This is a genomic window from Ruegeria sp. SCP11, from assembly GCF_040329455.1.
Lineage (GTDB): Bacteria > Pseudomonadota > Alphaproteobacteria > Rhodobacterales > Rhodobacteraceae > Ruegeria > Ruegeria atlantica_E.
In genome coordinates this window covers 224,173-279,088 of the sequence record NZ_JBDZYG010000007.1, presented here as the reverse complement: position 1 = coordinate 279,088, position 54,916 = coordinate 224,173, and the positions used below count along the sequence as shown (strand labels likewise).

The following is a 54,916-nucleotide window of genomic DNA, read 5'->3' as shown; positions in this document are numbered from 1 at the left end:
GTAAAGCCCTTGATTCCGTACCCGTAGTGCCGGATGTTTCGCTTTTCGGCCTCCAACAAGCGCTCCAACAGGTGGTCCCGATCGGCATGATCGGCCAACAAATCCGTGAAATAGGCCTGCGTGAGCTGAAAAAATCGCTCATTGTGCCATAAAGTATCATCCGCATCGAAACCGATTGTGTTAAGGTTCTGACCCATGTCGAATACGTCCTGCAGGCTCTTTTCTCTGGCCTGTTCGACGTTATATAAGCGCTCAGATAAATCGAAGCCTGAATCGGACAGTAGGACGCGATGCTTGAACACCAATGGATGATGTCTGACAAATCGGACGACGACGACGGCGAGTCGTCCGTTCTGGTTGAGACGCGCCCCAAGACCAAGCGTCCGCCGCTGTACAAGGTTCTGCTGTTGAATGACGACTACACGCCGATGGAGTTCGTCGTACACGTGCTGGAGCGCTTCTTTGGTATGACCCACGCGCAAGCATTCGAGATCATGCTGACCGTCCACAAAAAAGGCGTCGCAGTCGTTGGCGTGTTCAGCCACGAGATAGCCGAAACCAAAGTGGGTCAGGTCATGGACTTTGCCCGCAGGCACCAGCACCCCTTGCAATGCACAATGGAACGGGAAGAGTAAGGCTGCGCCGCTCTGACCAGTATCGCTTATGTCCCCTCGCCTTGATCTCGCCCTGCAAAGCGGTCTGACGCTGACGCAACCGCTAACGGTGCTTGGGCCTTCATTGACCAGTGACTTGTCAGCTTTGCCCCGTGAGACGCAGGTCGTGCAGCCCTTCAAACCCTTTCACGACCATTTCGCCAATCTGGGATTCTCAGTTACCCCAGAAGCGCAAGGCCCTTGCAACGACGCAATCGTAGTCTTGCCGCGCGCCAAAGCATTGGCTCGTTCGATGATTCAACAGGCCTGCACCCTTGCCAGTGGCACAATTGTCGTGGACGGCGCCAAGACCGATGGCGTGGATAGTCTACTGAAAGACATTCGCAAGCGCGTTTCGATCGAGGGGCCAATCTCGAAGGCGCATGGCAAGATTTTTTGGTTCCAATCGGATGCAAAGGCGTTCGTCGATTGGGCCGCGCCCGAGCATCAGACCGTTGACGGCTTCCAAACCGCGCCCGGTGTTTTTTCCGCCGATGGCGTCGATCCGGCCTCGGCCCTGTTGCTGTCGGCATTGCCTGACAAGCTGGGTGCACGCATCGCCGATCTGGGCGCCGGATGGGGATTTCTTTCGGCAGGCTTGCTGCAGGCCCCCGGGCTGAAATCGTTGCATTTGGTCGAGGCCGATCACACCGCCCTGACCTGCGCCCGCGCCAATGTATCCGACCCCCGCGCGCAATTTCATTGGGCTGACGCAGTAACATGGCGCGCGTCCGAGCCCATAGATTCCGTGGTGATGAACCCACCCTTTCACACATCACGCAATGCCGATCCGGCGCTGGGGCGAGGCTTCATCACCTCGGCTGCTAAGAACCTCACCCGAAATGGTGCACTGTGGTTGGTGGCCAACCGCCATCTGCCCTATGAAACCACGCTGGCCGACACTTTTGCCCAGGTCGAAGAAGTGACCGGCGACAATCGGTTCAAGGTCTTTCATGCCTCTCGCCCTCGACGGTGATCCCGGCTAACCTGCGCTGCAACTCAGGAGTATTAGCATGTCCTTTTCCATAGCTGGCAAGTCCGCAATCGTGACCGGCGGTGCCACTGGCGTTGGTTTGGCAATCGGGCGTCACTTTGCCGATGCGGGTGCCAACGTCATGTTTGCCGACATAGACGAAAAGCGGCTGGCTGAGGAACTGGGTGAACAGGCTGATGACAGCAACATTCGTTTCTTTGCCGGCGATCTGCGGGAAAAGCTGACCATTGCCAACCTGCTTTCGGCCACCATCGATGCGTTCGACCAGGTGGATATCCTGATAAACGGCGCGCGGCAGGTGATCCCTTCGGACCCGCTGGACCCCGAGGATGACTCGGTCCGCACACTGTTGAATCAGAACCTGATGCCCGCCCTGCGCCTGAGCCAGATCGTGGCCAAACGGATGATCAAACAGGCTGGAGACGACGAAGACAGTGTCGCCGGCTCAATCATCAACCTCTCCTCGATTGCCGCGCGGCGCACCCACCCCGATCTGATGGCCTATTCCGTGTCAACCGCAGCGTTGGACCAGATGACACGCTCGCTGGCTGTGGCTCTGGCTCCGAACCGCATCCGGGTGAACTCGATTGCTCTGGGTTCGGTGATGAGCGCTTCGCTACAGTCCACTCTAAAAGAGAACCGCGATTTCCGGGACGATATCGAGAAACACACACCGCTGGCCCGGATTGCCGCCCCGACCGAGCTAACCGAAACCGCGCAGTTCCTCGCCTCGGACGCAGCCGGATTCATCACGGGGCAAATCCTGACAATTGACGGCGGCCGCACCCTGCTGGACCCCGTTGCAGCACCGGCACACTGATTCTTATGCTCGACACTGAAAAATCCACCGCCTCCGCCTGGTTTCGCCAATTGCGCGACGAGATCGTAGTCACTTTTGAAGCGCTGGAAGACAGCCACGATAAGGGACCATTTTCAGACGCCAGGCCCGGAAAATTCGAGGTCAAAGAAACCACGCGGCAGTCCGAAGATGGTTCGGACGCAGGCGGCGGGTTGATGTCGGTGATGCGCGGCGGCCGCGTGTTCGAGAAGGTAGGCGTCAATATTTCAACTGTTTACGGCACGCTGGGTGCAAGGGCGCAGCAGGCGATGGCTACGCGTAAGGGTATTCCGGGCATGACCGATGACCCGCGATTCTGGGCCTCGGGCATTTCACTGGTCGCGCATATGCAGAACCCCCATGTTCCTGCGGTGCACATGAACACCCGCATGTTCTGGACTCCGCATGCGTGGTGGTTCGGCGGCGGGTCAGACCTGAACCCCTGCATCGAATACGAAGCCGACACAGCTCATTTTCACGGCACGCAAAAGGCCCATCTGGACCCGCACGGGCCGGGGCATTACCCGCGCCTGAAAGAATGGGCCGACGAGTATTTCTATATACCGCACCGCAAGCGCGCCCGTGGTGTCGGCGGGATTTTCATGGATGACTACTGCACCGGTGACTGGGCAACTGATTTTGCGCTGACGCAAGACATCGGCCGCGCCTTTCTGCCAGCCTTCGTACCGCTGGTTGAAAAACGCCGTGTGCAGGGATTTAGCGACGACGATAAGAACACTCAGCTGGTACATCGGGGGCTCTATGCCGAATACAACCTGGTTTATGATCGGGGCACCAAGTTCGGGCTGGAAACCGGCCACGACCCAGATGCTGTGCTGATGAGCCTGCCGCCATTGGCGAAATGGGTTTGATCTGCGATTAGAAATCAAAATCCATAATATTGTCGAAGCAGTGGCTCCTTGCCCCGCTGGCCGACATATTCTCACCTACGCGACTGACCGTGATCGAATAACTCTTAGAGGTGTCGGCGCCCTCGGGCGGTGTCATCGAAAACTGCACGGTCCGGGTCTGCTTTTCATAAGCTCGCGAGACATAAATTCGTTGGGTTGTCGGCACGCGCAGGGTGCGGATGGCGAAATCACCGATGCCACACCAGTATGCAATCGCCGCCGACGAGCCGTGCGTTGCCACCTGATAGGTGCCATCTTTCAACGGGGTAACCGTCGCACGAAAGGCGGGGTTTAAACCGAACCCAATCCCGAACCCGGTCGCATGCGCCAGTGCAGGCAGTAACGCCAGAACACCAACGCCTAAAACTTTGGAAAACCGCATGGCAAAAAGTCCTTAACTTAAAACTCTGACCCTGCTCAGAATCATAGAGGGCAAACTCGTTGAGTAAAGCTTGCGACCTTCCGGCCGCAACTTTCAACTGTCCGCTTTATGTCGGGGTACAGCTAAAACAGGATATCCTCCCAGAACTGCTGTGAAATTCCGCCAATAAAACACAGGGTATTCGGCACTGATCTAAGGTGCGGTCACCCGGCCGCCGACATCCTGCGGTGCCAAGGCCACTGTCTTGATCACCGCGAAACAGGGCTTGCCTGGCTCCAACCGCAGCGCCTCGACCGAACGGCGGGTAACGCGCGCCAGCACCGGTCCTGCCGGAGTTTTTACCGAGACAATGGCACCCGGCCCGTCGCCAGCTCGGATCGTATCCACCGCACCTTCCAGCATGTTCAGGGCTGACAACCCTTCAGGTCTTTTGTTTGACAGGATGACCTCTTGCGCGGGAATGCGAATGCGCAACTCTTCCCCGACACGATGCGGGATACGTGGTAGGAACAAGCGCGCCCCTCCGGCCTCCAGCTCGGTCAATCCGTCGGCATGGTGTTCCCTTACGCGGACATTCAGCACCGCCCCCACGGCCCGCACCCCTGCGGGGGCCACAGACGGGTCAGCCATCACCTCGGAGGCCGGGCCGTGCCGCACCGCTTTTCCCTCCTGCAACGCAACCACGGATGTCGCCAGCCGCGCAACCTCGGCCGCCGAATGGGTGACGTAGAGAATGGGCACCGAGACTTCATCCCGCAGCTGTTCGAAATAGGGCAGAATTTCAGACTTGCGCGCGTCATCCAGTGCCGCCAAAGGCTCATCGGCCAAAATCAACCGAGGGCTGGCCAACAGCGCGCGACCAATGGCAACACGCTGTTTTTCTCCGCCCGACAGACCAGCAGGGCGGCGATCCAGCAAGTGCCCGATGCCCAGCATCTCGATCACTTTGTGCGGGTTTTCACGTCGCGCGCGTCTTGGCGCGAACCAACGACCATAGGCCAGATTCTGCCGCACGGTCAGATGCGGAAACAGGCGGCCTTCCTGAAAGATATAGCCCAAACGCCTACGATGTGGCGGCAGCCAGAGGTTCTTTTCGGTGTTGAACAGTTCCCACTCGTTGACGGCGATACGCCCGGCCTTTGGCCGCAACAGACCCGCAACTGCATTGACTACCGTGGTTTTGCCCGACCCTGACCGACCAAACAAAACCGTTACGCCAGGAGGTGCGTCAAAGCTAAGATCCAGCTTGAGATCGGGCAATTCATGCTGCAAGCGGACAGACAGGCTCATAGTCCAGACACCTTAGCCGCGGCACGACGACCGACATATTCCGAAAGCAATAGCGCCCCCATAGCGACAATGATTGAGACAACAACCAGCCGGGTCGCGGCCCCCTCCCCTCCTGGCACCTGCAGGAACGCATAGACTGCCGAGGGCAATGTTTGTGTCTGACCTGGAATGTTCGAGACGAAAGTGATCGTGGCTCCGAACTCACCCATTGCTTTAGCAAAGGCGAGGATACCCCCGGCGATCACACCCGGCAGGATCATTGGAAGGGTGACGGTGGCGAAAACGAATACACGCGACGCACCCAGTGTTGCCCCGGCTTGTTCCAGTTTGGGGTCTACCGCCTCTATCGACAGGCGAATGGCCCGAACCATCAAAGGAAAGGCCATGATGCCCGCCGCCAGCGCCGCACCGGTCCAGCGAAACGCCACGACGATCCCAAACTCGGCCAGCAGCTTGCCCAGCGGACCCTGAATGCCGAAAGTCAGCAGCAGCAGATACCCGGTCACAACAGGCGGTAGAATCAGCGGCAGATGCACCAATCCGTTCAGTAACTGCCTGCCGGGAAACCGCCATCTTGCAAGCGCGTAGGCTACAAAGATACCGAAGGGCAAGGTCACCAGCGTGGCCCAGAAGGACACGCGCAGCGACAGCTTCAGCGCCTCAAGTTCAGCGGGCCCCAGCCACCCCATGCGTTAACTATCCGGCAGGGCAAAGCCCTGTTCTAAAAAGATTGTTCGGGCCGCATCCGATTGAAGATAATCCAGAAACGCCGTCGCTTCGGGCGCACCAGATTCAGTCACGGCTGCCGGGTATATGATCGGCGGATGCAAATCCGATGAAAAAGACGCCACGACCTGAACCCGGTTTTCGACCTGCGCGTCCGAACGGTAGACAATCCCCAGCGGTGCCGCCCCCGCCGCAACCAATGCCAACGCCGCACGGACATTGTCGGTTTGCGCAACCTGGTCCTGAACTTCTCCCCACAGACCGAGGCTCTGCAATGCGGCCTTGCCGTAAATACCCGCCGGAACAGCATCGACCAAGGCCATTGCCAGATATCCGTCATCCAGTGCAGCGGACAAGTCGGTCTCCGGTTGAACTACACCAATCTGCTCCTGATTAGTCCCTCCGATCAGGACCAGCCCATTGCCCAGCAGATCCACTCGCGAGGTCGTGTCCATCAAACCCTGATCCTGCAGGACATCCATCCAATCCACATTGGCGGAAATGAACAAATCCGCCGGAGCGCCCAACTGAATCTGCCGCGCCAACACGGACGAAGCCGCGTAAGACACCGTGACTTCATGCCCAGTCTGGCGCTCAAAAGCTGGTGTGATCTCATCCAAAGCGGTCTTCAGGCTGGCTGCAGCGAACACCAATATTTCCACCGCACCGGCCCGAACCGGAGCCAGCGTCAAAGTACCCAAAACCACGGCCGCGACGACAAATCGGCGGGCAAGGGACAGGATCATGTGCTCTCCCGTCTGGAAGGTTGCAATCTCTTCGGGGATATCTGAGGCAGCGGGGGGCGCGCAAGTAGCTTTCCCGAGGACCGGGGGCGCAGCCTGCGGAAAATGAACGGATTTCACCGGGGCTGCCGGCACTCATATCAGAATGATCTGGTACTGAAGCAAAGAAATTGTGCCAGACCCTCTTGCACCCGCGCGCAGGCTTGGCTACATGCACCGTCACGGGTGATTAGCTCAGTTGGTAGAGCGCTTCGTTTACACCGAAGATGTCGGGAGTTCGAGTCTCTCATCACCCACCATCCACCTCTTTATCATTGAACGGCCACTAATCTGACAACGGTCGTGGCGTGATCTTGCAACCGATTGCAAGTTTTGAACAATGATGCATAGTATTTCACTCATGACATCACTTAACAGCCCTCCCACGTTCCTCGGGTGCTCGTCATGAGTGTCACCCTGAAAGACGTAGCCGCACTTGCCGGTGTGTCACGCTCGGCCGTTTCGCGGACCTTTACCGAGGGCGCATCGGTTTCGGCCAAGACCCGCAGCAAGGTTGAAAAGGCCGCCAAAGAACTGGGATACAGCCCCAACGCGCTGGCGTCCTCGCTGACCACTGGACGGACCAAGCTGATCGGGTTGATTTCGAACAACTTTCACAACCCGATTTTCCTGGAAGTGTTCGACCAGTTCACCCGCGCTTTGCAGGAACGTGGGCTGCGACCGCTTATCGTTAACCTGACGGACGAGACCGAACCCGCCAATTCGGTTCGGATGTTGCGGCAGTATTCGGTGGATGCCGCAATTGTGGCCTCATCTACCCTGCCGCCCAGTTTTGCCAAGGCGTTCCACGATGCGGGCGTACCGGTGGTGCATACCTTCGGACGCTCAGCCACGTCCCCCGAGGTTCATGTCGTGGGGATCGATAACGTCGAATGCGGGCGCATGGCGGCGCGCGAATTGCTGACGCGCGAGTATCGGCGTGTGGCGTATCTGGGCGGGCCGCAGAACGCAACTTCGGCCATGGACCGGTATCGCGGTTTCATGGAAGAGGTCGAGAAGCACTCCGGCCTCGAAGTATCTCACTCCTTCGCCGACAACTATTCCTTTGAAGCCGGTCGCAGCGAGATGCTGCGACTGCTGTCGGGCACCCCGGCTGGGGGCTATTTTTGCGGCGACGATATCCTGTCCATCGGGGCACTGTCAGCCCTTCGCGACCACGGGCTGAAACCGGGCGAGGATATTGGCATCATCGGCCTGAACGACATGGAGATGTCGCGTTGGGAAAGCATCGACCTGACCACGATCCACCAGCCGATCAAGCAGATCATTACCTCGTCCGTCGATCTGGTTGAGGAGATGCTGAAGGACCCGAGACGCTATCCCGAAGCGCGGATATTCCCCTGTCGGGTGATTGAGCGGGGCACGCTACGGCCCCGCCCCTGATTACCGGAACATCGGCGGGCGCGCGTCTTTCCAGGCGCCATCCTCTTTACCCGACGCGACCGCCGCGTGCACGGCGGCAATGGATCGAACGCCATCCGACGCGCCGGGCAGGCCGTCGCGCGCCTCTCCCCGGATCGCGTCCGCCATGTCGCAATAGATATTGGCGACGGCGAGCGGGAAACCTTCCGGGTGCGCAATCGCCACACGGGATAGACGTTGCACTTCGTCGTGCAGACCGCCCTCTCCTTTTTCAATGATCTGCGTACGGCCACCGACGGGGGTATAGATTAGCTGGTTCGGTTGTTCGGACGCCCAACGCAGACCGCCGGTTTCACCGAACACCTGAATGTCGAACCCATGCTGTCGCCCGATTGCCACGGACGAGGTCCACAAACGACCCACTGTTCCGCCCTCCATTCGGAAGTTGACCATTGCATCGTCCTCCAACTCGCGGCTGGAGATGGTCGAGGCCATGTCGGCAGACAGCGTCTTCACCTCATCGTCGCAGATGAAGCTGGCCATGTGCAGCGCGTGGATGCCGCAATCGGCGAATTGGCCCGAGACACCAGCCATTGCCGGGTCATAGCGCCAGCGCACCCGCGGGTTGTCGGCATCGGTGGCATCGCCATGATGGCCGTGGCTGAAATTGGTCACGACCAGACGCACCTTTCCAATGTCGCCCGCCCGCACCATCGCACGTGCCTGGCGCACCATCGGATAGGCGGAATAGCAGTAGTTCACCGCGCAGATTTTACCCGAGGCTTCGGCGACGCGAACGATCTCTTCGCCCTCCTCCACGGTCATGGTCATCGGCTTTTCGCACAGCACGTTGAATCCGGCCTCCAGAAAAGCCTTGGCGATCTCGAAATGAGTGGAATTGGGCGTGGCAATCGTCACCAGATCAACCCGGTCTGCGCGGTTCCTTTCACCGGCCAGCATCTCCTGCCAGTCGCCATAGGCGCGATCAGCGGTGACACCCAGTCGCTGCGCATATTCGCGGCCTACGTCGGGGCGGTGATCCAGCGCGCCAGCAGTGAATTCGAACATCCCGTCCGCCAATGCCCCCAGACGGTGGGCGGGCCCGATCTGGCTGCCTTCGCCTCCACCGATCATACCCCATCTCAGCTTTGCCATGGTCTTGGTCTCTCTTAAGGTTTTAACGGTTTCGCGATCAGTAATCGCGGATGTCTTGCCATGATTGGCGCTCGGACGAAGCCAATGCCGCGGCCAGCACCCGGTTGACTTCATGTCCGTCGCGGAAGGTGGGCCAGATCGGTTGGCCGGTATGAATCGCCTCAAGAAAATCCTTGGCTTCGATGATGATCTGGTCCTGATATCCGGTACCGTGTCCGGGACCCTGACAGAACTGTTCGTAATCCGGGTGTTCTGGGCCGGTCAGGATCTTGGTGAATCCGCGCTGCGCCTCGGGGCCTTCGCGGCGATAAAACCACAGAGCATTCTGATCCTCCTGATCGAACCGAAGCGCGCCCTTGGTGCCAGAAATCTCATACGCATAGCCCATCTTGCGACCGGTCGAGATGCGGCTGACATAGATATTGCCCATTGCGCCGTTTTCGAACCGGCACATGATCTGGGCATGGTCATCATTGGTGACCTTACCGCCGGGGCGGGTTTCGTGAACGGTTTCCACCTCGGCCATGACGGCCTTGATCGGCCCCATCAAGGCCAAAGCTCCGTTGACCATATGAGGGGCAAGGTCGCCTATGGTTCCGTTCGCCATTCCCGTAGTGCGCCATGTCGCCGGAGCTTCGGGGTCGGCAAAGAAATCCTCGGTGTGTTCGCCACGGAACCACGTAATGTCACCCAACTCGCCGTCCGCGATCAGCTTGCGCGCGTATTGTGTGGCTGGCGTGCGAACATAGTTGAAGCCAACCATGTTGGTGACACCCCCCGCCTCAGCCGCGGAGACCATGGCGGCACCATCCTCCATCGACGCACCCAGAGGCTTTTCGCACAGCACCGGTTTTCCCAGCGCAAAGGCCGCCTCGGCGATTTGACGATGCGTTTCCTGCGGCGAGGCAATGACTACGGCCTCGACCGCCGGGTCGTTGACCAGCACCCGCCAATCCTCGGTCGCACGCCTGAACCCGTAGGCAGTCCGGTACCGTTCGGCGCTTTCAGGGGTCGAAGCACAGATCATCTCAAGACGCGGGCGCAGCGCCGTGTTGAACACGGCGCCCACGGCCGACATCGCAACGGAATGGGCCTTGCCCATATAGCCGCCACCTACGATTCCAATTCCGATTTCAGGCATCTGTCACGGCTCCGAACATACTATTGCAACCGGTTGCAAAATCAGTATCGTGTGAATCGATTCAACGCAAGGTCCAAACTTTGCCGACCCCAATTTGCCGGAGGATATGACGTGAGCGCTTTGATAGACGGTATCAAAGGAAACCGCTTTGCCGTGCTAGGGCGTGCGGGAATGGACCTGTACGCCGACCCTGTCGGTGTGAAAAGCGAGGATGCCGATACGTTTCACGCCGATCTGGGTGGGTCTTCCGCGAATATTTGCGCCGGTCTGGTCAAGCTGGGCAGTCAGGCGTCGCTGATCACTTCGGTCTCGGATGATGCGGTGGGGCGGTTCTGCCTGAACCGGTTGCGGCATTACGGCGTGGACACATCCTTTATCCGCGTTCTGGGTGGCGAATACCGTATGTCTCTGGCCGTTTACGAAAGCCGGATCAAAAACTTCCAGAACGTCATCTATCGCAACGGTGCCGTTGATTTTCAGGTCACCGAAGAGGATATGGACAAGGTCGACTATACCTCGTTCTCGGCGGTGATCTCAGCCGGAACCGTATTCGCAGCCGAGCCGTCACGCAGTGCCACGTTCCGTGCCTTCGACAACGCCCGCGCGGCTGGCCTGCCGATCATTTTCGATATCGACTACCGTCCCTACAGTTGGCCCTCGCCCGAGGTGGCCGCCGATGTCCTGTCCCGCGCCGGAGAGGCCAGCGACCTGATCGTTGGAAATGATGAAGAGTTCGGGTTCATGGCCGGTAGCATCGACAAAGGGTTCGCCAAAGCCAAGGAATTGGCCGAGAAACCGGGCCGCATCGTCATCTACAAGATGGGTGAGAAAGGCGCGGTCACTCTGGCGGACGGTCAGGAGATCCACACCGGCATCTACCCTGTCACCGCTGTTAAACCCAACGGCGCAGGTGACAGTTTCATGGCCGGGCTTCTGGCCTCAATCGCGGCGGGGCACCCACTGGAGGACGCCGTCATGCGCGGTTCCGCCTGTGCCTCGATCGTAGTGTCGCAGCCCGGTTGCGCGCCTGCCATGCCCACAACGCCGGAACTGAATACGTTTCTTGCCGAACATCCCGGCCCGACCACATAGGAGTTTCCCATGCATATCGCACCCTATGACAATCAGAACAAACCCATCGTCGATGCAGAAGACCCGACCGTGCCGCTGAATTATTTCAACATCGTCAAACTGAAAAAGGGCGAAGCGTTCGAATACCAAGTGCCGGGTTACGAGACCTGCATCGTCCCCGCCACCGGCAGCGTCGATGTTGACGTCGAAGGCGTTCAATTCGCCAAGCTAGGCAACCGGGGTGAAGACGTGTGGGATGGCGAACCGGAAGGGGTGTACGTGCCTGTCGGTGCCAAGGCCCAATTGGTTTGCGTTTCAGACGAGACTGAAGTTTTTATCGCTGGCGCCAAGTACGACAAGGTGCTCGAGCCATTCGACGTCCGCGAGCACGACCTTGTTCAGTATGGCAGCGACGACACCAAAACCCACCGCAAGATCAAACACATCCTCGGCCAGAAGCAGCATGACAAGGTGGGGCGCCTACTGGTCAGCGAGTTGTTCACTGTTGGTCAGGGCGGCTGGTCCGGTTTCCCCAGCCACAAGCATGACACCAACCGCCTTCCTGATGAGTCTCGCCATGACGAGACCTATAATTTCCGCTTCAAGCCCAACTGGGGCTCGGGACTGCAGATGTTGCAGCGTGAAGATAACGAGCCCGGCGACGCCTATCACATCGTCGACGGATCCACGATCTGCATCGACAAGGGCTATCACCCCTGCTGTGTGCTGCCTGGGTACGAGATGTACTATTTCACCATTCTCGGCGGTCTCAGCCAGCGTTCTTTGGTGCAATACTTCCAGCCAACGCATGCCTACCAGATCGAAACGATCCCGGGCATCAAAGACATGATCGCGAAGTTCAAATGACCCTCGTCACATTGAAAGACGTCCTGCAACCAGCGTACGAACAAGGCTATGCCGTGGGAGGGTTGGTGACCCTCGGCTGGGAAGACATGCGTGCCTATGTGGCTGCGGCTGAGGCCGAAAACGCCCCCGTAATCCTGCAGGCCGGGCCCAGCTGTCGCGAGTACACGCCGCTGCCCATTCTGGGCAAGATGTTCCGCCATCTCGCCGAGAATGCCTCGGTCCCCGTGGTCGCCCATCTGGACCACGGCTATACGTTCGAAGAATGCAAGATCGCTTTGGACAGTGGGTTTACGTCACTGATGTTCGACGGCTCTCGCAAACCATTGCAGCAAAATATCGACGAGACCGCTGCGATTGCCGAGATGGCCCATGCGGCTGGAATCTCCTGCGAGGGTGAGATCGGATTCGTTGGCTACTCGGGTGGAGAAGGCTCAAACGGGACAGACCCGGCTGAGGCCGCGCAATTCGCGCGTGAGAGCGGTGTCGATGCGATGGCCATTTCAGTGGGCAACGTCCATCTGCAGCAGAACAAGGAAGGCGGTCTGGACGAGGACCGTATCCGCAAGATCGACACCATGACCGAGGTACCATTGGTGATCCATGGCGGCTCAGGCGTACCGCTCGAGCAACGTGCGCGCCTCGCCCGCGAGACCTCGATCTGCAAGTTCAACATCGGGACCGAATTGCGCATGGCCTTTGGCGCTGCCTTACGAGAGGCAGTAAACCGCGACCCCGACAGGTTTGACCGTGTGACCATCCTGAAAGAGACCCACGACCCGGTTGAAGTTGCCGCGCGCGCGGTCATTCGCGCCTTTGGCGCTCCGCCGCAGAGATAAGCTTTCAGAGGGTAAAGGCGCTTCGGAAGGCTTCAAGAGCGTCATCCGGATCGCCTGCCGCGAAGGCCTCCATCCCGACCGGTCCACGATAGCACATATTGTTCAACGCCCGCGCAACGGCGGCATAATTGACTTCACCGCTCCCGGGTTCACATCGGCCTGGGTTATCGGCAACTTGAACTTCTCCAATCCACGGCAAGCACTTCTCGCACCATCGGATCAGATCACCCTCGCCGATTTGCGTGTGGTACAGGTCGAGGTTGATGCGCAATTGGGGGCGATCAATAGCTGAGACCAGCGCCAACACATCCGCTGTCGAACCAAAGGGGCATCCGGGGTGATCTAACAGGTTCAGGTTTTCCAGCGTAAACACCACACCCTCTTCTTCGGCCAAGTCGCAGATGCGGTTCAGCGTGTCCTGCGCCTTTAGCCACATATTCCCGGTGACGGTTTCGTGCTGCCAGATAGGAATACCGCCATCGCCTAATCCCGTACCGTGCAGATTCAAACGATCCACACCCAATCGCTTGCCGATCTGCGCTGTTTCGCGCGCGGATTCGAGCAACAAATCCGCACCCACATCATCGGCCAGACGGCCCTCGAGATAACCGTTCATAATAGTGTAGTTCGCACCGATGCGTTCGAGTTTTCCAAGGTCCAGCTCAGGCCAGTTCCACAGACCCACACCGAAGCCCATTTCCGTCAGGCGCGCAACGCGCCAGTCCCTTGGCTTATCCAGCCAGAGCATTTCGGCACAGGCCGCCAGTTGGAATGTTTGGGACATGCCAGACCTCCGGAGGTGGGCGTTCAGATTGATCCGCCTTCGACCATGAAATTTCCCGCACTGCACATGGCGGCATCATCTGAGGCCAGAAACACCACCATCCGCGCGACATAGACCGGATCAATTGGATCGGGCAGGCATTGACGATCGACCTGTTTGGCCAAAGCCTCTGGCGTAACCCACAGGTCTTTCTGTCGATCGGTCATGATCCACCCGGGCACCACGGTGTTGACGCGGATGCGGTGATCCCCCAATTCACGTGCCATGGTGCGGGTCAGGCCATGTACGGCGGATTTCGCAGTGGCATAGGCAGGGAAACCAGCGCCCGCTTCCCACCAGGAATTCGAGCCAATGTTGACGATGGACCCACCGCCGCGTTGGATCATCGCGGGCGCGACGGATTGGATGGCGAAAAACATATGGCGGATATTGGTCGCCATGCGTTCGTCCCAGTAGCCCGGCGTCACCTCGCGCCAGTCGTGCCGGTCGTCATGCGCTGCATTGTTGACCAACACATGAGCCGTACCAAGCTCGTCCGTCAGTTCCGCCAACGCGATACGCAACGCCTCGATATCGCGCAGATCGCATTGGACGAAGGCGTGCTCGCCGTCCACCTCCGCCAGCAGCGCGTGCCCTGCGTCCGCGTCAATATCCAGAATCCCGACCTTGGCACCTTGCGCCGCGAAGGCCCGGACCGTTTCTGCACCGATGCCGCCTGCCCCACCAGTGATGAAGACGGTCTTTCCGTTCAGGCTGGGGTAGGTGGCAAAGTCTTGGGTCATCCGTCACGCTCCATGATCCACTCGACCTCGGGGGCCGCAACAAAGCGCCATTTCCGCAAAGGCCCGGCCATGACGTTAAGGTAGTACATTTCAAACCCATAGGGCGCACCGCAAGGGTGATGGCCACGCGGGACGGTCACAACATCGCCATCGGACACCGCCATCGTCTCATCCAACTGGCCGTCATCTGTGTAAACGCGTTGGATGCCAAACCCATTGGCCGGGTTGAGGCGGTGGTAATAGGTTTCTTCCAGATAGGTAATACGGGGGTAATCATCCTCGTCATGGCGGTGGCTGGGGTAGGACGACCAATGGCCGCTTGGCGTGAACACCTCGGTCACTAGCAGGCTGTCGGCATAATCCTCAGCCTCCATCGCGATGTTGTTGATGTAGCGGGTGTTCACACCCTTGCCGCGCTCGGTCAGGGTGATGCCATCGGGTCCGATGCGGCGCGCTTCGTGGCCGCCCTTCCCTGGGGCCGAACACACGGCGATAACGCAATCGGTTTCGGCCACGGCCTCCCATTCCGTTCCATTGGGCAAGTACAGGCAATGCGGCGGCGTCTTTTCGAATACATTCATCCGGTCGCCCAAAACGCCCCAGTCTCGCCCGGCACTGGTGATCTGCGCCTTGCCTTCAACCATGACCAGAATGACCTCTCGATCCCCCGTGGCCTCAGTGGCCGTATCGCCTGCCCGAAGGTTGTAAAGGCCAAACCCGACATACCGCCACCCAGCGCTGGCCGGGGTGATGTCATGAGCCTTGCCGCGCGCGCCAAAGGGTTTCTTGAGCAGATCTGCCATTTTTGTCTCCTTGGACGGCGGTCAATGGACCGCCCGGTTCTTGTTTTAGGCAGCTTGCCTTCGATGCAGGGCCGAAAGCGCCTCGGCCAGCCGCGCCTCGGCCCAGCTTTCCCCGACAGCGCTGCGCAGGACATCCGCCTGGCTCTCCGGTGCATTGCCCCCGATTGGAGGATCGGTGTCCAGATTAGTCGGGAACGGGTAGCCTTCAGCCGTCGCAGCGATCGCTGCATCCAATTGAGCCGCACTCAGACTGCCACGCTGTGTCAACGCAATGAGCGATGGGAGGACCGCAATAGACATCGCCTGACGATCCACACCCTCCATCGCGCGCCCAAACGCCGAAGAGATTTGCAGCAGGTTCGCCATACGCTGAATTTCGGCGCTGCCGTTTTCGCCAGCCGCATGAAACAAGGCCGGGTTGAAAAACACTGCGTCGCCTTTGGACAGTGGCAACTGGACGTAGGCATCCTCGAAGTATTCCCGATGTCCGGCATCGTGAAATGCCAAATAGCCCGCCGGATAGAGCTGCGAAAAGGGCAACAGTTTCGTCGGCCCGCTTTCCACCGGCATGTCGCAATGGGCAACCGCGCCCTGCAACGTCAAAGAAGCTGTAACAAGGTGTACATGTGCGGGGTATCGGGCAGCACTGTCCGCGCTTTGAAAGCCGAGGTGGTAATCCCGATGCGCCTGTTGCGCCTTACCGCCTGGACGTACCTGATTGACCTGCGCCGTCACTTGGTAATTCGGTCCAAGCCATGCCTCACAGACGGCGGCGATGGACGTATTCCCGAAATACAAGGCAAATCCTTCTGGATCGCGCAGACATTGCTTTTGCAGCGCATTCCAGATCCGGTCATTGGCACCCGACGCAGCAAAGTGGTCGCCTTCACCCGCCCCACTCCGACGCTCTTCGTCGATGATCTGACGAAACACATCCGTGGCCCGATCTATAACCGAGGTATCCGGATAGGCCCCTTTCAGAGCGATCACCCCGGCGGATTTGTCCAGTACCCAACCCCATTCCGCAAGCAAGGCTCGCCGCTTGTCAGGCTGTTCCAGCACCGGGCGCAACGCCTGCATGTCATAGATCGGTACGTTCTTTTCCACGGTCGCGGCATGGGGCACCGCGCCAACCGAAAGGTTCTGAGAGGTCAACACCTTGAATTCATCCAGATCACAGGACTCCCGGTCGAAATAGCCGACATATCCAAGCTCTTGATGCACCATGACGTGCTCCTTTCTCATGGCTTCGGTGTTGCCCCTCGGGGCGGTGTATTACTCGGTGATTTCCAATCCTGCCTGCGTGCAAACCTCGACAATGTGGTCGTAGCCCATTTTGGAATACTCGTAGGGCGGTGCTTTGGCCGGGTCCTGTTCGGCCTCAACCACGATCCAGCCGTCGTAATCCATCGCCTTGAGGGCATTTGCCACGGCCTGGAAATCAATGCAGCCATCGCTTGGCACGGTGAAAGCGCCGGCGATCACTGCATCCAGAAAGCTGCGATTTTTATCGCGCGTGTCCTGCACGACAGCTGGGCGGATATCCTTGAAATGCACGTGATGAACCCGGTCACCCCAACGGTTCAACGTCGCCATCACATCGCCGCCACCGAACAGCAGGTGGCCGGTGTCGAAGCACAGCTTCACCTCGGGGCCTGACCCCTCCATCAGCCAGTTCACGTCATCCTCGCTTTCGATGATCGTGCCCATGTGATGGTGATAGGCCATCGTCATACCCTGATCGGCCATCCATTTCGCCAACTCGGTCAGATTGCCCGCGTATGCCAGAACCTCATCCTTGGACAGTTTGGGGCGGTCATTGACCGGCGTTCCGATCTGACCCTGCACAGTGTTGGAGCACTCGGCATAGACGATACACGGGCTGTTCAGCGCCACGAACTGTTCGACCTGTTCACGCACGACTTCGCGTTCGATTGCGAAGTCATTGACCAGCGACGCACCGGAACACCAGCCGCCGCAAAGCGCAATATTGTTGCCTTCGAGATAGGCGCGCAGACCTTCTGTGTCGCCGGGCATCCGCTGGCCGCGTTCGACACCGGTATATCCGATTTCGCGCGCTTCTTTCAGGGCCTGCTCCATAGTGTAGGCGGCGGTCAGATCCGGCAGATCGTCATTTTGCCACGCGATCGGAGAGATTCCGATTTTCACGCTCATTTCGTGTTTCTTTCCTTGATGGCGACTTCATAGGCCGCACGTTTTTCGTTCACTTCAGGGCGGATGCTGACCTCGGGCACGGCCACTTCCCACCAGGTGCCGCCATATTCGGTCGAGGGGTATGGGTCGGTGTCGATGACCACCACATACGGGCCTTTGATATCACCACGTTTGGCAAGCGCCTCCTCAAGCTCGGCAATCGAGCTGACCTTGACCGAGGTCGCCCCCATCGCCGCCGCATGGGCTGCAAAGTCGATGGCCGAAGGAGTTTCATGCACCGCGTGGTCCAGCAGGTTGTTAAATTCTGCCCCGCCGGTACCCATCTGCAAGCGGTTGATGCAGCCGAAGCCCCGGTTGTCGGTGATGACTACGGTGAATGAGACACCCATCATCGCGGCGGTCGCCATTTCCGAGTTCGCCATCATATAGGTGCCGTCGCCGGTAAAGCAGATCACATCACGCTCAGGCTGAGCCATCTTGATGCCCATGGCGCCTGCGATCTCGTACCCCATGCAGCTGAACCCGTATTCCATGTGATAGGCTCCGGGGCGCGGTGCTTTCCAAAGTTTGTGCAACTCGCCGGGCATGGTCCCTGCCGCGCACATCACGACCGTGTCGTCATGCGAGGCGCGCTGGACCGCGCCCACCACCTGCATATCGGTGGGCAGAGCATTGCCGTCACCGGGCGCATCGGTCAGCTTGTCGACCTTGCCGAACCACTCGGCCTTGAGGGTATCGGCCACCGGTTCTGCGCGGTAACCCTGCATGGCGGCACCCAGCTCTTCCAACCCAACACGCGCGTCGGACTGTAGCGGCTTCGCGCCGTGTTTCTCTGCGTCATAGGCGGCGGTGTTCAAACACACCATCTCGCGCTCGGGGTTCGAGAACAGGCCCCAGGAGCCAGTGGTGAAGTCCTGCAACCGTGTACCGACCGCCAGCACCAGATCAGCCTCGGCGCAAACGTCATTGGCGGGCTCGCCGCCGGTCACACCGATGGGACCGAGGTTCAGCGGGTGGTCCCAGGCCAGCGCTGACTTGCCTGCTTGAGTTTCGGCTACGGGAACGTTGTGTGTTTCGACAAAGCTTTGCAACGCGTCGGTTGCGCCCGAGTAATGCACCCCACCCCCGGCGACGATGACCGGACGTTTGGCAGCCTTGATCGCTGCAACGGCGCGGGCCAATTCGCCTTCGTCCGGGCGGATACGGCGCTGATACCAAACGCGGGGTTCAAAGAAGCTTTCGGGATACTCATAAGCCTCGGCCTGCACATCCTGACAGAAGGCCAGCGTCACCGGACCACAATCGGCCGGGTCCGTCATCGTGCGGAAAGCGCGCGGCAAAGCGGTCAGCAAATGCTCGGAGCGCGAGATGCGATCGTAATAACGGCTGACCGGGCGGAAGCAGTCGTTGGCGCTGACAGTCCCGTCTCCGAAATTCTCAATCTGTTGCAACACCGGGTCCGGCCCTCGTGTGGCAAACACATCGCCGGGTAGCAGCAGAACCGGCAGGCGGTTCACATGCGCCAACGCCGCCGCAGTCACCATGTTGGTCGCGCCCGGCCCGATCGACGAGGTCACCGCCATCGCCCGCGTCCGCCGCATCTGTTTGGCATAGGCAATCGCGCAATGCGCCATGGTCTGTTCATTGTGACCGCGATAGGTGGGCAGGTTTTCTTTGACAGCGTGCAGCGCCTCACCCAGCCCCGCCACATTGCCATGGCCAAAGATGGCCCAGACACCTGCAATGAAAGGCTCTCCGGCCTCGTTCATCTGCGCACCCAGATAGCGCACCAAAGCTTGCGCTGCGGTCAGTCGGACTGTGTTGCCCATTGTGATCCCTTTCAACACAAGGCCATTTTGGCCAATCCTGCAATTTCGTTAGATGTTGGGTCAGATGACCCCAAAAGGGGGGTAACGGCGTTAAACCGTTCCGCCCAGCGAGCCTTCCAGTTCGGCCATTTCCTGACCTCCCGCCATCAGGTCCTGCAACTCCTCGGGCGTGATCTCACCCCGTTTTGCCGTGCCCAAGGTCTTGCCTCGATTCAGCACGGTAAAGCGATCCCCCACAGCCAGCGCATGGCGGACGTTGTGGCTGATGAAGACAACCCCGACGCCCTGACTGCGCACCCGATCAATGGTCGCCAGAACGTTCGAGGTCTGACGCACCCCAAGGGCCGAGGTAGGTTCGTCCAAGATAAGAATCTTAGCACCGAAATACACTGCGCGGGCGATGGCGACGGTCTGACGCTCACCACCAGACAGCGTTCCCACTGCCTGATCCGGCCCCCGCAGGTTGATGCCCATCTTGCGCATCTCTTCCATGCAGACATCGTTGGCCTGCTCAACGTCGAACCGCTTGAGCAGCCCTTTACCCTTTGTCGGCTCGCGCCCCATAAAGAAGTTGCGTGTCACGCTCATCAGCGGGATCATCGCAAGGTCTTGGAACACGGTCGCAATACCCGCCTCCATCGCATCCCGAGGCGTGTCGAAATGCAATGGTTTACCCTCGAACAGAATCTCTCCCTTGGTGGGTTTGTGCACCCCGGACATGGTCTTGATGAAGGTCGACTTGCCTGCACCGTTGTCGCCCAGAAGGCAGTGGCATTCCCCCGGTTTGACGTCAAAGCTGACGCCGGCCAGAGCGATGATGTTGCCAAAGTGCTTTTCGATGTTCTTCATTTCGACGATAGGAGCCGCGTCGCTCGCGTCGCCGTGGTGGAACTTGGTGTCTTCGGTCATATCAGCGCTCCCCCGTCACACGCTTGCGGATCGCGTTGTTGAACAGAACGGCGATCAGCAGCATGGCGCCCAGGAAAACCTGGAACCAATCCTGGTCGAAATCGGTGTAGGTCAGGCCGATGACCACCATGCCAAAGATGATCGAACCGAAGAAAGCCCCGATAGCAGACCCATACCCGCCGGTCAGCAAACAGCCCCCGATCACAGCCGCGATGATCGCTTCAAACTCCTTCTGGAAGCCCCGGCGCGCATCGGTCGAGCCCGCATCCATCACCGTGATGATCGCCACCAGTGCGGCGCAGCAGGCTGTCAGCATGAACAGCGAAACCTTGACGCGGCTCACGGGCACACCCGAGTTCGAAGCAGCAGTCTTGTCGCCGCCGGAGGCAAAAATCCAGTTCCCCGCCGGAGTGCGCAACAGCACATAGGTCGCGGCCAGCGCCAGCACGATGAACCACAGAATCTCAACCGGGACACCCGGTACTTTAGGCGCGCCGCTTTTGAACGTGTCGATCATGCCGTTCGCGGCCAGCCAGCTGAACAGGCTGCCGAACGCTTCGCCCGAGAAGAACGGCCCCAACCAGTCGTTTTCGGTCGCATCGCGCACGCCGCGCAGCTGCGTCGACCCGCCCGTCGCCATTTTCAAACCGACCAGAGACAAGCCCCGAAGGATAAACAGAAAGGCCAACGTCACGATAAAGGACGGCAGACCGGAACGGATCACGATATTACCGTTAATCGCACCGACCATGGCCGCAAAAACGAAGGTCATCGGGATGGCAGCGATCAGCGGCAATTGCCACGTCACTACACACACACCGAAGAAAAGGCCGGAAAACGCCACCATCGAACCGATGGACAGGTCGAACTCGCCGCCAATCATCAGCAGAGCGGCCCCGATGGCCAGAATGCCGAGTTGAGCCGCAGGCGTCATGAAGTTCATTATCCCTGCAAGAGTGAACATCGACTCATCCGCAGTGAGCGCGAAGAAAATGACCACAAGGACGACACCGGCCATAGCGCCAAGCTCGGGGCGTTTCATTAACTTGGTCAGGAACGGTTCGCTCTTGACCCTTTCGTCGGCTGCGACGGGCGCTGACTGACTCATGTTCTCCTCCCAATTCGATTGAAACGGCGCAGGTCACGCCGTTTCATATGTCTTTGTCCGACGGGCTTAGCGGATGCCCTGCGACGACAGGTCGATCACCTGAGCAGCCTTTTCCTGAGTGACCAGGTTCGGACCCGAAGGCACGTTGCCACCCGGCATCAGGCCGTATTTCGCGTGCAGGCCCATGAAGTTCACTGCCAGGTAGCCCTGCAGGTATTGCTGCTGATCGATGGCAAAAGCCGCGTCGCCATCCGCGATCGACTGCAGGAAGTTCGCCGAAAGGTCGAACGAGGCCACGTTCACGTCGCGTCCCGATGCTTTGACCGCTTCAACGGTCGGTTCACCGGCCGAGCTGGCACCCAATGCCATGACAGTGTCTACATCTTCGTTCGCGGCCAAAGCAGCGGCGACCTTCGACTCGATTTCCGACGGATCGTTCGATGTCGGCAGCACTTCGATATTGCCACCGAACCCTTCGGCAAAGCCCGCACAGCGCAGGTCAAGTGCAACGTTGCCCACCTCGTGGTTCACACAGATCGCAGTTTTGCCGCCCATCGAGGCCAGCGCCTCACCGGCGGCTTTACCCGCGTCGAATTCGTCCTGACCAACGTGCAGCAGCGCACCCAGGTCCTTGGAGACGTCCGACCCCGAGTTTATCGAGATCACTGGGATACCGGCCTCAACCGCGCGTTCGATTGACGGCCCAAGTGCGTCCGCGTCGGGGATCGAGACGATCAGCCCGTCAGGTTCCTGGTTCACGGCAGCGTCGATCAGCTGCGACATGGCCACCATGTCAAAGGTTTCGGGTGCGCGGTATTCCACATTCACGCCGACATCCTTGCCCGCCTGTTCCACGCCGTTTTTCACAACGTTCCAGAACGCGTCATTTGCCTGACCGTGCGACACGACTACGATTTCCTGTGCAAACGCAGGCGTAGCCAAGGCCAATGCGCCAGCAGCCAATGCGCCTTTTACGAACTTATTCATTTGGTTTCCTCCCATAAGAACAGTTTGTCTTTTTTGTCGGGGTCTCAGCCCCAATCATTCGGACGGGCCGAATCTCCTCCACTCCGGGAATCTGGTGGAGCTTTCTCCAGTTTCCGGATATCTGCTCATTTTGCAACCGGTTTCAAAACATCAACCATCGCCACCGGCTGCCCGGATTGCGCCGAACGGGTTGCTGCCTCGGCCATAGCAAGGGCGGCAACACCATCCTCAAGCGTCACCGGCATCGCGGAACCGGACTGCACAGCCTGAACAAACGCATCCCATTCAGCTCGGTAGGCAGGCATATAGCGTTCAAGGAAAAAGTAGGTCGGCTTTGCCCCGGTGACGCCATCAGATGTCGACTTGACCACCGCGTTTTCCAGAATGTTATGGGCCTGCAACAGACCACCTGACCCCAATATCTCGATCCGCTGATCATAGCCATAGACAGCCCTCCGCGAGTTCTTGATCACCGCGATCTGACCATCCGCATAAGTCATTGTCACAACGGCAGTATCCACATCCCCTGCCTGACCAATTTCAGGATCTACAATCGACGTACCTACGGCTGAAATCTGCACCGGCAACTGGCCCATCAGATAGTTCGCCATGTCGAAATCATGGATCATCATGTCCCGGAACAAACCGCCTGACACCTTGATGTAACTGACCGGTGGGGGCGCCGGGTCAAAGGAAGTGATCGACAGCATCTCGGGCCTGCCGATTTCACCCTGATCGGCCGCAGATTTCAGAGTGGAAAAGCTGGGGTCAAACCGACGATTGAAACCCACCATCACCGGCTGGCCAGTTTCCGCCGCCACCAATTGGCAAGCCAGAGCCCGTTCAAGGCTGAGATCAACGGGTTTTTCACACAAAACGGCCTTACCGGCCTGCGTTGCAGCCTCGATCAGGTCAGAATGGGTGTCAGTCGGCGTTGCAATAAGAACCGCATCAATCGACCGGTCCGCAATGATCTCCATGGAGTCCCGCACGGTTGCCCCCTGTTCGGAAGCAAGGCTTTCAGCCGCATCGGAAATCGCGTCAGACACTGCGCAAAGCTGGCTGTGAGGATGCGCGCCGATGGCCTGTGCATGTACGCGCCCAATACGCCCGGCGCCAAGCAATCCGATTCTGAGCATGGAGGCCTCCCGATTCTTTATTTCGGGGACACCATGAGTCTCTTTGCAACCGGTTGCAAGATTTTTTTCACAAGGACGACTGGAGTAAAGTAATCCGCTGGGTCTTCAAAAACTCAGTTTGGACGTACAGCGACCAGAACAACGTTTAGTTCGTCCTCCAAAGCCTGCAACTTCTGGAGGTCTTCCTTAGGCAGAGTAGCTGAATCCGTATCCACAGCGGCAAGTGCCACAACCGGGCTGCCGATTTCTTTTTCAAGCGCCCGGACAGCGTCCAGTTTATCGGCTTCTAACGTTGCAATTGGGTAAAGCATGTGAGTCTCCTGTCGACTAATGGCAGCGAGTATAGCCGATTTCCGCGGTTTTTCGGAGTGAGCTGGATTGCGCCAAACTTAGGAAACTGGATATCGTCTGCCTTGAAGAAAGCACCGACACCCCAAATGGGTCGAGTTTCTTGTCGTTAAGCTGGCGATCCCTGAAGGGCAGCGCTTTTTATTTTAAATCAAATAGTTACTTCGTAAAATCACCGCGCCCCTCCCATTGATTTTCAATGGTTTTTTCGGGCGGTTGTAAAACCCTATTCCTCTACACGTTCGCACTGCCGAAAAGGGTTCACATCCACATAAAAGGACAGGGTGGCCCTGAACAGGTCAGAGGTTTCGGCGTGGCTGCACTTGGAGCATCTGGCGGGGAATCGGCGCGCGGCCATGTGAGGCTCTATAGCCTTGGCGCTGCGGGTCATTCCGGTGTGGTCGCAGTTGGGGCATGTGAGGTAGAGGACGTGCATACCTCAGATATGCGGCAGGCAGGGGGAAGCGGCAAGCGCCCTCTTTTTTGGATTTTTGGCCAACTTATGGCATACTCACTACCCCTGTCTGTTTTTTAGGTGGTTGTTATGTTGGTTGAGTATGGAGTCACTACGGGCAATGCCGCCAGTTTTGCTGGCTCTGACTACGGCGGGTTTAGTCTTTCATCTATGATAGGCTTTTTCGAGGCCAATCCCGTCCTTGCACTGTTTGCCGGTATCGGGCTGTTTATCCTGGCTCGGATGCTGTTTGCCCGGTGAGGTTGGCCGCTCCTTATTGTTGAAGATATAGATTCAGCTACTATCTCTGCCGTGTATTTAACAAGTTGGAGGGATTTGACATGCTTGGATATGACACAGTCACGAACTCTTCTGGTAAACTTATCTTAACCCACGGCGGCAGATATGTCGCAAATACCATCGGCTTTAAAGCCGGTGCTGTCGCAGCATCCCCTTACTTACTTGCCATAGGTGTAGCCTGGTTGGCCTACTGCTGGTACACGAGCGAGGATTCCTGACCGACTTACCGTTGCTCCAGTCTTGCCAATAACGCTCGCTCTATTTCCAGTTAGCGCTCCGCTACAGCGCGGCGCTCATCGTCTGTGCAGTCGGCAAGCTCCGCTTCAATCTTTGCCATGTAGCGTTCATAGGATTGGCGAATGGCTGGCTTCATGGTTGCTCCCTTTAGTGAACTAGTAGGCTTGTAGCGTCAGGTAAGGCCTGTGCTTGTGCAGAACACACCAACCAGTCGACTCGCGCAAAAACCGCCATAAAAAGGAAACTCAAAGGAACAACAACTTCGATCAAAATAGAAACAGCATAATCGATATAAGTTTTTGCTGATGCGTAAGCTTCGGCCCGTTTGATCCCTCTCTCTTGAATTCTGTGAATCGCATCCCCCTCCTCTCTAAATTTATCTTTTCCGGCTGCAAAAACCTCATCGTGATTTGGGTCGGTATTTGACAGGCTTTCGAAAAAAGCACTCTTACGAGCTTCCATTTCGCGCATGCTTGATAGCATACGTTCGTCCAGCAAACGGACTTGTTCATCCCGAAGTTTTTCGTTCTCATTAGCTACAGCGAGGAAGCGAAACAAAATTCCCGACTGAAACAGTCTTATGCCAAACAAAAATGCGTATCCGTATAGAAGCAACCGGACTAGTGAAAGCAGCTCTTGTGAAGAAATGCGGACTTTCAGACCGAGAAGCGTAACATCTGAAAACTCAACGATGCATTGACTGAGAAAAATGTGCATCACGGAGACAATAATAACTGCACGACCTGCTTTCACGTGGTCGTTGTGATCCAAAATTGACACTCGCTTCTATTCCTAATTCTTTCGTAGCCGCCTCAACGACCTAACAACGCCCTATCTACAATACCCGGCCTGCCGTAACCGTGACTTAGCCGCCGAGGTTTCTAAGTGCCTGTATCGACCACCTGAATACCGGGCGCAATCCAAAGCGTGTCCTGCGGCAATAACTGCAGCCCCTACGTCCTGACCATCCGCCTGGCAGATACCCACCCAGCGATCATAAGTGCGCTCGCCGTTCAGGTCACATGTGACGGTCTTGCCGTCGAGATAGTCCACCATCCAGCGCTTAGCATCCTGCCCCGATTCCGGAAAAGAACAAGTGCAGAACATGTAAAGCCATCCCGGGGCTGGGTGTAAACTTTGTTATTTTTCAACAGCTTAAAGTGATACTGGCGATCCCTGAAGGACTCGAACCCTCAACCTGCTGATTAGAAGTCAGCTGCTCTATCCAGTTGAGCTAAGGGACCGCTCAGCCCTTCTTGCGGTTTTTACGGGCGGGGTTCAAGACCCAAGCGCATGAAGGCTGAATTCGGATCGGTTTCATATCCAAAGATCGGCCCGCAATAGGAATAACCCAGCGCCTCGTAGAGTTTTCGGGCCGCATCATATTCCGGTAGATGCGCCGCGCCGGTCTCCAGAACCAAGGCTGACAGACCTTCGGCTCGCGCGAGTTCTGCCAGGTATTCCATCATCGCACGTGCCAGACCTCGTCCGCGGGCTTGCGACAGGACATGCACCGACTTCACCTCTGCCGTACCATCCGGCAACATTTTGAGCGCACCGCAGCCCACTGGCTGCCCATCGTCGTACATCGCCCAGAACCGCATCCCCGGCCCGGCCAGCGCCTCGGCATTCATGGTGTGGTTGCTTTCCGCCGGCCCGGCGATTTCGCTGTGGGCAAAATGCGCCTGGACCACTGGGCGCAGCGCGTCCGAGGTTGGATCGGCCTCGCAAATGTTGATCAAGTCAGTGAGTCCAGGGCGCGCGCCGGTCGGTGGCAAAATTCTCGCCGTAACCACGGGCGCGCAGGTTGGGCTTGCGCTTGTGCGGTTCGCTGACCTGCGCGTCGATGCCGTTGTCCTTGGCGTAGTCCAGCGCCTCTTCCTTGGTGTCGAATTTCAGACGCACCTGAGTCTGCGTGTCACTGGAGGAGGTCCAGCCCATCAGCGGATCAACTTCTCGTGCGGACGCGGGGGCATATTCCAGCACCCACTTGCGGGTCTTGGCCATCCCCGAGGTCATCGCGTTTCGCGAAGGCTGGTAAATCCGTGCGCGCATGTCGCCTCTCCGTACTCACTTGGCTGAGCCTGTTTATGCGTCAGACGCGCTGCGCGGACAAGTCCGCAATTGTCGCAACTTAGAGCGTTTGAAATGCCCCCTTGAACAAGAACAAAAACAGATCAAAATCAGGCGCGAAAGGAATCCCCCTGATGGCCTATGCTCATTCCGACAAGACCCAACTGACTGCCGAGGACGTCCGCACCCGCCTAAAACTGGAAGGCGGCAAACAGTTCGTGATGCATACTGAGTTCTCTCCTGCGGGCGACCAGCCAACGGCGATCACGGAACTGGCCGGAGGCGTGCGCGACGGCGAGCGTGATCAGGTGCTGTTGGGCGCGACCGGGACCGGCAAGACCTTCACCATGGCCAAGGTGATTGAAGAAACCCAGCGCCCCGCCATTATCCTCGCGCCGAACAAAACACTCGCCGCGCAGCTTTATGGAGAGTTCAAAGGTTTCTTTCCGGAAAACTCGGTCGAATACTTTGTCTCCTACTACGACTACTACCAACCCGAGGCCTATGTACCGCGTTCGGACACGTACATAGAAAAGGAATCCCAGATCAACGAACAGATCGACCGGATGCGCCACTCGGCCACGCGAGCCTTGCTGGAACGGGATGACGTGATCATCGTCGCCTCGGTGTCCTGCATCTATGGTATCGGTTCGGTCGAGACCTATGGTGCGATGACGCAGGACCTGAAGGTCGGCAAGGATTACGACCAGCGGCAGGTGATGGCCGATCTGGTCGCCCAGCAATACCGCCGCAATGATCAGGCGTTTCAGCGGGGTTCGTTCCGGGTGCGCGGTGATTCATTGGAAATCTGGCCCGCCCACCTTGAAGACCGCGCCTGGAAGCTTTCCTTCTTTGGCGAAGAACTGGAACAGATCACCGAATTCGACCCCCTGACCGGTGAACGCGCCGCTACGATGGAGCATGTGCGGGTCTACGCGAACTCGCACTACGTGACGCCGAAACCGACGATGCAGCAAGCGATCATCGGCATCAAAAAGGAGCTGCGTATTCGGCTGGATCAACTGGTCGGCGAGGGCAAATTGCTGGAAGCGCAACGTCTGGAACAGCGCACCAACTTCGACCTTGAGATGCTCGAGGCCACCGGCGTCTGCAACGGGATCGAGAACTACTCGCGCTATCTGACCGGCCGCGCGCCGGGCGAACCGCCTCCAACACTGTTCGAATTCATCCCCGACAATGCCATCGTCTTCGCCGACGAATCCCACGTCAGCGTCCCGCAGATCGGCGGCATGTACCGGGGCGACTACCGGCGCAAGTTCACACTTGCCGAACACGGGTTCCGCCTGCCGTCCTGCATGGACAACCGCCCGCTGAAGTTCGAGGAATGGGACGCCATGCGCCCGCAATCCGTCTTTGTCTCGGCCACCCCGGCCAAATGGGAGATCGAACAGACCGGCGGCGTCTTCACCGAACAGGTGATCCGCCCCACCGGCCTCTTGGACCCCGAGGTCGAGATTCGCCCCGTGTCTATGCAGGTGGACGACCTGCTGGACGAGGTGCGCAAGGTCGCAGCCAACGGCTTCCGCACGCTGGTCACCACACTGACCAAACGCATGGCCGAGGATCTGACCGAATACCTGCACGAACAGGGCATCAAGGTGCGTTACATGCACTCGGATATCGACACGCTGGAACGCATCGAAATCCTGCGCGACTTGCGGCTGGGCGCGTTTGACGTGCTGGTCGGCATCAACCTGCTGCGCGAGGGGCTCGACATCCCCGAATGCGGGCTAGTCGCCATTCTGGACGCCGACAAAGAGGGCTTCCTGCGCTCGGAAACCTCGCTGATCCAGACCATCGGCCGCGCCGCGCGGAATGCCGATGGCCGCGTGATCATGTATGCCGACAAGGTCACCGGTTCGATGGAACGCGCGCTGGAGGAAACCAACCGCCGCCGCGCCAAACAGCTCGCCTATAACGAGGAGCACGGTATCACCCCCGAGACGGTGAAGAAGAATGTCGAGGACGTTCTGGCCGGTCTCTACGAAGGCGACGTCGACATGAATCGCGTCACTGCCACCATCGACAAACCGATGCACGGCGCCAACCTCGAGGCCCATTTGGACGGGTTGCGCGACCAGATGCGCAAAGCCGCCGAGAACCTGGAATTCGAAGAGGCCGCCAACATCCGGGATGAGATCAAACGTCTGGAAGCGGTCGATCTGGCCGTCGCCGACGACCCCATGGCGCGCCAATGGGCGGTCGAGAAAGCCTCGGAAGACGCGGTGAAATCGCGCGGACGGTCAACGGCTGGACGACCGGGGCAGCGGGGCGGTAATGTCAAACGACGGAAAAGATAAGCAAGGTTATTTGAATGAGTTTTTGGGAGACTTTGATATTAGGTGTTATCGCCGCTCTTGTTGGCTCGTTGCTTCAATACCGAAGTTGGCGGCATCAGCATCTCACTACCTTACGAAACAATGAACGAAAGGGCGCTCTGGATGTCGTTGAGTGTATATCTGACGACATAGACCAAAGACTCCTGGGCCAACTTAAGTTTCTAGCAATATGTGAGCAGAGGCACCCAAGCAGCGATGAACTAGGTGAGTATCGCCAAGTAGTTAATCAATGGATGAGCAAATTATCCGCTAATAAGGCAAAAATCTCGTTCTACTTTGACCGAGAAACTGCACGCGAATTTGAAAACAACATTCACAGCTCGCTCCGGTTGAGCTCTGATTTTATGCTACTTAGAGCTAGATATGGGTTAGAGCACCTGAGCAAAGATGATTTAAAGAGATTCCGGTCATCAAGGACGCGGGTCAATATTGCACGCCGAGAATGTTATAAGTTTCTGCAGGAATTAAATGATAGAATTGAATCTGGCCTAATTGGCACCACGCAAAGAATAAACAACCTAGAGATTGCCGACCTCGACTATATATCAAGCTCCTACTTGATAAAAAGGCTATTGGGAATACGGGCGTAATTTTTAAGAGCGTACTCGTATCTTGCTTTAGTTTTCTCTGCCCACTTTTCGCTTCCAGATACCTTTGCTATCTCAAAAAGTTCTTCCGGTGAGTAGCTTCTAAGATTGGAATCCACTTTTAGAACAACCGACTTTGGCACTGGTCGCGCAAACAGGGCCGCAACAAGGCAGGCCTCGTTTGGTGATAGGTTCGCTGCTCTCTTAGAAAAGAGTTTACGGCTGGCTACTTCTACTCCTTCCATCCTATAGCCCAAGTAGGCGAAGTGAATATAATAATGGAAAATCCTGTGCTTTGGCAGATGCGCATTTAATAGGGTGGCAAGGGTAAGCTCTCCTACCTTTCTTTGAATGGTTCTTTCATATCTGCTTCTAACAATACGTACAACTTGTTGGTCTATAGTACTTATCCCACCAAGCCTTTTTCCCATTAAAATTCTCCGTATTAGTCGGGGAATCATTCGAAGTTCCGCTCCATAGTGCGAAACAAATCTCCTGTCTTCTAAAAAGAGAATTGCCCTTTCAACATCAAACAAATACCTGTCACGGGGTGGTAGAGATCGACCCCACCAAAACCAGTAATCAGATTGAGAGTTTATGACAGCCACTGCGCTACTCAGGCTTTTATTTGCGTGAAGCAGCTTCTTTTTTATGTTTAGGTTTATTTTGACCATTGGAGTGCGCGATCTTATGTCTATGGATCTGAAATGAATTTGCCAAGGCTTAGCAAGACAGTGACGAGAAGCCAAGCACCCCAAAACTCCCCCCTTGCAGCCCAGCGCTCCCTCCTCCACGTTTGAAATCACAAATTGTGATTCCAAACGATTGCCATGGCGAACCCCAACACCCTGCCCAGCACGCATGAAGTCCAAAGCGCCATACACCGGGTGCGCGGCACCCGTGTGGTACTGGCCGAGGATCTGGCGCAGTTCTACGGAAAGTCCGTCAGCGCCTTCAATCAGGCCGTCTCGCGCAACAAGGACCTGTTCGAAGGCTATCGCTTTCAGCTGACCGATGCCGAAGTCGCCGATTTGCAATCACAGAATGTGATCTCAAAACCCAAGGGCCGTGGCGGGCGGCGGGTCAATCCTTGGGTCTATACCGATTACGGCGTGGCCATCGCCTCGGCCCTGTTCAAGGACCCTCGTGCGATCAAGATCACTCGGATGATCACCGAGGCGTTCGTGGACGGCGCAAACGCTCTGGCCGAAACCCCGCGCAGCGTGCCGGAAATCCTGCCGCCACAGGACGCCCCCGCCCCGCTGCTGCCCAATGGTGAACAACTGCGCGATTTGGCCGAAAACATTCTCGATTCCGGTCAGCAGAGCCTTGTCGACTATATCGCCAACCCCACCACCAAGCGTCAGCAGGCGGTGGCCGCGATCATGAAGACCTTGGCTGAAACTGCAGGCGAAGAGGTCCGGACCCAGCAGGAACGCCTGCGCCTGAACGTCGCCCAGCGTCTGGCCGCCGGTGACTATGCTGATGATGACGATCGCAAACAACTGCTGGAATTGCTGCACGCGATGAAGGGTTAAACCCCCAACTCGGCCCGCAGCTTCCTGGTCAGCTTGGCCACGACCAGATCATAAGACGTCACGATATGTTCGCGCAGTGAGGCATCACTCATCCCGCGTTCTTCATAAACCTGCAGCCACTTCATCCCCCGCGATGCCAGATAAGGCGCTGGGCGGATGCCGGGCTCATCACCGAGCACTTCAAAAGCCAGATCGGTGGCCTTGAAGGTGAAGGCATCGCGCCCCTCGTTCCAGCCGCAGATCGCAAAGACCTTACCACCCACCTTCCACACATCCGCATTGCCCCATTGCACCACATGGCTGGTGGCCTTGAGGCTGGCACAGAAGGTGTTGAATTCGTCTCGGGTCATGGCCCGATCTTGGCTTTCAATCCTAGCCAGGGCAACCTGTTAAGGTTGCCCAAATCTCAAAACCTTATCCCGTGTGCCAATGCGCCACCACGTCATACCCGACGGGCGATGGCGGGCCCTCCAGATACTCTGCAAATTGTCCCCAAATTTCCGCCACTTTGGGCGCGTTTGCGTTCGAGGTTTCTTCACTTTCCACCACGGAGACTACAAAGCCACTTCCATCCTCGTTCATCACATTGGTAAAGCAGTGCATACCCGGCATGCCCATAATCTCGGCTTTCAGGTCATTCAGCTTTGCCGTGGCCTCGTCGCGCGTGCCAGGCTTCATTTTATATTGGGTAACGCGTGCAAACATGATTTTCCTCGCTATCTGGGCGATGTCCCCCCAAAGACGGCCAAAACGGCGCGTCGGGCGCAGTGTATCACAGTCATGAGGTTTCTCTTAGAAACGGGTCAGGGGCGCACGAATTTGGCAGTACCAACCGAGCGTGATCTGGGCGTATCCGCTTGTTGTGGCAGCGTATTTTGGACAGGAACCAGCGCGACCTCACCACAGGCAATACCATCGCCGTCAGGATCGTTGCGGGCGTGATATCCCGGCTCGCCCGCCACAAACGGTCCCGGCACCAGTTTTTCGACCGCATCACACCCAGCCATAGCAATCAAGTGTATCAGAGCCTCTTCACGTTCGAATTCGGATGTGCGCAGGTAAACCCCCACAGCGATGACCATTGTTGTCATCGGCAGCATAAGGACCATCAACAAGATCCTAACCGGAGACACCGCACGCTTGCGCAGAGCCTCAGCCCGTTTGTGACGGCGCGAGAGGTCTGGATCGTGGGATACCAGTTCGGATATGGACCTGCGGTTGGGCATCTCTTTTTCTTAGCCCAGATTTGCGGCGAAACCGAGACCCAAACCCGAACTGAAACAATATCTCGCGGCGAAAGCACAATGCGGTTATCGTTTGCATGTTTCAAACACCTTGGAAACACGTAAGCGATGACGCAAACCAGCCCTTTTCGCCCGACCGATGACACTGCTCGCAATCTGGCACGCGACCTGATCGACACTGCAACCTATGGCGCCCTCGCAACGTTGCGCCCAGACCTCGGATTGCCCTCGGTATCGCGAGTCGCCCTGGCTACCGATATGCGCGGCGAACCAGTGACCTTGATCTCGACACTGGCCGATCATACCCGAGCCCTGCAATCCAACCCGGCTTGCGCCCTGTTGATCGGCGAGCCTGAAGAAACAGGCGACCCCCTGATCCACCCGCGTTTGACTTTACACGCAAAAGCCGTGTTCATCCCGCGCGACAGTGCGGAACATTCAGAACTACGCACACGATATCTGTCCTTACGACCCAAAGCGAAACTCTATGTCGATTTTGCCGATTTCGGGTTTGTGCGTTTCGAGCCCTTGGATGCCTTGCTGAATGGAGGCTTCGGCAAGGCATGGCGCCTTGCCCCCGCAGACCTGAAACCTGATCAGCGCACCACGTGAACAGCGCAAGCCGCGTGACGGACAACATGGTTCGTAGTTGAGCCCAGCAAAAGGTCCTGCATACCGGGTCGGTGTGATGCCATGATGATCAGATCGGGTTTATGTGTTTCGGCCCAATCCAGAATGGTTCGCCCGGAATGCCCTTCGATCACCACACCGGTGGCATTTGGCAGTTTGGAAGCCAAATCATCCAATTCAGTCTGCAGCGCTTTACGGGCTTCAGTCAGGTATTCAGGTGGCATGTAGGAAATCGCATAGTTCGGAATATGCTCGACCACATGCAACAATGTCACCTGAGCATCGGGTGTTGCCAGAATCTCAGCCAATTTCAGTGGACCGGAAATATCCCGTTCGGCATCGAAAGAAATGGGAACAAGAATGTTGTGATACATGACGCGCACCTCCGTTTTCCTTGGACCATCATCTGCGGTAATGGACGTTAAAGCTTTGATCCAAATCAGGAACTGCCAAATGTATCTGCGACATCATACATCACCGGCTCAAAGCTTTTGCACAGCTCGTTGATCTTGCGGTTGCGGTCACGCATCTCTGGTGTCCGAAGCATGGCCAAAAAATCCTCGCGACGCTCCCATTGAGAGTAGTTGGCAATCCGCGTCTGGGCGTCATTCACATGAAGCCCGGCAGAAATAAACCCTGGCTGTTTCGAGATAAACTCGGCATAGGCATCGGTCAGCGCTTCTAACAGATCGTGGCAGGTGCCAGGGGTCATTTCGAATGTGGTGATGACGGTCTGGACGCTCGCGTTCTTGGAAATTTTCGGCATCTGGATTCTCCCTTATCTTTCGTAAGCCTAACACAGGAATTGGAAAGGTCTCGTGTTTCCTTTCCAGATGAAGGCTCTTTGTTGGCTTCCAAAAAATGAACAAAATACTAACCATTAGTTAACCATGCTGGCTGATGCTGCGCGCATGCGCCGGGTTGTTTACCTTTTTCTTCTACTGTTTGCCGCCCCCCCGGCCTGGCCGGGAGCATGGCTGCGGGAACAGGATAAGGCCTTTACCGCGGCTTCGGTAACCGCTTTTAAAGATCCCAACGACACTTATGATTACAAAACAGCATTTTATGCGGAGTTTGGGTATAGGCCCAAGCTGACGATCGGACTGGACATCGAAGAGAACCGCGACCTCTACGGGCATGCGCTTTTGTTCGCCCGGCTCCCTGTTTCTGATTTTGGTAACTGGGGACGTCTCGCAGCCGAATTCGGGGCTGGTGCGCACCACAGGCAACGAGACGCCTGGGCGCTGTACAAGCTGACCCTTTCCTATGGAAAAGGGTTTCAATCCGGTTGGGGGAACGGTTGGGTGGCCGTTGATACCGCAGTAGAATATCGCACACATGACGCGGTCTTCCGCAAACTGGATATCACAGCAGGACTCTCTGCGGATCGGCTACTGAATCCTCTGATACAGTTGGAAACGACCTATACTCCTGACAAGCCGCTGTTCTGGAAAGCGCGCTCCTCGATCATGATCCGGCCCCGGAGCAGTAAGACCACTTGGGTTCTGGGCATTGAACGCAATCAGGCCCGCACTGATACGGGCCTGAAAATCGCACTGTGGACTGAGTTCTGAATGCGGTGAACTGATTATCCGGAACCAGGGCAACCACCCACTGGTCAGCGTTCCATTCGGATGATTGCAGAAACTTCTCCACGCACCGCTTCGGGCCACCGCAGGTTGATCGCATCCTTGTCCGCCCCCTTCTCCATTTCCGCGTAAGGGGTGGCAAACCTGGTCGTGCCAAAGACCGTTTTCAAAGGATCCAAAACAGTGACCGCATCGCAACTGCGCGCGAACCCGCTGAATGGCAATCTACCTCCAGCTTGAATCGCCCAGACACTAGAGGCCGAACTTTGCGTGTGTCGAACACGTAGTGGGTTGGCAACCTTCGTAGTGATCCCATGGAAGTTATTATCTTGGAACGTCACATCCCGATGCGCAAGTCGGTTAAGGTCAGCGAAAGTGGTGTCTACCCGTTCGGCACGGTCGATATTTCCGCTTGTTGAACGAAATTTATTCCCGGTCACCACAACACCGTTCAAGAAATGCCCAGCGCCGTGCGGACGAATGACAATGCAACTAAACCAAGGGGCAACTTCGCTGGAGTAGAAAATATTGTCGGTGATAGCCATTGAGCTGAACGAAAACCCGGCAGTGTAGACTGGGTCCGCGTCACGTTCATTGGTCCACTCGACAAAGCAGTTGTCGACATAGTTTTCCGAGATGGTTGAACTGTTGTAGGTCCCGATCATGATCATGCCAGCGCTGCGAACACCCTGAGGGATGCTGTCGCCTTGGAAGAAGTGATTTCCCAGGATCATGTTGTTCGTCCCGCCCAGAACAGCAAAGTGAAGGAATCGGACCGCCCGATTGTGACGCAGCTTTACGTCATTGGCCGTGGTGTTCAGTGCGATCGACTTACGGTCCGAAACGTTGAAGGACTCTTCTGTCGACAGGAACTGGCAATTGTCGATCAGCATGCCCTGACACCCTGTTCCGATCGAGGTGATCCCGCGGTCCTTGGGACGGCTGATGAAACAATCGGAAAGCGCAAAGGTGCTGCCTGAAGGGGCCAGCCGGATACCACTGCTACGGCCATTGCACTGAAACTCGATCTGTTCCATCCCGAATTTCCGCAATGTGCTGAAGCCGCTGAAGTCCAGCAGGTACTTGAAAACCTGAAAGGTAAAAGTCTGCGTGCCAGAGGCATCATAGATCGGTGCGTTCAGCGTGATCTCGCCCGCGCCTTCGTTCTTTGACCGAACATAGATCTCCCGCCCGACCCCATTGCCCTGCACCAACGCTCCGACTGGGATGTTGGCCACATTAGCAACGTTGGTCAGGCGGGTGGGATCAGCGGGGTTGTAGGTCGCAACCGAAGTGAACGTCTCGGCATCCCAGGCCGAGCTGCTTTTGACGTCGAACTGCCCGTTTCGGATCACGCGCCTAACTGAGTATCCGCCTTGCCGATTTGGAACGGCGGCGGCCATATCAATAGGTTCCGTGACCGACACCTTGCGCCCGCCCATGTCCAACGATTCATGGTCAGAGTTATTCAGCAGTGCCTGAAAGGCCTTTTTAAAGGCTAACATTTCGTCGCCAAACGCGTTGATATAGTTTGGTAAGTCGAAATTCTTGGTCAACAGCAACATCTTGTCATCGGGCATTGTCACGATGCCCTCAAAATCCATCTCGGACGCCATCGACGTGTTTTCTGCCAGAAAATATGTGCCCTCAGGCACAAAGACGCGACGCCCATTTGCGGCCTGATCTGCCGCCTCGAACGCGGCTGTGTCATCTGTTACGCCATCGCCGACAGCTCCGAAGTCACGCACATCAACGAGGCTGATCAGGTTTCTCAGGAAAACTCCGGTGACATCTGTGATCTCGATATCGTCTACACGAATAACAGCGCCATTCGCTCCGTCGATATCCAGACCAAAATGCCCGTATAGTGTTTGCACGCCCCAAGGCATGTCCACGCCGGGGCGTTGGCCAGTGCCGACAATGGCAGTAACCTCATGTACAGTGCCATAACCAGAGAGCTGAACGACCGGCCCTTGCTCGATTAGACCTGTGACTTGCACATCCCCTGCTCCGCCTGCCCAACCGGCGATACGCACCTCGGGCAATGGACCACTGATGGCTTTGACCCGCGCCGTGATCTGCAAATAACACCCCGGCAGCAGCGGCGTCTGGCCCATATAGCGCAGACTCTGAGTGGTGCTGACCTTCAGGATTTCCAAGCAACCACCGAAATCGGCATCAGCCGGGACAAACGCACCGGTGCCTGACCCATCATAGGTAGGCGAGCCAGACGTTCCGTCGCCGCTGGACCACACGTTCAGACCGTTCGCGAAAGCAGGCGGCATGAACACGATGCCGTCGGTGATTGCCTTGTTCATAGAAATCCCTTTCCCAATCGCGCGTGGTGACCTGCCACGCGCATAAATCCAGTGCCCGGAGACAGCGCGCCCCGAACGCAAAAGCCTGAGTATCGAAGAGGGATTAACCGCCACTCATGTCACCGTGACGGTGGTGTTGCGTCAGGCCGCCGGGTCCGAGTGCCCCAGAAGCTGCACGCCGTTGATCTTCCAGCCGGTTTCAAGCGGCACCATCTGATAGTCAAGGATATGGACCCGACCGCCGCCGTCGGTGATCATTACCTTTTGCCACAACGCACCAGCCACTTCGCGCAATTCGAGAAACCGCACGTCGGCCGGACGCCAGACCATTGGGTAGCCGCGTTTGACCATGACCCCGAAATTCTCGGGCGTCTGGAACAGACGCTGAATATTCGGGCTGGCAAAGGTAAAGGCGGTGGTAAAGTCGTCCGCCTTGAAAGCTTGAATCTGCGCCGAAATATTCGCCTCGATCTCGTCACTCTGTGCAAACGCACCCGAAGCCAAACCGGCGCACAGGGATAATGCAAAAACAAAACGACGCATGGGGTCACCTCCTGTCGAAAGGGTAGCCCCACGCGGTATCAGGTCAAATCAGACCAGTTCTCCGGCCAACGCCTTTTCGATTAGCGCAATGGTTTCTGGCACACCGTAGAGCGCGATGAAGCCACCGAAACGCGGCCCCTGCGACGCGCCAAGCAGCACCTCATAAAGAGCCGTGAACCAGCCACGCATCGGGTCAAACCGCTCGCGCCCGATGGAGTAGACCACCGATTGCAGCGCCTCGTCCTCGACGGGACCGTCATAGGTTTCAAGCGCAGCTTTCAGTGCCTCCAGCGCTTCACGCTCCTGATCCGTTGGCGCGCGGTGCTGACGGGTCGGCTTCACGAAATCGTTGAAGTACCGCACGGCAAACCCTGCCGCCTGATCCAGATCAGGATGGGTTTCCGCCGTCGCCTCGGGCGCATAGCGACGGATGAAGCCCCACAGAGCCTCTTTGTCCTCGGCCCCAGAAACAGACGCAAGGTTCAGCAACATTGCAAACGGCACCATCAGCGTGGATTCCGGCACGTCTCCGCCGTGGATATGCCAAACGGGGTTGTTCAATTGATTCTTCAGCTCCTGCCCCGGATAGGCGCGTAGCTGTTGGTGATATTCATCTACCGCCTTTGGGATCACGTCGAAATAGAGGCGCTTTGCCGTCTTGGGCTTTTGATACATGAAGTAGGACAGGCTTTCGGGCGCGGCATAGGTCAGCCACTCTTCCATCGACAGGCCGTTGCCTTTCGACTTGGAAATCTTCTGCCCCTGCTCGTCATTGAACAGCTCATAGCTCAACGCCTCGGGCGGCTGCTTACCCAGCGCCCGGCAGATTTTCGACGATTGCGTGACAGAGTCGATCAGATCCTTGCCCGACATCTCATAATCCACGCCCAGCGCGGCCCAGCGCATGGCCCAGTCCGGCTTCCACTGCATTTTGACGTTACCGCCGGTGACCGGGATCTCGACCTTCTCGCCATCGGGCTCCTGATAGACGATCGTACCTTTGGCGACGTTGCGCTCCAGTGTCGGCACCTGCAGCACATGGCCGGTTTTCGGACTGATCGGCAGGAAACAGGAATAGGTCTCACGCCGCTCGGGTCCGAGGGTCGGTAGCATGATCTCCTGAATCTTGTCGAACCGCTCCAGTGCGGTCAGCAGCGCCTCATCGAACTTGCCACTGGTGTAGTAATCAGTGGCCGAGGCAAACTCGTACTCGAACCCGAAACTGTCCAGGAAATCGCACAGCATCGCGTTGTTGTGCTGGGCAAACCCTTCGTGCGTGCCGAACGGGTCACGTACTTTGGTCAGCGGCAGATGCAGGTCTTCTTTCAATTCTTCCTGCATCGGTACGTTGGTCGGCACCTTGCGGAACCCGTCCATGTCATCCGAGAAACAGATCAGCTTGCTCGGAATGTCGCTGATCTGCTCAAATGCGTGACGCACCATCGACGTCCGCGCGACCTCACCAAAGGTGCCGATATGCGGCAGACCCGAGGGGCCATAGCCGGTCTGAAACAGCACATATCCCTTTTCCGGAGCCGCTTTCTGATAGCGTTTGAGCACCCGGCGCGCCTCTTCGAAAGGCCAGGCCTTAGACGACATCGCGGTTTCACGCAGTTCAGACATCAGATTTGCTCCATCGGGAAAAACAGCGCCGGTCGCCCTATGCAACCGACCGACCCCTCCTATTGTGCCGGTGCAGCATGAGTCAATAAACTGTAGGGTTTTTCCTGATGAGAAGGCCGCTTTACGCGGTCAATCGGTCAAGTTTAGCGGCCCAGATGAAATCATTCTCGCTCAGACCACCGATTTCATGCGTGGTTAGTTTGACATCCACATAACCCCAGCCAAAGGAGACGTCCGGGTGATGGCCTTGCTGATCGGCCAACCACGCACAGAGATTGGCCAGGTAAGTCGCCTTTGCGAAGCCTTTGAACTTGTAATGACGGCTCAGGGCCTTTGCGTCCGCGTCCAGTTTCCAATCTGACGTAAGCTCGGCCATGTGAGTATTGGCCTCGTCCCGGGTCAAAGCCGGGACGCCGCCAGAACAGGGCACGCAGGTGCGGTCCGATAGGCTGCAGGTTTCTCCTGTTAGGGTCATGATCCGTTCACTCCGCTGCGGTTGTTTTTTCCGGGAACTTGTTGGGCAGCAACCCAAGGGACTGCGCCTGACGCACATCGGCAAGCAGGTCGCGGTCGGCGGCTGCAAACAGCTCCTCTGGCGAGTTTAGCACGAAATAGCCCATCTGGTGCATGTCGATCCGATAGGGCGTGCGCAAAATTGTCATGATATCAAACGGGTCGCGGTCGGGAATTTCGCTTTCAACGGCGTAAACCAATTCTGTGGGCGAGGACGCAAGCCCCGATCCCAGCGCCTTGATCTCACCGTCCTGACGACGAAGACCGAACTCAATCGAGAACCAGTACAACCGGATCAGCCAGGAGTAATCCTTGTCACCGGCCTGAACCCCGGCCTTCCCGATGGCATGACTAAAGGCGGCAAAGCGCGGATCGCTCAATAGCGGGGTATGGCCGAAGATTTCATGAAATATATCCGGCTCTTCAATATAGTCGAAATCTTCACGCGACCGGATGAAGGACGCGGCCGGGAACACCCGGTCGGCCAGCATGCCAAAGAAGGTCTTGAACCCGATCAGCGCCGGAACGGGCTGAACTCGCCATCCAGTCATATCCAGCAACCTCTCCGAGATATCCGCGCATGAGGGAACGCGGGTTTTCGGCAGGTCCAGTCGTTTCAGCCCCTCAAGGTAATCGCGCGCCATATAGCGCTGCACGTTCTCCTGCTGCGCGGCATAGAGGTCTGCCCAGATGGCATCCTCCTCTGGTGTATAGACGATGTGGCCACGATCATCGGCCACCTTGGCGACATACTTAGTCGACTTTGGCATTACTTTTTCCTCCTCAGGGAAAAGTATAGCCATGCAGCCCGATGGTTTTGGTTTGGTTTTGTAGTGATTTTGGATAAATTTGGAGAATATATATCGTAGGATCATGTTTTATGAAACAAACTCTTCAACCTGCGGACATCGCCATTTTGCAAGAGCTTCAAGCCGATGGCCGATTGTCGATGCAGGACCTCGCGGATCGCACCAGCCTTTCAGCATCGCAATGCTGGCGGCGTGTGCGTGATCTTGAGGCGTCTGGCGTGGTCTCTGGGTATACGGCGCAGGTCCGGGCCAAATCAGTCGGCCTCGATGCCATCGCCTATGTTCACGTCGCCTTGCGCGACCATCAAGAGGACAACATCACGTCATTCCTGCGATTGGTTGAGACCGAACCGCAGATCGTCGAATGCGCCTCCATTACCGGGGATCATGACTTCATCCTGAAGGTTTACGCCAAGACGCCCGAAGACCTCGAACATTTCATCATGCAGCGTCTACTGAAATCTGGTTTGGTGCGTGACACACGCAGCAATTTCGTGCTGCGTCAGACCAAAACACGCGGGCCGTTGCCCATTCTCTGACCGGGCAAGCGGCGAAATCCGTTGAACCTGCCCGCCAGCCCTCCTATCGTGCGAGCGCGAAAAAGCCCAATCAGGACGACACCATGACCGAACAAGTACCCCACCCGATGTCCCCACAGGATTGCCTTGTTGCGATCATGGTTGCGGTTTCTGCGTCAGATGAGACCATCCGCACGGCCGAGTTGGTCAAAATCGAGGGCGCGGTCAACATGCTGCCGGTGTTTGCCGAATATGATATCGACCGCACGCGCCGGGTGTCGCAAACCGTGTTCGACCTGTTCGAACAAGAGGACGGGCTGGACGCCCTGTTTGGACTGATCCGCGAAAACCTGCCCGAGCGGCTCAACGAAACAGCCTATGCGCTGGCCTGCGACGTGGCAGCGGCGGACGGGTCACTTGCGGAAACTGAGCTGCGGTTGCTGGAAGAGATTCGCTATGAGTTGAGCATCGACCGCCTGCACGCGGCCGCAATCGAGCGCGGCGCACGCGCACGCCACACGACCTGAGATTAGCTGCCGGCCAAAGCTCCCCAGCGTTCGATCAACGCCCGCTGGAGTTTACGTGACCTGCTGTTCCAACTGCGCGCACCATCGGGACGCTCGCGCAGCGCTCGAGGGATGGTTGCGCGACGCTTAACGTCAGCGGTAAAGATGGCAAAGGCCAGTTCCGAGCCATCCGGCGCAGTGATGAACCCGCCCAGTCCCGACACGAAATTCAGCGTCCCGGTCTTGGCATCCACCTTTATCGGGTGGTCCTTGACAGGACGGCCCTGACTATCAGCCAGCGTGAACTTTTTCAGCAACGGGCGCAAAGCCCCATCCTTCCGCGCTGCCACAAGGGCCGCCACCAGAGCCTCAGGCGCCATGCGTGAAGCATCCCCCAAACCCGAATGGTCCACCATAGCAACGCCGGTCACGCCATAGGTCTCAGCCGCCCAACGGTTCATTTCCATGGCTGAATCGGCCAAGCTACGAATATCTGCACCACGCGCTTTCGAGGCCGCCATCCCGACCATCTCGGCTGTCACATTGGTCGAGTATTTTAGCATGCCACGCAGGATACTCTCTAGTGGGTCACTCTGGTGCACTACCAGAACAGTCCCCTCCGGCGTTTCCCGCGTGATCTGTACGCGGCCCAACACAATACCGTTGGCACGCGCCAAAGTCCGAAACACATCACCCGCATAAAGCGCAGGCTTGCGAACAGGCAACCACCGCGCGCCGCCATTACCAAGCGCACCTCTGGCCACGGACCAGCGATCCTGCCGCGCGCTAGGCTGATAGGTGTAGATCGGTAAACTACGCTTTTCGACCCGCATCGACGCCATATCCACTGACGGCGTGTAACGGGCAGTCCGGGCGTCCATAGTCACCTTGTAGTTGGCACCTGCGCGTTTCCATTCGAAATGCACGCGATTGAAATTCAACGCGATGCCACTGATGGCTGGGCTATACCCCAGATGATCCGGCTGACCCGGATCAATGCTGAACACGTAAGGCAACGCTCCATCATATACTTTGAAAGCACCGCGCACTTCGGTGATGCCCGCCTCGCGCAGATTGGCCGCCATCGTCGCAAGATCATCGGTGTCCAGCAGGGGGTTCCCGCCGCCCACAAGGATCAAGTCTCCTTCCAGAATTCCGTTCTCAATTGGACCGTCCGCTATCAACGCTGTCTCGAACCGGTAATCCGCGCCTAATACGTCCAGCGCATAGAGCGCGGTCAGCGCCTTTGCGACACTGGCAGGCGGCAATCCCTGATTACCTCCAAATGCCTCAAGCTGAGTACCGGTTTCCACATCAGCCACAGCAAAGACAACTTCGCCGCGCAGCCCAGCCGCTTGGATCAGGCGTTCAGCCCCGCTGGGAAGATCCCCGCGCAACTGCGGGCGCAACGATTGCACGGGGGCTTCGGCCAAGGCCGCACCCGACACAACCGATGCCCCAAGACCTGCCAGAAATAAACGACGCGAAATACGATCAACCATGGGCCAATTAAAATCCCAGAGATCTCAGGCAAACAACCATTGAATGGGATTATGCGCCCATGGGGGCTATTCAGGCAACACCTCGCCGCCCCATCCCCCGCGCGTTCTTATCTCGGTCGAGCTGACATCCACCATCGGCACATTGACAAAACACCACGCCGGAGCTTGCGCCCGCCCCAGTAAATGCCGCGCCTGGCCGTCGATGCGGTATTTAGCGTAAAGCCTTGCAGCAGGCGACATCCGAGCAGAGATTCGATCTCCCGGCCGTGCCATCACACCCACCGACACGCTGTCCATGATCAGCCGCCAGTCTTTCCATTTATGGAATTGCGCCAGATTGTCGGCCCCCATCAGCCACACAAACCTCACCTGAGGGTACAACCGCTTCAGGGCTGCCAACGTATCGGCTGTTGCGCGCGTTCGCGTTAGGGCTTCAATATCCGTGATTTCCACCCGAGGATGCTTCATGACCTCATGGGCTGCACGCATACGCCTCGCAAGCGGCGCAGGACCCTGCACCTTGAGCGGATTTCCCGGTGACACCAGCCACCAAACCCGGTCCAGCCCAAAGGCCTTCATCGCCTCAAGCGTTACGTGTACGTGGCCCCGATGCGGTGGGTCGAAAGACCCGCCGAACAAACCAATGACCTGCCCAGGTCGTGCGTATGGGATCGTGCTGCGCAACATCCCCTGCTGATGTTCAAAGAAATTGACGCTTGTCAATCACATAGGATCGGCGGCCAGACCAAGAGAATTAACTGCTCCAGTCGACCTGCCGCCCCACTCAAAGTAAACGTGCTGCCAGTTTCAACCCGTTCCGTGTGGATCATCTTTGGAAAACCGCAAGCCCGAAACTAATGCATAGACCAACAGGCAACAGAACCCGAACAGTTTCATCCCATCTTCGATAACCACGCGATACGCGCCAAAATGATGCTCTAGAACAGTATCAATCGCAATGGAGCCGACGAAGAATAGGGCCGTGGCGGCCAAGAAACTGTTTTCGAACCAACTCTGCCAATAAAAGCTAAGACACACGATCGCCCCCAGAAATGTCGCATAGAAAACGACAAATTTTCTTTGATGCTCTTCATGTAATCTGTACAGGTCATCCAGTGTGACAACAGTTGCGAAACAGAAGCCGAGCAAACAAAGAAGTACACCACCATCCAGTTTCCTAACGTTCAATGCCCGTTGAATTGCCGCAAATCCAAAAATTGCAGCAGCTGCCATGGTAACCAAATTGCCCAATAACGAAACTGCGCCCGCTTCCGAGCCACAGCAACCAGCGATACTTCCTGTCCTGTCCATCCTCTGGAATGCTACATTGAGCGGGTCTCGCAAAAGATCACCGGGCTCCCACCACGGTTGAGCAACTGTTCCGATCATCACCACCAAAGGAAAGCCAAACGCAATCACTCCGAGGCACAGGATCAACCATCTTGGACGTGCGTTTTCGATCGAGACTGCCCTTCTATCCGGCGCGTACTCCCGCTCCACCAAATTCCAGAAAAAGACGAGGCAAACGGTTGATATCGAAATGTACAGCCAAGTTCTTGGTGACAAGTCCAAAAGGGGTAAACCCTGTCTCGACAGGATTGTTGCCAGCATTAACAGAACTGGAACCCCAATCAACGACGACTTTAGGATACGCTTCACTCGTAACTCCTTGAACAAAAACTTTAAAAAACCCCCAAGATCCCAAGCAAACTGGTTTGAGTATAACACGGAGACTCAAAATCACTACTTCGTTTGTCTCTAGGCAGTGGAATCCGAATTAACCCCTGATGATTGGGGTAAACGTCGTCTGGAACTCTCAGTTGTGTCCTCTAACCGGCACGTTTTCGACCTATCTGGATCCGCCAGGGTGGCACCTTTGGAATACCGTATCGCTCCATCCCTTGATGAAGTTCAGAACTCAGACGGTTTACAATTCAACAGGTTGTACGGGGTCATCCAGTCGGACACGCCCAGGCCGCACCACTTCGGCGCACCAGCCGCCATGCCCGCGTACGGCAGAGTAACCGCCCTTTCCCAACACCTCTTCCATCCGGCTGCACGGCGCACAGATAACGGTATAACGCAGAATGGCCTCGCCCACCTGCACCTCGCGCCCCTTGAGCGCCGCCAGATTGATCCCTGACACCACCAAATTGCGCCGCAGGATTTCGGGGGCAACCGACCCCTGCCCGAGATAGGATCCAATCGCCGCCAGATGCTCTTGCTGGATCACAGTCACCGCCCGTTTGCCTGCGCGGCTGCGGTCACCGTCCAATCCATCGGCAGAGACCATGACCTCGTCCACAACAGTCATCTCCGACCGTCGCTCGGGCCGCAGCCCGATCCATTCGACACGTCCTGGCTGCGCCCAGCCGGCAATGAGATTTTTCAAGGACATCAAGGGCTCCGAGATTATCACACCTACCCTCATCTAGCAGTCTGGCCGTTCCCGCGGCAGCCGCTAATAGTAGCGCTGATAGATTTGTGAATTGGAGCTAGACATGCGCCTGACCATCCCTGACCCCAAGATTGAGCTTTATGAAGATGGCTTTGCCGCCTACGACAAACTCTCTCGAAAACCGACTGGTGACAAACTTTCGGAACTGGTCAAACGCATCGATGACCCACTTGTGATCGCTCTGGACGGAGCGTGGGGGTCCGGCAAATCGTTTTTCCTGAAATGCTGGGTGGGCGAGCATCTGAAGCGCGATGGGACCACTACTCAAACGGTCTATTTCGATGCGTTCAAGCATGATTTTTTGGATGATCCTCTTGTTGCCTTGACCGGAGCAATTGCTGACCGGTTCCGGAAACCGGAGGGCAAACAACATGAACAGAACCAGAAGCTGACACAACACCTCAAGAAAACTGCTTGGGCTGTGAGCAAAGCTGCCGGGCGCATTGGACTATCTGCTGTCACTTTCGGCGCCACTGAAATACTCAGCGACCTGGGTGATGAAATCGCGCAGGCCGTGAGTGATAAAGCCAAAGCTTTCCTCAGTAAGGAAACGGGAGACAAACAAGCGGAACAATTCTGGGACGCACATCAGGCGAAAATTGCGGCAATGGACGCATTTCGCCTTGCTTTGACGGAGTTGACTGAACCCAAAGAGGAAAACGGCAACGAAAGACCCACGAAGAAGCTCGTGATCGTGGTAGACGAGTTAGATCGCTGCCGTCCTGACTACGCGCTGTTGCTGCTGGAAACCATCAAACACTTCTTCAACGTAGATGGAGTACACTTCGTTCTTGGTGTCAATCTGGAACAACTACAAAACAGTGTCAAAGCAAGGTACGGAAGTGGGACAGAAGCTGAAGCATATCTTCAAAAGTTCTATTCCTTGAAGTTAAAACTGCCTAGAATGATCTAGTACACGCAAGACTATTTACATTATTTCAATTTTGCATCTGCCCAAATGCAGATACCCATCCCGATACACAAAACCACGCGCGCCCTTTTAGGATTGTACTCTGGCCCCCTGCCGATGACTCTAAGGACCATTCAAAGGATTTTGTCAGTTCTCGCCTTGATTCCACCTAACAGACCTCAACACATTTCCGATGAGATTCTGGTAACTATGGCGATTACAAAAGTTTGCGCTTCTCACACTTACGAGCTGATGAGAGAGAACAAGTTAACACCACAAGATCTGCAACAAGTTTTTCGCTTCGATCAAAGTGATCTTGCGTCATGGACTCGTGTCTTGAGGGCTGCTCGCGGTCATCAAGAGGTATTTGGTCCGAGTACACTATTGATACCAGAGAACCTTCTCCCGGAATTCTGCGAAGAGTATCTGGAGGTCTTTGACTCTAGCGCACTGCAAATCAGATAGTGGGTCACAATCATCCACGATTGCCCCCACCAACCGCATCCGCTATCACACCGCCCAACTCAATTTCCCCGACCCAGAGGACGCGACATGGCCGCCTATCAATATGTCTACCACATGCAGGGTGTCTCCAAGACCTATCCCGGTGGCAAGAAGTGCTTTGAAAACATCCACCTGAGCTTTCTGCCGGGCGTGAAAATCGGTGTTGTCGGCGTCAACGGCGCGGGTAAGTCGACGCTGATGAAGATCATGGCCGGGCTCGACACCGACTTCACGGGCGAGGCCTGGGCCGCCGAGGGCGCCAAGGTCGGTTACCTGCCTCAGGAACCGCAGCTGGATGAATCGCTGACCGTCCGGGAAAACGTCATGCTGGGCGTGGCCGCAAAAAAGGCCAAGGTCGACCGGTTCAACGAAATCGCCATGGAGATCGCCGAGAATTACTCGGACGAGCTGATGGAGGAAATGACCACCCTGCAGGACGCAATTGACGCCGAGAACCTCTGGGATCTCGACAGCCAGATCGATGTCTCAATGGAGGCGCTGCGCTGCCCGCCGGACGACGCCAACATCGCTAACCTCTCGGGCGGTGAGAAACGCCGCGTGGCGCTGTGTAAGCTGTTGCTAGAAGCGCCCGACATGCTGCTGCTGGACGAACCGACCAACCACCTGGACGCCGAGACCATCGCCTGGCTGCAACAGCACCTGATCGACTACAAAGGCACCATCCTGATCGTCACCCACGACCGTTATTTCCTGGATGACATCACCGGCTGGATTCTGGAGCTCGACCGCGGCCGTGGCATTCCTTACGAAGGCAACTATTCCGCATGGCTGGAACAAAAAGCCAAGCGGCTGGAACAGGAAGCGCGTGAGGACAAATCCAAGCAGAAGACCCTGCAGCGCGAGTTGGAATGGATGCGTCAGGGCCAAAAGGCACGTCAGGCCAAATCCAAGGCCCGGATCAACGCCTATAACGAGCTGGCCGAACAGTCCGAACGCGAAAAGCTCACCCGCGCCCAGATCGTCATTCCCAACGGCCAGCGCCTTGGTGGCAAGGTGATCGAGGTCGAGGGTCTGTCGAAACACATGGGCGACAAGCAACTGATCGAAGGGCTCGACTTTGCCCTGCCCCCCGGCGGCATCGTCGGCGTCATCGGCCCCAACGGTGCGGGTAAATCGACGCTCTTCAAGATGCTCACCGGTCAGGAACAGCCCGACAGCGGCACCATCACGCTGGGCGACACGGTCGAGCTGTCTTATGTCGACCAGTCCCGCGATGACCTGAAAGACAACGACACCGTGTGGGAGGCGATCACCGGCGGCGCCGAGATCATCCAGCTGGGCGACGCGCAGGTCAATTCCCGCGCCTATTGCTCGTCCTTCAACTTCAAGGGCGGCGACCAGCAGAAAAAAGTCTCGCTGCTATCCGGCGGTGAGCGCAACCGCGTCCACATGGCCCGCCTCCTGAAAGAGGGCGGCAACGTCCTGCTGCTCGACGAACCGACCAACGATCTGGACGTCGAAACCCTGCGCGCACTGGAAGACGCGCTGGTCGATTTCGCCGGCTGCGCCGTGGTCATCTCGCACGACCGATTCTTCCTTGACCGGATTTGCACGCATATTTTGGCCTTCGAGGGCGATGCCCATGTGGAATGGTTCGAGGGCAACTTCGAGGATTACGAAGAGGACAAAAAGCGCCGCCTCGGACCAGATGCGCTGGAGCCCAAGCGGTTGAAGCATAAGAAGTTTGCGCGGTAATCTTAGCCGTCCAAACCCCGAAACACGCAAGAAAGTGTCTGCCACGCGGACGCTTTCGTCCTTTTTGCGACCCGCGTTCTTAACCCGCTTACCAAAACGGCTTAAGTAGGAACAACCTCGCATTTACTCAGCCCAAAACGCCGCGTGACCTTTGCAGCCCTTAGCGATTTCACCAAACGGTCACTGAGGAACAGGCTTCTGCGCAAGCGAGGGTCGACCCACAAATCCACGCCTTCCAATGCGATATCTCGGACAACAAAATCAAAATCTTCAGGCTTGCGACCTCGTTTGATCCAAGTGTCAGGTACATTCCCAAAGGGTACGACCCGGTTTGACCGTTCTGGAACGAACGCGGCTTTTTGCTCTCCTAGAGCCAGCAAATAATACTCCCCTCCGACCAGTGTCACACGGTCGTGTTGGCAAACACTCAAGGGGTATAGCCTTGTCTTCCCAAGTTCCGCCTCGTGGAGAACGTCAGCGACTGCGCGAGATACGACAAGGCCACATGACCCGAAGAAAATGTCGGGCTGTGCTTTGAGTTTCTTGTTTGGATACGTTCCAAAAATCACATCGGGAAAAGCTTCGCGTGATTGAACAATACCTGCCATGTTTTTTTCGTCCACCGCACCGGCGGCCTGTAAGTCGTTCAACGCTTGCTCTGAAGTGAAGGGTTTTATCAATGCCGAGTCGGACATCACCCGGCTGTACCAGAGGCCTAATTTATTTGTCACTCTTTCACCTTTTTCAAAAATACTCTGAAACTCAAACAGGTTGTTATTCTGAACCTCCAAAAGCAATAGAATGTCGGACGCAAAAATCCGATCACCCTTGCCAGACACCCACCCCAATGCCATATCCAAAGGGCTAACTTTTTTCTATTTCGACCTACTGTCTCCTTCTACAGCGGTCAGCAAATGTAGGATGGGATTTCACCCGATCTCTTGCTCGACACTTTTTCCGAAACGCCCGCACAATCTGGTCCCGTGCGCCAAACCAGCCCCAAGCTCCAACACCAAAAATGATGGGTGAAATCACCGATCCGACTGCTCTTCGAACGTTCCCTCCACCACAACGCTCTTCCACTCCGGATCGACCTGACCCGCGCGAAGATCGCAAGGGATTGACGAATACGGCAAATCGGTTGGACGCTCCGCAGACCTTGGTACGCAGGCCCTCTACCTGCTTTACACCATCAACCCAGACGTCGCAGGCAGAACGAAAAATGGCCGTGGCTTTCGACTGTCAGGTACTCGAACTGCCAGTTTCTGTCCTTGCAGAATTTGGTGACGGCTTCGACCACCCCATAAGGGACCGCATCGATAACGTTGCCAGTGCAAAAGTCATGCCCCGCGATCCTACCAGTTTCCGAGACCTTACTGTCACAGATCAGCAGTTCTTCCAGCGTGGTCTCATATGAGTGGTTGGTGTCGATATAGACCCAGTCGAAAAATCCACCCTCGAAGGTCGGCAGAACCTCGGTGGACAGTCCCTGATGAATATGAAGCCGGTCAGCCGAGATTTCGTCCGCGAGGTTCTTCTTAATTGTCTTCAACCCGATCTGGTATCTTTCCGACGCCCATGAATCGACCAGATGCAACTGTTTGGGGGCGCACCGTTGCAGGATTTCGTTCGAGAAATCGCCAAATGCGGAACCGACCTCGGCAACGACCGCATCCTTCGGCATCATGTTCAGTAACATCTCGCGGTTGGGCAGCAGCTTGCAGTTCTCGGTATGCCGCAGATCGAGGTCGGTAATCTCCATGCCGTCCTTCTTGGCCTTCCGCGCTGCAACGCGACGCGCGACGCGGTTCTTACTGGACTCTCCCTTGAGACGGCGTTCTATTTTTCTGAGCCTGATTGCAACAAACACCATTGCAACGGCGATGAGCACAAGAAGAATGAATGCAATCACAGACATGAGTGAGGAGTTATTAAGGAATGACAAAATCTGCTTCCGGAATTGATGTTTGATCTAGACGGGGTATCAGGAACGCCCGTCATCACGTTTCGATTTGCCCGTGGGGTATTTCGAACGCCCGGTCAATGTCAAGATTCTGCGCAAGAGTGAGCGCGAGACATCGGTCACAAACAGCACGTGTGGGCCTTGTTCCTTGGATAGAGCCGTCGTGCCGCCGTCGGCAGTTTCTCGTGCAATTCGGACAATTGCCCCTGGAACCCTTATAAAAACCACAAACTCCGCCCTTGCCACACCCCGACCTCAATGCCATATCCAGAGGGCTTACGTTTTTCTATTTCGACCTACTGTCTCCTTCCACGGCGCTCAGTCACTCGATCCAGACCGACGACGCCAGGCTGCCGCATCTCCGTGGGCAGCACCAAACAGGAGACAACGGATATGCCCGCAGGCACCGTAAAATGGTTCAACACCACCAAAGGCTACGGCTTTATCGCGCCCGAAGATGGCGGCAAAGACATCTTTGTACACATCTCGGCTGTGGAACGCTCGGGCCTGACCGGTCTGGCCGACAACCAGAAAGTCACATACGAGCTGCGCTCGGGTCGTGACGGCCGCGAAAGCGCCGACAATATCGAGCTGGCCTAAGCTTCTGAAAGGGCCAAGTATTCCTTGGCCCTTTACTTTCCGGCGCTCTGCAAACGCGCCCAAGTCCGATTCACAACTGTGGCTCGGCGATAACATCAAACTTTCGTTATTTTTGCCCGACGATTGACCAAATCGGCTATCATTCCGACATTGGGATTAAATTCATACTGTTTTGGTAAAGAGAGCTGAAATGTTCACGCGCCGTACTTTCCTGACTGCAACTGCCGCCGCCAGCCTTGTGCCCGGCGTTGCGATGGCAAAGAAAAAGGCTGTCGAATACGATCCGACGCCGCAATTCGTGCGGATCAAGAAAGAGTTCCAACCGGGCCAGTTGCTAGTGGTTCCCCGTTCCTTCTATCTCTATTACGTCACCGAGCCCCGCAAGGCGATCCGCTATGGCTGCGGGGTTGGTAAGGCCGGGTTAGAGTTTACTGGCACCGCCACGATCGACGTCAAGAAAGAGTGGCCGACGTGGCGCCCGACCGACGAGATGATCGAGCGTGAGCCAATCACCTATGCCCGTTTCAAAGACAACGATTACGTCCAGCCTGGCGGGGGTGATAATCCGTTAGGTGCGCGGGCGTTGTATCTATTCCAGAACGGCGTGGATACCTATTTCCGTATTCACGGAACAACCCAGCCGCAAACCATCGGGCGCGCGGTTTCGAATGGGTGCATCCGGATGTTGAACGAGCATGTCATCGACCTGTATGAGCGTGTGCCCATCGGCACGGTGGTCTCCGTCGTCTGATTACTGCTGGGTCGCGGTCACAAGCTCAAGAACATAGGGCCCCAGATTTTTAACAATTAACGCCACTCCGTCGGCATTAGGATGGATGCCGTCCGGCTGCATGTATTTGCGCGCGGCATCCGGGTCGCCTTCGGCGGTCAGCCCGGCAAAGAAACTGGGGGCGTAACCTGTTTTAAACTGTTGGGCTAATTCAGGGTAAACGGCGTCAAATGCCTCTTTGTAGCCCGCCCCGTAATTGCCCGGTGCCTGCATCCCGACCAACAGGACATCGACATCCGATGCCCCTGCCGCTTCAAGGATCGCCTCAAGATTGGCGCGCGACACGGCTGGGTCGATCCCTCGCAGCAGGTCGTTGCCACCCAGCGCCACGATCATCCCGTCGACTTCCGGCGTCAGCGTCCAGTCCACCCGCGCCGCGCCGCCTGCCGTGGTGTCACCCGATACACCCGCATTGATCAGACGCACATCTGCACCTCGCTCCTGCAGCCACCGACCCAGCTGAGGTACAAAGCCATCTTGTTCGGGCAACCCATAGCCTTGCGTGAGCGAGTCTCCTAAAGCGGCGATCACCACCTGTTCGGCTGTGGCCACAAAGCCGCAGCAGATAAACAGCACCGACATCAAAGCCTTGCGCAACCTCAGAACCGCTCCATATCCCAATTGACTATTCCCGTTTGGAAAGACCTATGACGACACCTGTTCTTTCGCTCCAAAATGCCGCTTTGTCGCTGGATGGCAATGCCGGGCGGGTAAATATCCTGCACGACATCACCCTGACAGTGGCCCAAGGCGAAACCCTGGGGTTGGTGGGACCGTCCGGATCGGGTAAATCCTCTTTGCTAATGTTGATGGGTGGGTTGGAGCAGGCAACGGCGGGCGAGATCACCGCTTTGGGCCAAAACCTGACGGACATGGACGAAGATGCACTGGCCCGGTTCCGGCGCGATACGATGGGTGTGGTGTTTCAGAATTTCCACCTGATCCCGACAATGACTGCGCTGGAAAATGTTGCCACCCCGCTTGAACTGGCCGGGCACCGTGATGCATTTGACCGAGCCACGGCAGAACTGGACGCGGTCGGTCTGTCGCATCGCCGAGATCACTTTCCGGCGCAATTGTCAGGAGGTGAGCAGCAGCGCGTCGCACTGGCGCGGGCCTCGGCCCCACGACCTCAGATCCTGCTGGCGGACGAACCCACGGGGAATCTTGACGAGGCAACGGGCGCAGCCATCGTCGACCTACTGTTCGGCTTGCGCGACCGGCACGGTGCGACGCTGGTTCTGGTAACTCACAGTCATAGTCTGGCGCGGAGATGTGATCGAGTGGTGCGACTTCGCGATGGGACAATTACAGAGGATGCTCAGAAAGAGGCAGCGGAATGAGCCTGAGGCTGGCCAGCCGTCTGGCGCGCCGGGAACTGCGCGGTGGAGTCCGTGGATTTCGCGTCTTTATCGCCTGTCTTGCGCTGGGTGTTGCAGCAATTGCCGCTGTTGGGTCGGTACGTCAGGCCATTCAGACCGGGCTGACACAGGAAGGCGCGGCCTTGCTGGGCGGCGACGCCCAGTTGGATTTCACCTACCGTTTTGCCAGTGGTGACGAGCGGGAGTGGATGCAACAGGTCGCAACGGATATGTCCGAAGTGGTCGATTTCCGCTCGATGGCCGTTGTTCGGCAGGGGGACGAAACTCAGCGTACCCTGACACAAGTGAAGGCTGTGGACGCGGCCTATCCGTTGCTGGGCACGCCCTTGCTGGACCCTGACCAACCTCTGCCCACTGCTCTGGATGGGACCCAAGGCCTGCCGGGCGCTGTTATGGACCCAGTGCTTATCGATCGTCTGGGCCTGACCGTAGGAGACCGTTTCGCCCTTGGCGCGCAAGAATTTGTCCTTACAGCTGCCCTCATACACGAACCCGACGGCGCCGCAGACGGATTCGCGCTGGGGCCGCGCACTCTGGTCCGCACCGAAGATCTGCGGGACTCGGGCCTGTTGGCGCCGGGGACATTGTTTTCCACCAAGTACAGACTGAATCTGCCGCCAGACACCGATCTTGCCACCCTGTTTGAGACTGCGCAGCAAAGCTTCGATGGTACCGGGATGCGCTGGACCGATGCCCGTAATGGCGCGCCAGGGATCGCGGAATTTGTTACCCGCCTCAGCGCCTTTCTGGTTCTGGTCGGTCTGTCCGGTCTTGCTGTGGGCGGCATTGGCGTGTCAGCCGCTGTCCGCGCTTTTTTGGCAAAGAAGACCGAAACCATCGCCACGCTGCGCACATTGGGGGCGGACCGGGCGACGATCTTTCAGACCTACATGACCCAGATCGGGGTTCTGTCTGGTATCGGCATTGCAATTGGCATTGCTTTGGGGGGTCTTCTACCTCTGCTTCTGGCCCCACTGATCGAGGCGCGCCTGCCTGTCCCGGCAGTCTTCTCGCTCTATTCACGTCCTCTGGCCGAGGCGGCGCTATACGGGGTTCTGACCGCGTTCCTGTTTACTCTCTGGCCCCTTGCCCGCACAGAGGAGGTACGTGCGGCAACCTTGTTTCGTGATGCCCTATCGTCGGCCAGTGCTATCCCACGTACAGTGTTTGTGGTCGCGACCGGCATCGGTTTGGCGCTTCTGATCACGGCGGCTTCCGTGTTCAGCGGCTCGATCCGACTGACGCTCTGGACCAGCGGTGGGCTCATCGGCGCGCTGTTGCTTCTGACTCTCTCCGCCTTTGCGATCCGTAAACTGGCCCGTGTCAGCGCCAAATCGGCGCGCGGTCATCCTGCCC

61 protein-coding genes and 2 tRNA genes (2 of these 63 running past the window's edge) are annotated in these 54,916 nt (G+C 57.1%); 22 read left to right on the top strand and 41 right to left on the bottom strand.

Features of this window, described 5'->3' with window-relative positions:
- Nucleotides 1-197, bottom strand: partial view of an HAD family hydrolase gene (locus tag ABLN94_RS13410; RefSeq protein WP_352993065.1) — the 5' end (the start) only. Its footprint begins 505 nt before the window's first position; the window shows 197 of its 702 coding nt (coding positions 1-197); the start codon lies at nt 195-197; its stop codon lies off the left edge, out of view.
- 93 nt (nt 198-290) lie between these two features.
- Between ABLN94_RS13410 and clpS the strand changes: the two genes are divergently transcribed.
- Genes clpS through hemF form a run of 4 tightly spaced genes read left to right on the top strand, consistent with a single transcriptional unit; the run spans nt 291 to nt 3,357 of the window.
- A complete protein-coding gene (gene clpS, locus ABLN94_RS13405; protein WP_352993063.1) occupies nt 291-635 on the top strand; it encodes an ATP-dependent Clp protease adapter ClpS in 345 nt (114 codons plus the stop codon).
- 28 nt (nt 636-663) lie between these two features.
- On the top strand, nt 664-1,629 hold the full coding sequence (locus tag ABLN94_RS13400) for a class I SAM-dependent methyltransferase (protein WP_352993062.1): 966 nt from the start codon (nt 664-666) through the stop codon (nt 1,627-1,629).
- 37 nt (nt 1,630-1,666) lie between these two features.
- Nucleotides 1,667-2,467: an SDR family NAD(P)-dependent oxidoreductase gene (locus tag ABLN94_RS13395; RefSeq protein ID WP_352993060.1), complete on the top strand. Its 801-nt coding sequence runs from the start codon at nt 1,667-1,669 to the stop codon at nt 2,465-2,467.
- A gap of 5 nt (nt 2,468-2,472) precedes the next feature.
- Nucleotides 2,473-3,357, top strand: coding sequence for an oxygen-dependent coproporphyrinogen oxidase (gene hemF / locus ABLN94_RS13390; RefSeq protein ID WP_352993059.1), 885 nt, complete (start codon nt 2,473-2,475; stop codon nt 3,355-3,357).
- 7 nt (nt 3,358-3,364) lie between these two features.
- Here the strand turns inward: hemF and ABLN94_RS13385 are convergent, their stop codons facing one another.
- The 4 genes from ABLN94_RS13385 to modA form a co-directional block, all read right to left on the bottom strand.
- Nucleotides 3,365-3,778 carry a hypothetical protein gene (locus ABLN94_RS13385; RefSeq protein WP_352993057.1) on the bottom strand — a complete coding sequence of 138 codons (414 nt, stop codon included), beginning with the start codon at nt 3,776-3,778 and terminating at the stop codon, nt 3,365-3,367.
- Between the two features lie 192 nt (nt 3,779-3,970).
- The gene (gene modC / locus ABLN94_RS13380; protein ID WP_352993055.1) at nt 3,971-5,068 is read right to left on the bottom strand and encodes a molybdenum ABC transporter ATP-binding protein; all 1,098 of its coding nucleotides are present in this window, start codon (nt 5,066-5,068) and stop codon (nt 3,971-3,973) included.
- A complete protein-coding gene (modB, locus tag ABLN94_RS13375; protein WP_352993054.1) occupies nt 5,065-5,757 on the bottom strand; it encodes a molybdate ABC transporter permease subunit in 693 nt (230 codons plus the stop codon). The genes modC and modB overlap by 4 nt, the downstream gene beginning before the upstream one ends.
- A gap of 3 nt (nt 5,758-5,760) precedes the next feature.
- Nucleotides 5,761-6,540 carry a molybdate ABC transporter substrate-binding protein gene (gene modA / locus ABLN94_RS13370; RefSeq protein ID WP_352993052.1) on the bottom strand — a complete coding sequence of 260 codons (780 nt, stop codon included), beginning with the start codon at nt 6,538-6,540 and terminating at the stop codon, nt 5,761-5,763.
- Between the two features lie 220 nt (nt 6,541-6,760).
- Between modA and ABLN94_RS13365 the strand changes: the two genes are divergently transcribed.
- Nucleotides 6,761-6,836 (top strand) — tRNA-Val (locus ABLN94_RS13365).
- Between the two features lie 145 nt (nt 6,837-6,981).
- Entirely contained in the window at nt 6,982-7,980 is a 999-nt protein-coding gene (locus ABLN94_RS13360; RefSeq protein ID WP_352993050.1) for a LacI family DNA-binding transcriptional regulator, read from the top strand.
- On the opposite strand, the gene ABLN94_RS13355 is transcribed toward ABLN94_RS13360, so the two are convergent.
- Nucleotides 7,981-9,114, bottom strand: coding sequence for a Gfo/Idh/MocA family protein (locus tag ABLN94_RS13355; RefSeq protein ID WP_352993048.1), 1,134 nt, complete (start codon nt 9,112-9,114; stop codon nt 7,981-7,983).
- Nucleotides 9,115-9,151: 37 nt separating this feature from the next.
- Nucleotides 9,152-10,255: a Gfo/Idh/MocA family protein gene (locus tag ABLN94_RS13350; RefSeq protein ID WP_352993046.1), complete on the bottom strand. Its 1,104-nt coding sequence runs from the start codon at nt 10,253-10,255 to the stop codon at nt 9,152-9,154.
- Between the two features lie 111 nt (nt 10,256-10,366).
- Between ABLN94_RS13350 and iolC the strand changes: the two genes are divergently transcribed.
- From iolC to ABLN94_RS13335, 3 genes are read left to right on the top strand one after another with little or no spacing between them, the layout of a single operon-like run.
- Complete coding sequence (gene iolC, locus ABLN94_RS13345) at nt 10,367-11,347, top strand: 5-dehydro-2-deoxygluconokinase (protein WP_352993044.1); 981 nt, start codon at nt 10,367-10,369, stop codon at nt 11,345-11,347.
- A 9-nt stretch (nt 11,348-11,356) separates the two neighbouring features.
- Complete coding sequence (locus ABLN94_RS13340) at nt 11,357-12,193, top strand: 5-deoxy-glucuronate isomerase (protein WP_352993042.1); 837 nt, start codon at nt 11,357-11,359, stop codon at nt 12,191-12,193.
- The gene (locus tag ABLN94_RS13335; RefSeq protein ID WP_352993040.1) at nt 12,190-13,029 is read left to right on the top strand and encodes a class II fructose-bisphosphate aldolase; all 840 of its coding nucleotides are present in this window, start codon (nt 12,190-12,192) and stop codon (nt 13,027-13,029) included. Before ABLN94_RS13340 ends, ABLN94_RS13335 begins: the two co-directional genes overlap by 4 nt.
- A gap of 4 nt (nt 13,030-13,033) precedes the next feature.
- On the opposite strand, the gene ABLN94_RS13330 is transcribed toward ABLN94_RS13335, so the two are convergent.
- The 11 genes from ABLN94_RS13330 to ABLN94_RS13280 all read right to left on the bottom strand — a co-directional run bounded on the left by ABLN94_RS13330 (nt 13,034) and on the right by ABLN94_RS13280 (nt 23,856).
- Nucleotides 13,034-13,813 carry a TIM barrel protein gene (locus ABLN94_RS13330; protein ID WP_352993038.1) on the bottom strand — a complete coding sequence of 260 codons (780 nt, stop codon included), beginning with the start codon at nt 13,811-13,813 and terminating at the stop codon, nt 13,034-13,036.
- 23 nt (nt 13,814-13,836) lie between these two features.
- Nucleotides 13,837-14,595 (bottom strand): SDR family NAD(P)-dependent oxidoreductase, encoded by a 759-nt coding sequence (locus ABLN94_RS13325; protein WP_352993036.1) that lies wholly within the window; start codon nt 14,593-14,595, stop codon nt 13,837-13,839.
- Nucleotides 14,592-15,398 carry a 5-deoxy-glucuronate isomerase gene (gene iolB / locus ABLN94_RS13320; protein WP_352993034.1) on the bottom strand — a complete coding sequence of 269 codons (807 nt, stop codon included), beginning with the start codon at nt 15,396-15,398 and terminating at the stop codon, nt 14,592-14,594. The genes ABLN94_RS13325 and iolB overlap by 4 nt, the downstream gene beginning before the upstream one ends.
- A 45-nt stretch (nt 15,399-15,443) precedes the next feature.
- The gene (locus tag ABLN94_RS13315) at nt 15,444-16,625 is read right to left on the bottom strand and encodes a phytanoyl-CoA dioxygenase family protein (protein WP_352993033.1); all 1,182 of its coding nucleotides are present in this window, start codon (nt 16,623-16,625) and stop codon (nt 15,444-15,446) included.
- Between the two features lie 48 nt (nt 16,626-16,673).
- Nucleotides 16,674-17,573, bottom strand: a complete 900-nt coding sequence (gene iolE / locus ABLN94_RS13310) for a myo-inosose-2 dehydratase (protein WP_352993031.1) — start codon at nt 17,571-17,573, stop codon at nt 16,674-16,676.
- Nucleotides 17,570-19,402, bottom strand: coding sequence for a 3D-(3,5/4)-trihydroxycyclohexane-1,2-dione acylhydrolase (decyclizing) (gene iolD, locus ABLN94_RS13305; protein WP_352993029.1), 1,833 nt, complete (start codon nt 19,400-19,402; stop codon nt 17,570-17,572). Before iolD ends, iolE begins: the two co-directional genes overlap by 4 nt.
- Nucleotides 19,403-19,492: 90 nt before the next feature.
- Nucleotides 19,493-20,311, bottom strand: a complete 819-nt coding sequence (locus ABLN94_RS13300; RefSeq protein WP_170488981.1) for an ATP-binding cassette domain-containing protein — start codon at nt 20,309-20,311, stop codon at nt 19,493-19,495.
- Between the two features lies 1 nt (nt 20,312).
- Nucleotides 20,313-21,419: an ABC transporter permease gene (locus ABLN94_RS13295; protein ID WP_352993027.1), complete on the bottom strand. Its 1,107-nt coding sequence runs from the start codon at nt 21,417-21,419 to the stop codon at nt 20,313-20,315.
- A gap of 66 nt (nt 21,420-21,485) precedes the next feature.
- Nucleotides 21,486-22,406, bottom strand: coding sequence for a sugar ABC transporter substrate-binding protein (locus ABLN94_RS13290; RefSeq protein WP_352993025.1), 921 nt, complete (start codon nt 22,404-22,406; stop codon nt 21,486-21,488).
- 125 nt (nt 22,407-22,531) lie between these two features.
- On the bottom strand, nt 22,532-23,545 hold the full coding sequence (gene iolG, locus ABLN94_RS13285; RefSeq protein ID WP_352993023.1) for an inositol 2-dehydrogenase: 1,014 nt from the start codon (nt 23,543-23,545) through the stop codon (nt 22,532-22,534).
- Between the two features lie 113 nt (nt 23,546-23,658).
- On the bottom strand, nt 23,659-23,856 hold the full coding sequence (locus ABLN94_RS13280; protein ID WP_170488969.1) for a hypothetical protein: 198 nt from the start codon (nt 23,854-23,856) through the stop codon (nt 23,659-23,661).
- A 581-nt stretch (nt 23,857-24,437) separates the two neighbouring features.
- On the opposite strand from ABLN94_RS13280, the gene ABLN94_RS13275 reads away from it, so the two are divergent.
- Entirely contained in the window at nt 24,438-24,608 is a 171-nt protein-coding gene (locus ABLN94_RS13275) for a hypothetical protein (protein ID WP_352993021.1), read from the top strand.
- Between the two features lie 423 nt (nt 24,609-25,031).
- Here the strand turns inward: ABLN94_RS13275 and ABLN94_RS13270 are convergent, their stop codons facing one another.
- The 5 genes from ABLN94_RS13270 to ABLN94_RS13250 form a co-directional block, all read right to left on the bottom strand.
- Complete coding sequence (locus ABLN94_RS13270) at nt 25,032-25,664, bottom strand: hypothetical protein (RefSeq protein WP_352993019.1); 633 nt, start codon at nt 25,662-25,664, stop codon at nt 25,032-25,034.
- 51 nt (nt 25,665-25,715) lie between these two features.
- Nucleotides 25,716-25,940, bottom strand: a complete 225-nt coding sequence (locus tag ABLN94_RS13265; RefSeq protein ID WP_352993017.1) for a thermonuclease family protein — start codon at nt 25,938-25,940, stop codon at nt 25,716-25,718.
- Between the two features lie 111 nt (nt 25,941-26,051).
- Nucleotides 26,052-26,128: transfer RNA gene (locus tag ABLN94_RS13260), tRNA-Arg, on the bottom strand.
- Nucleotides 26,129-26,149: 21 nt separating this feature from the next.
- Nucleotides 26,150-26,626 (bottom strand): GNAT family N-acetyltransferase, encoded by a 477-nt coding sequence (locus ABLN94_RS13255; protein WP_352993015.1) that lies wholly within the window; start codon nt 26,624-26,626, stop codon nt 26,150-26,152.
- A gap of 1 nt (nt 26,627) precedes the next feature.
- A complete protein-coding gene (locus ABLN94_RS13250) occupies nt 26,628-26,939 on the bottom strand; it encodes an ETC complex I subunit (protein WP_170488963.1) in 312 nt (103 codons plus the stop codon).
- Between the two features lie 152 nt (nt 26,940-27,091).
- On the opposite strand from ABLN94_RS13250, the gene uvrB reads away from it, so the two are divergent.
- On the top strand, nt 27,092-29,278 hold the full coding sequence (gene uvrB / locus ABLN94_RS13245) for an excinuclease ABC subunit UvrB (protein ID WP_352993013.1): 2,187 nt from the start codon (nt 27,092-27,094) through the stop codon (nt 29,276-29,278).
- Nucleotides 29,279-29,870: 592 nt separating this feature from the next.
- Here the strand turns inward: uvrB and ABLN94_RS13240 are convergent.
- Nucleotides 29,871-30,578, bottom strand: coding sequence for a biosynthetic peptidoglycan transglycosylase (locus ABLN94_RS13240; protein ID WP_352993012.1), 708 nt, complete (start codon nt 30,576-30,578; stop codon nt 29,871-29,873).
- A 156-nt stretch (nt 30,579-30,734) separates the two neighbouring features.
- Here ABLN94_RS13240 and ABLN94_RS13235 point away from each other — a divergent pair, with 156 nt between their 5' ends.
- A complete protein-coding gene (locus ABLN94_RS13235) occupies nt 30,735-31,442 on the top strand; it encodes an ORF6N domain-containing protein (RefSeq protein ID WP_352993010.1) in 708 nt (235 codons plus the stop codon).
- Here the strand turns inward: ABLN94_RS13235 and ABLN94_RS13230 are convergent.
- The 3 genes from ABLN94_RS13230 to ABLN94_RS13220 form a co-directional block, all read right to left on the bottom strand.
- Entirely contained in the window at nt 31,439-31,792 is a 354-nt protein-coding gene (locus ABLN94_RS13230; RefSeq protein WP_352993008.1) for an MmcQ/YjbR family DNA-binding protein, read from the bottom strand. The genes ABLN94_RS13235 and ABLN94_RS13230 overlap by 4 nt on opposite strands.
- Before the next feature lie 64 nt (nt 31,793-31,856).
- A complete protein-coding gene (locus ABLN94_RS13225; protein WP_170386063.1) occupies nt 31,857-32,147 on the bottom strand; it encodes a hypothetical protein in 291 nt (96 codons plus the stop codon).
- A 98-nt stretch (nt 32,148-32,245) separates the two neighbouring features.
- Nucleotides 32,246-32,668 carry an excalibur calcium-binding domain-containing protein gene (locus tag ABLN94_RS13220; RefSeq protein ID WP_352993006.1) on the bottom strand — a complete coding sequence of 141 codons (423 nt, stop codon included), beginning with the start codon at nt 32,666-32,668 and terminating at the stop codon, nt 32,246-32,248.
- Nucleotides 32,669-32,794: 126 nt separating this feature from the next.
- Between ABLN94_RS13220 and ABLN94_RS13215 the strand changes: the two genes are divergently transcribed.
- Nucleotides 32,795-33,298: a HugZ family protein gene (locus ABLN94_RS13215; protein ID WP_352993005.1), complete on the top strand. Its 504-nt coding sequence runs from the start codon at nt 32,795-32,797 to the stop codon at nt 33,296-33,298.
- Here ABLN94_RS13215 and ABLN94_RS13210 read toward each other — a convergent pair.
- Both ABLN94_RS13210 and ABLN94_RS13205 read right to left on the bottom strand, forming a co-directional pair.
- Complete coding sequence (locus ABLN94_RS13210; protein ID WP_170488941.1) at nt 33,283-33,690, bottom strand: universal stress protein; 408 nt, start codon at nt 33,688-33,690, stop codon at nt 33,283-33,285. The two genes, ABLN94_RS13215 and ABLN94_RS13210, sit on opposite strands and share 16 nt — an antisense overlap.
- Nucleotides 33,691-33,755: 65 nt before the next feature.
- Nucleotides 33,756-34,082 carry an antibiotic biosynthesis monooxygenase family protein gene (locus ABLN94_RS13205; RefSeq protein WP_352993003.1) on the bottom strand — a complete coding sequence of 109 codons (327 nt, stop codon included), beginning with the start codon at nt 34,080-34,082 and terminating at the stop codon, nt 33,756-33,758.
- Between the two features lie 124 nt (nt 34,083-34,206).
- On the opposite strand from ABLN94_RS13205, the gene ABLN94_RS13200 reads away from it, so the two are divergent.
- Nucleotides 34,207-34,890, top strand: a complete 684-nt coding sequence (locus ABLN94_RS13200) for a hypothetical protein (RefSeq protein ID WP_352993001.1) — start codon at nt 34,207-34,209, stop codon at nt 34,888-34,890.
- A 44-nt stretch (nt 34,891-34,934) separates the two neighbouring features.
- On the opposite strand, the gene ABLN94_RS13195 is transcribed toward ABLN94_RS13200, so the two are convergent.
- From ABLN94_RS13195 to phhA, 5 genes are all read right to left on the bottom strand, one after another.
- Nucleotides 34,935-37,223 (bottom strand): glycosyl hydrolase family 28-related protein, encoded by a 2,289-nt coding sequence (locus ABLN94_RS13195; RefSeq protein ID WP_352993000.1) that lies wholly within the window; start codon nt 37,221-37,223, stop codon nt 34,935-34,937.
- A 141-nt stretch (nt 37,224-37,364) separates the two neighbouring features.
- Nucleotides 37,365-37,766, bottom strand: coding sequence for a DUF4864 domain-containing protein (locus tag ABLN94_RS13190; RefSeq protein WP_352992999.1), 402 nt, complete (start codon nt 37,764-37,766; stop codon nt 37,365-37,367).
- A 48-nt stretch (nt 37,767-37,814) separates the two neighbouring features.
- Nucleotides 37,815-39,389: a lysine--tRNA ligase gene (locus ABLN94_RS13185; RefSeq protein ID WP_352992998.1), complete on the bottom strand. Its 1,575-nt coding sequence runs from the start codon at nt 39,387-39,389 to the stop codon at nt 37,815-37,817.
- Between the two features lie 121 nt (nt 39,390-39,510).
- Entirely contained in the window at nt 39,511-39,864 is a 354-nt protein-coding gene (locus ABLN94_RS13180; RefSeq protein WP_352992996.1) for a 4a-hydroxytetrahydrobiopterin dehydratase, read from the bottom strand.
- Between the two features lie 7 nt (nt 39,865-39,871).
- Nucleotides 39,872-40,672, bottom strand: a complete 801-nt coding sequence (gene phhA, locus ABLN94_RS13175; protein WP_352992994.1) for a phenylalanine 4-monooxygenase — start codon at nt 40,670-40,672, stop codon at nt 39,872-39,874.
- 110 nt (nt 40,673-40,782) lie between these two features.
- On the opposite strand from phhA, the gene ABLN94_RS13170 reads away from it, so the two are divergent.
- The gene (locus ABLN94_RS13170) at nt 40,783-41,250 is read left to right on the top strand and encodes an Lrp/AsnC family transcriptional regulator (protein WP_352992993.1); all 468 of its coding nucleotides are present in this window, start codon (nt 40,783-40,785) and stop codon (nt 41,248-41,250) included.
- Between the two features lie 83 nt (nt 41,251-41,333).
- Nucleotides 41,334-41,756 carry a tellurite resistance TerB family protein gene (locus ABLN94_RS13165; RefSeq protein WP_352992991.1) on the top strand — a complete coding sequence of 141 codons (423 nt, stop codon included), beginning with the start codon at nt 41,334-41,336 and terminating at the stop codon, nt 41,754-41,756.
- Between the two features lie 2 nt (nt 41,757-41,758).
- Here ABLN94_RS13165 and dacB read toward each other — a convergent pair whose 3' ends face one another.
- The 4 genes from dacB to ABLN94_RS13145 form a co-directional block, all read right to left on the bottom strand.
- On the bottom strand, nt 41,759-43,237 hold the full coding sequence (dacB, locus tag ABLN94_RS13160) for a D-alanyl-D-alanine carboxypeptidase/D-alanyl-D-alanine endopeptidase (RefSeq protein WP_352992989.1): 1,479 nt from the start codon (nt 43,235-43,237) through the stop codon (nt 41,759-41,761).
- Nucleotides 43,238-43,303: 66 nt separating this feature from the next.
- Nucleotides 43,304-43,924, bottom strand: coding sequence for a nicotinate-nucleotide adenylyltransferase (locus ABLN94_RS13155; protein WP_352992987.1), 621 nt, complete (start codon nt 43,922-43,924; stop codon nt 43,304-43,306).
- Between the two features lie 120 nt (nt 43,925-44,044).
- Nucleotides 44,045-44,896: a hypothetical protein gene (locus ABLN94_RS13150; RefSeq protein WP_352992985.1), complete on the bottom strand. Its 852-nt coding sequence runs from the start codon at nt 44,894-44,896 to the stop codon at nt 44,045-44,047.
- Nucleotides 44,897-45,164: 268 nt separating this feature from the next.
- Nucleotides 45,165-45,635: an MOSC domain-containing protein gene (locus ABLN94_RS13145; protein WP_352992983.1), complete on the bottom strand. Its 471-nt coding sequence runs from the start codon at nt 45,633-45,635 to the stop codon at nt 45,165-45,167.
- A gap of 103 nt (nt 45,636-45,738) precedes the next feature.
- Here ABLN94_RS13145 and ABLN94_RS13140 point away from each other — a divergent pair, with 103 nt between their 5' ends.
- On the top strand, nt 45,739-46,608 hold the full coding sequence (locus ABLN94_RS13140; protein WP_352992981.1) for a KAP family P-loop NTPase fold protein: 870 nt from the start codon (nt 45,739-45,741) through the stop codon (nt 46,606-46,608).
- A 549-nt stretch (nt 46,609-47,157) separates the two neighbouring features.
- The gene (ettA, locus tag ABLN94_RS13135) at nt 47,158-48,825 is read left to right on the top strand and encodes an energy-dependent translational throttle protein EttA (RefSeq protein ID WP_010442471.1); all 1,668 of its coding nucleotides are present in this window, start codon (nt 47,158-47,160) and stop codon (nt 48,823-48,825) included.
- Nucleotides 48,826-48,926: 101 nt separating this feature from the next.
- Here ettA and ABLN94_RS13130 read toward each other — a convergent pair whose 3' ends face one another.
- Together ABLN94_RS13130 and ABLN94_RS13125 are read right to left on the bottom strand one after the other, a co-directional pair.
- Complete coding sequence (locus ABLN94_RS13130; protein ID WP_352992980.1) at nt 48,927-49,685, bottom strand: hypothetical protein; 759 nt, start codon at nt 49,683-49,685, stop codon at nt 48,927-48,929.
- A gap of 332 nt (nt 49,686-50,017) precedes the next feature.
- A complete protein-coding gene (locus ABLN94_RS13125) occupies nt 50,018-50,743 on the bottom strand; it encodes a class I SAM-dependent methyltransferase (protein WP_352992979.1) in 726 nt (241 codons plus the stop codon).
- A gap of 438 nt (nt 50,744-51,181) precedes the next feature.
- Here ABLN94_RS13125 and ABLN94_RS13120 point away from each other — a divergent pair, with 438 nt between their 5' ends.
- Nucleotides 51,182-51,388, top strand: a complete 207-nt coding sequence (locus ABLN94_RS13120) for a cold-shock protein (protein WP_170378838.1) — start codon at nt 51,182-51,184, stop codon at nt 51,386-51,388.
- Between the two features lie 190 nt (nt 51,389-51,578).
- Nucleotides 51,579-52,139 carry a L,D-transpeptidase gene (locus ABLN94_RS13115; protein WP_170488891.1) on the top strand — a complete coding sequence of 187 codons (561 nt, stop codon included), beginning with the start codon at nt 51,579-51,581 and terminating at the stop codon, nt 52,137-52,139.
- Here ABLN94_RS13115 and ABLN94_RS13110 read toward each other — a convergent pair whose 3' ends face one another.
- Nucleotides 52,140-52,760, bottom strand: a complete 621-nt coding sequence (locus ABLN94_RS13110; RefSeq protein WP_352992977.1) for an arylesterase — start codon at nt 52,758-52,760, stop codon at nt 52,140-52,142. It lies immediately after the preceding gene.
- 65 nt (nt 52,761-52,825) lie between these two features.
- Between ABLN94_RS13110 and ABLN94_RS13105 the strand changes: the two genes are divergently transcribed.
- Nucleotides 52,826-53,521 carry an ABC transporter ATP-binding protein gene (locus tag ABLN94_RS13105; RefSeq protein ID WP_352992975.1) on the top strand — a complete coding sequence of 232 codons (696 nt, stop codon included), beginning with the start codon at nt 52,826-52,828 and terminating at the stop codon, nt 53,519-53,521.
- Nucleotides 53,518-54,916: the 5' portion of an ABC transporter permease gene (locus tag ABLN94_RS13100; protein ID WP_352992973.1), read on the top strand. It continues 1,130 nt past the right edge of the window; only the first 1,399 of its 2,529 coding nucleotides appear in the window; its start codon is at nt 53,518-53,520; the stop codon falls past the right edge of the window. Before ABLN94_RS13105 ends, ABLN94_RS13100 begins: the two co-directional genes overlap by 4 nt.

Bases quoted from the DNA above. Each gene is read 5' to 3' on its own strand.
- clpS (WP_352993063.1), top strand. From the start codon at position 291: ATGCTTGAACACCAATGGATGATGTCTGACAAATCGGACGACGACGAC.
- ABLN94_RS13400 (WP_352993062.1), top strand. From the start codon at position 664: ATGTCCCCTCGCCTTGATCTCGCCCTGCAAAGCGGTCTGACGCTGACG.
- ABLN94_RS13395 (WP_352993060.1), top strand. From the start codon at position 1,667: ATGTCCTTTTCCATAGCTGGCAAGTCCGCAATCGTGACCGGCGGTGCC.
- hemF (WP_352993059.1), top strand. From the start codon at position 2,473: ATGCTCGACACTGAAAAATCCACCGCCTCCGCCTGGTTTCGCCAATTG.
- ABLN94_RS13385 (WP_352993057.1), bottom strand. From the start codon at position 3,778: ATGCGGTTTTCCAAAGTTTTAGGCGTTGGTGTTCTGGCGTTACTGCCT.
- modC (WP_352993055.1), bottom strand. From the start codon at position 5,068: ATGAGCCTGTCTGTCCGCTTGCAGCATGAATTGCCCGATCTCAAGCTG.
- modB (WP_352993054.1), bottom strand. From the start codon at position 5,757: ATGGGGTGGCTGGGGCCCGCTGAACTTGAGGCGCTGAAGCTGTCGCTG.
- modA (WP_352993052.1), bottom strand. From the start codon at position 6,540: ATGATCCTGTCCCTTGCCCGCCGATTTGTCGTCGCGGCCGTGGTTTTG.
- ABLN94_RS13360 (WP_352993050.1), top strand. From the start codon at position 6,982: ATGAGTGTCACCCTGAAAGACGTAGCCGCACTTGCCGGTGTGTCACGC.
- ABLN94_RS13355 (WP_352993048.1), bottom strand. From the start codon at position 9,114: ATGGCAAAGCTGAGATGGGGTATGATCGGTGGAGGCGAAGGCAGCCAG.
- ABLN94_RS13350 (WP_352993046.1), bottom strand. From the start codon at position 10,255: ATGCCTGAAATCGGAATTGGAATCGTAGGTGGCGGCTATATGGGCAAG.
- ABLN94_RS13340 (WP_352993042.1), top strand. From the start codon at position 11,357: ATGCATATCGCACCCTATGACAATCAGAACAAACCCATCGTCGATGCA.
- ABLN94_RS13335 (WP_352993040.1), top strand. From the start codon at position 12,190: ATGACCCTCGTCACATTGAAAGACGTCCTGCAACCAGCGTACGAACAA.
- ABLN94_RS13330 (WP_352993038.1), bottom strand. From the start codon at position 13,813: ATGTCCCAAACATTCCAACTGGCGGCCTGTGCCGAAATGCTCTGGCTG.
- ABLN94_RS13325 (WP_352993036.1), bottom strand. From the start codon at position 14,595: ATGACCCAAGACTTTGCCACCTACCCCAGCCTGAACGGAAAGACCGTC.
- iolB (WP_352993034.1), bottom strand. From the start codon at position 15,398: ATGGCAGATCTGCTCAAGAAACCCTTTGGCGCGCGCGGCAAGGCTCAT.
- ABLN94_RS13315 (WP_352993033.1), bottom strand. From the start codon at position 16,625: ATGGTGCATCAAGAGCTTGGATATGTCGGCTATTTCGACCGGGAGTCC.
- iolE (WP_352993031.1), bottom strand. From the start codon at position 17,573: ATGAGCGTGAAAATCGGAATCTCTCCGATCGCGTGGCAAAATGACGAT.
- iolD (WP_352993029.1), bottom strand. From the start codon at position 19,402: ATGGGCAACACAGTCCGACTGACCGCAGCGCAAGCTTTGGTGCGCTAT.
- ABLN94_RS13300 (WP_170488981.1), bottom strand. From the start codon at position 20,311: ATGACCGAAGACACCAAGTTCCACCACGGCGACGCGAGCGACGCGGCT.
- ABLN94_RS13295 (WP_352993027.1), bottom strand. From the start codon at position 21,419: ATGAGTCAGTCAGCGCCCGTCGCAGCCGACGAAAGGGTCAAGAGCGAA.
- ABLN94_RS13290 (WP_352993025.1), bottom strand. From the start codon at position 22,406: ATGAATAAGTTCGTAAAAGGCGCATTGGCTGCTGGCGCATTGGCCTTG.
- iolG (WP_352993023.1), bottom strand. From the start codon at position 23,545: ATGCTCAGAATCGGATTGCTTGGCGCCGGGCGTATTGGGCGCGTACAT.
- ABLN94_RS13280 (WP_170488969.1), bottom strand. From the start codon at position 23,856: ATGCTTTACCCAATTGCAACGTTAGAAGCCGATAAACTGGACGCTGTC.
- ABLN94_RS13275 (WP_352993021.1), top strand. From the start codon at position 24,438: ATGTTGGTTGAGTATGGAGTCACTACGGGCAATGCCGCCAGTTTTGCT.
- ABLN94_RS13265 (WP_352993017.1), bottom strand. From the start codon at position 25,940: ATGGTGGACTATCTCGACGGCAAGACCGTCACATGTGACCTGAACGGC.
- ABLN94_RS13250 (WP_170488963.1), bottom strand. From the start codon at position 26,939: ATGCGCGCACGGATTTACCAGCCTTCGCGAAACGCGATGACCTCGGGG.
- uvrB (WP_352993013.1), top strand. From the start codon at position 27,092: ATGGCCTATGCTCATTCCGACAAGACCCAACTGACTGCCGAGGACGTC.
- ABLN94_RS13240 (WP_352993012.1), bottom strand. From the start codon at position 30,578: ATGGTCAAAATAAACCTAAACATAAAAAAGAAGCTGCTTCACGCAAAT.
- ABLN94_RS13235 (WP_352993010.1), top strand. From the start codon at position 30,735: ATGGCGAACCCCAACACCCTGCCCAGCACGCATGAAGTCCAAAGCGCC.
- ABLN94_RS13230 (WP_352993008.1), bottom strand. From the start codon at position 31,792: ATGACCCGAGACGAATTCAACACCTTCTGTGCCAGCCTCAAGGCCACC.
- ABLN94_RS13225 (WP_170386063.1), bottom strand. From the start codon at position 32,147: ATGTTTGCACGCGTTACCCAATATAAAATGAAGCCTGGCACGCGCGAC.
- ABLN94_RS13220 (WP_352993006.1), bottom strand. From the start codon at position 32,668: ATGCCCAACCGCAGGTCCATATCCGAACTGGTATCCCACGATCCAGAC.
- ABLN94_RS13215 (WP_352993005.1), top strand. From the start codon at position 32,795: ATGACGCAAACCAGCCCTTTTCGCCCGACCGATGACACTGCTCGCAAT.
- ABLN94_RS13210 (WP_170488941.1), bottom strand. From the start codon at position 33,690: ATGTATCACAACATTCTTGTTCCCATTTCTTTCGATGCCGAACGGGAT.
- ABLN94_RS13205 (WP_352993003.1), bottom strand. From the start codon at position 34,082: ATGCCGAAAATTTCCAAGAACGCGAGCGTCCAGACCGTCATCACCACA.
- ABLN94_RS13200 (WP_352993001.1), top strand. From the start codon at position 34,207: ATGCTGGCTGATGCTGCGCGCATGCGCCGGGTTGTTTACCTTTTTCTT.
- ABLN94_RS13195 (WP_352993000.1), bottom strand. From the start codon at position 37,223: ATGAACAAGGCAATCACCGACGGCATCGTGTTCATGCCGCCTGCTTTC.
- ABLN94_RS13190 (WP_352992999.1), bottom strand. From the start codon at position 37,766: ATGCGTCGTTTTGTTTTTGCATTATCCCTGTGCGCCGGTTTGGCTTCG.
- ABLN94_RS13185 (WP_352992998.1), bottom strand. From the start codon at position 39,389: ATGTCTGAACTGCGTGAAACCGCGATGTCGTCTAAGGCCTGGCCTTTC.
- ABLN94_RS13180 (WP_352992996.1), bottom strand. From the start codon at position 39,864: ATGACCCTAACAGGAGAAACCTGCAGCCTATCGGACCGCACCTGCGTG.
- phhA (WP_352992994.1), bottom strand. From the start codon at position 40,672: ATGCCAAAGTCGACTAAGTATGTCGCCAAGGTGGCCGATGATCGTGGC.
- ABLN94_RS13170 (WP_352992993.1), top strand. From the start codon at position 40,783: ATGAAACAAACTCTTCAACCTGCGGACATCGCCATTTTGCAAGAGCTT.
- ABLN94_RS13165 (WP_352992991.1), top strand. From the start codon at position 41,334: ATGACCGAACAAGTACCCCACCCGATGTCCCCACAGGATTGCCTTGTT.
- dacB (WP_352992989.1), bottom strand. From the start codon at position 43,237: ATGGTTGATCGTATTTCGCGTCGTTTATTTCTGGCAGGTCTTGGGGCA.
- ABLN94_RS13155 (WP_352992987.1), bottom strand. From the start codon at position 43,924: ATGTTGCGCAGCACGATCCCATACGCACGACCTGGGCAGGTCATTGGT.
- ABLN94_RS13145 (WP_352992983.1), bottom strand. From the start codon at position 45,635: ATGTCCTTGAAAAATCTCATTGCCGGCTGGGCGCAGCCAGGACGTGTC.
- ABLN94_RS13140 (WP_352992981.1), top strand. From the start codon at position 45,739: ATGCGCCTGACCATCCCTGACCCCAAGATTGAGCTTTATGAAGATGGC.
- ettA (WP_010442471.1), top strand. From the start codon at position 47,158: ATGGCCGCCTATCAATATGTCTACCACATGCAGGGTGTCTCCAAGACC.
- ABLN94_RS13125 (WP_352992979.1), bottom strand. From the start codon at position 50,743: ATGTCTGTGATTGCATTCATTCTTCTTGTGCTCATCGCCGTTGCAATG.
- ABLN94_RS13120 (WP_170378838.1), top strand. From the start codon at position 51,182: ATGCCCGCAGGCACCGTAAAATGGTTCAACACCACCAAAGGCTACGGC.
- ABLN94_RS13115 (WP_170488891.1), top strand. From the start codon at position 51,579: ATGTTCACGCGCCGTACTTTCCTGACTGCAACTGCCGCCGCCAGCCTT.
- ABLN94_RS13110 (WP_352992977.1), bottom strand. From the start codon at position 52,760: ATGTCGGTGCTGTTTATCTGCTGCGGCTTTGTGGCCACAGCCGAACAG.
- ABLN94_RS13105 (WP_352992975.1), top strand. From the start codon at position 52,826: ATGACGACACCTGTTCTTTCGCTCCAAAATGCCGCTTTGTCGCTGGAT.